The sequence below is a fragment of the Deltaproteobacteria bacterium genome, assembly GCA_016183175.1.
GTDB lineage: Bacteria > UBA10199 > UBA10199 > UBA10199 > SBBF01 > JACPFC01.
Window position 1 is genome coordinate 1 of the sequence record JACPFC010000063.1, and the last position, 41102, is coordinate 41102.

The window sequence follows — 41102 nt, forward strand, 5'->3', positions numbered from 1 at the left end:
CCCGCAAGGAGGGTTATTTATCTATGGCAAACAAGGAAGAGAAGGTCAAAGACAACGTGACCGGAAGCTGGTTTGTCGACAGCCAGTGTATCGACTGCGACCTCTGCCGGACCACCGCCCCCGCCAATTTCAAGCAAAATCCCGACGAGGGTTTTTCGTATGTCTATAAACAACCGGAAAATGAGGAAGAGAAAAAGCTCTGCCATCAAGCCTTGGAAGAATGCCCGGTGGAGGCCATCGGCGCCGATGCGGCCTGAATCCGCCGGAGGCGGACCAAATGGAGAGTTTGCATTTTAATCCGTTGAAATTACTCTATAATTTTTTTGACACTGTGCATCATGCCGATTTTATTACCCTTTTTTGAATTTTTTTTCTTTTACTTTTCAAGAAGTTAATCCACGACCGAAAAAATTCCTTGCTGACCCCAAAGGGTTGTGGTTCAATGCAACAAGATACACAATATATTGTGTTTTTTAGCTCAATCGGACTCCATTTTCCAGACATTTTAGCGGTTTTTGTCTCTTAAAAAAAGAGGGAGGGATAACCCCTCCCGGCCTCTCCTTAATCCTAAGGGGAGGAGAAAAAGGAAAAGGTCTGTTTATATGAAAATTCATCGTTTTTTCACAAAAAAGGAAGCTTCACCTTACGAGGGGATAAAGTTTGTCACCCGCCGGTCGGAGGTCAAAAACCCGGACGGGTCGGTGGTTTTTCACATGGACAATGTTGTCGTTCCCGAAAGCTGGTCACAGGTGGCCACCGATGTCCTCGCCCAAAAATATTTCCGCAAGACCGGTGTGCCGCAGGAATCAGGGGCAACCGGTGCTACCAGTGGCACCGGCCCTGCCGGTTCGGAAAATGACGCCCGGCAGGTATTTCACCGGATGAGCGGTTGCTGGCGCGACTGGGGGGAGAGGCACGGTTATTTCGATTCCAAAGAAGACGCCCGGGCCTTCTACGACGAAACCTGTTGCATGCTGGCCCGCCAGATGGCGGCCCCCAACTCGCCGCAGTGGTTTAACACCGGCCTCTATTTTGCTTACGGTTTAAAGGGCCCCAGTCAGGGGCACTATTACGTCGATCCCAAAACCGGAACGGTTGAAAAATCCAAAAGCGCCTATGAACGCCCACAGCCACACGCCTGTTTCATCCAGTCGGTCACGGACGATCTCGTCAACGAGGGGGGGATCATGGACCTCTGGACGAAGGAGGCGCGGCTCTTTAAATATGGCTCCGGCACCGGCTCCAACTTTTCGGCTCTCCGGGGCCGGGGAGAAAGGCTCTCCGGCGGCGGCCGCTCCTCGGGGCTCATGAGTTTCCTCCAAATAGGCGATCGCGCCGCGGGGGCCATCAAGTCGGGCGGCACCACCCGGCGCGCCGCCAAGATGGTGGTGGTTGACATCGACCATCCCGACATCGAGGAGTACATCAACTGGAAGATGGTTGAAGAGCAGAAGGTTGCCTCGCTGGTAGCCGGCTCGCGGCTTTTGCAGAAGGACCTGAATTGCATTATTCGGGCGTGTCATTCTGAACATATGGCCGGCGACCCTGTCGCCCGGTTTGATATCAGGAAAAATGCCGTTTTGAAAGAGGCGGTCCACCAGGCGCTTCTCCACGAGGTGCCGCGCAACTACATCGACCGGGTCATCCACTACGCCCGGCAGGGGTACACCGCCATCGACTTCCGCGAATACAACACCGACTGGGTCTCGGAGGCCTATCAGACCGTTTCGGGGCAAAATTCCAACAATTCGGTCCGCGTCGCCAACCAATTTATGGAAGCGGTGCAAAACGACCTCGACTGGAATCTTGTCAACCGGACCGACCGGAGTACCGCCAAAACGGTCAAGGCGCGCAAACTCTGGGAGGACATCGCGTATGCCGCCTGGACCTCGGCCGACCCCGGCATCCAGTACGACACGACGATCAACGAATGGCACACCTGCCCCAACGGGGGGCGGATCACCGCGAGTAATCCCTGTTCGGAATACATGTTCCTGGACGACACCGCCTGCAACCTCGCCTCGCTCAACCTGATGACCTTCTACAACAAGGAGAAGGAACAGTTCGACCTTTCAGCCTACCGGCATGCCATCCGTCTCTGGACAATCATTCTGGAAATTTCGGTTCTGATGGCGCAATTCCCCAGCCGGGAAATTGCCCGGATGACCGACGAATACCGAACCCTCGGCCTCGGTTATGCCAATCTCGGGGCGCTTCTCATGATTCAGGGAATTCCCTACGACAGCCCCAAGGGGCGGGCCATTTGCGGGGCCTTGACCGCCATCTTGAGCGGCGAGGCGTACGCGACCTCCTCCGAGATGGCGCGGGAGATGGGGCCCTTTCCCAAATTCAGGGAAAACCGCGAGGCGATGCTCAAGGTGATTTGCAACCATCGGCGCGCCGCCAATAATGCCCCCCCCGAAGAATATGAGGGGCTGACCATTATTCCGGTGGGAATCGATCCGCGGGAATGCCCGGCCGATTTTTTGTCTGCCGCGCGCGGGGCCTGGGATCGCGCGCTGACCGGCGGCGAAAAACACGGCTATCGCAACGCACAGGTCACCGTGATCGCCCCCACCGGCACCATCGGTCTGGTGATGGATTGCGACACCACCGGCATCGAGCCCGACTTCGCGCTGGTGAAATTCAAAAAACTGGCGGGAGGGGGTTATTTCAAGATTATCAACGAAAGTGTCCCTCCGGCGCTCAAGCGTCTCGGTTACACCGCCGCCCGGATCGAGGAAATCGTCCAATACTGCCGCGGCACCGGGACGCTTCGGGGCGCCCCTTTTGTCAATCACGAAACCCTGAAGGCCAAGGGATTCACCGACGAGATTCTCCTTGCGCTCGAGAACCAGCTCTTTTGCGCCTTTGATATCACCTTTGCCTTCAACCAGTGGACGCTCGGGGAGGAATTTTTGAAGGAGACGTTGAAAATTTCCGCGGAAGTCTACAATTCTCCCTCCTTCAATCTCTTGAAGGAAATCGGTTTTTCCGACGCGGAAATTGGAAAAGCGAACGATTATTGTTGCGGCACGATGACCATCGAGGGGGCGCGGCATTTAAGGCCCGAACATTATCCGGTCTTCGACTGCGCCAACAGGTGCGGCCGGTACGGCGCCCGCTTTATCAAAACCGGCGCCCATATCGAAATGATGGCGGCGGCCCAGCCGTTCATCTCCGGCGCCATCTCCAAGACCATCAACATGCCGCACGAGGCCACAATCGACGATGTGAAGGAGGCCTACCTGAAATCGTGGCGGATGTGCCTCAAGGCCAACGCCCTCTACCGCGACGGCTCCAAACTTTCGCAACCGTTGAACAGCGTGGCACAGGAGTTGTACAAAGACCTGGATCAGGCAACGAAGGAAAGGGATGGAGCGCCGGCGCCAATGGCGCCGACAGCGCCGGTGGCCGTCGTGGAAAAGATGGTCTATCGCTATCTTGCCAAACGGCGCACCCTTCCCAACCGCAGGGACGGCTACACGCAAAAGGCGGAAATCGGCGGACACAAAATATATCTTCGCACCGGCGAATTCGATGACGGATCGCTGGGGGAAATCTTCCTCGACATGCACAAGGAGGGGGCCGCCTTCCGGAGCCTGATGAACTGCTTTGCCATCGCCATTTCGGTGGGCCTGCAATACGGCGTTCCGCTCGAAGAATTCGTCGATGCCTTCACCTTTACCCGGTTCGAGCCCAACGGGATCGTGAAGGGGCATGACAATATCAAGATGGCCACGTCGGTGATCGACTACATCTTTCGCGAACTGGCGATGAACTATCTGGGGCGCTACGATCTGGTGCACATCCATCCGGAGGATCTGCGAAACACTTCCGTGCGAAAGCATGAGACCGAGGAGGAATACAAGGAAGAAGAGGTGGTTTCGGTGCGAAAGGTGTCAACTGCAGAGGCATCTGCCGATGGTCTGCAAACGATTTCGGCGGAGGTTTATGCCCCCGTCCCGGAGGTTGGGCCGGAGATTCACAAAGTCCCCGAGGAGGCTCCTAAATCCAATGGAAACGGCAACGGGAACGGCAACGGTCATTCGCATGCCGATGAAGCCTCTCCCATGACGGTCCCTTATCAAACGGCCATCAGGGCCTTCGATACGGCGGCCGATCGTCTTCGTGTCGCGCGCCTGAAAGGGTACGAGGGGGACCCTTGTCCCGAATGCGGGCAACTCACGCTTCTTCGGAACGGGAGCTGTCTCAAATGCGACAGTTGCGGGGCGACAACGGGGTGCTCGTGAAAAAACTTGAAAAAAATGTTTGTAATTCGATCGCGCCCCGCTTACAATTTGCCCCTATAGGGCATCCGCCGCGTTGTATTGGCGGACCCCTTCCCATTCCAACAAAAGGAGAAATCAATGGCTAAGAAAGCAAGCAAAAGGAAGGCCTTTGGGGGTTACACCATCACTTTCAGGGGTTGCAAGGATAGCGTCGAGAAAGTCTTCGGCTCATCCCCCCTGGCGCCCAGCGCAATGACCAAAAAAATCTGGGCCTATGTGAAGAAAAAACGGCTGTCGCGGAGATAAAAAGCAACAATTCGGTCTCGAGCGGCTGTCTTGAGGCTCCATCGGCTGTTTGAGCGCACCGAAATGAACATCGCCAATCGGAACATTATTAAACCCAATGGTCAAATAGAGTGGCGATTAGATAGACCGCGAGTTCCGATGGAACCGAAAGCAGACGCCGAGAGTGAATTGTTGCGACAAGGGATTTAAAGCGCGAACCGCCGATATTCATTGCGGCAGGGGTTCCCAACGCAAATTTCCATTTTCCTTTTTTCCGGATAAATCAGCGCCGAGGCCACGGTATCGGCTGTTTCCGGCTGATGCCTGCAGATCGTCAGGCGCCCCGGCCTGTTTTCCGCGCCGTGGTCGGAGAGGATTTTGATGATCCCGTCCCGGGACCATTTTTTCCCTTTTTTAACCAACGCCTCGTATCGCTCTTTTCTTGCCCGGTTGAATTGGTGAAATTTCTTTCCGCGAAGGAGAACGGGGTAAAACCACCAGGGAAAGACCGCGTTTTGTGGAATTTCCACCGACTGCATTTTGTGCATCTGATACTGGTTAAACGAAAAGAGCGGCTCATCCGTCATCTCGCGCAGGGCGCGGCGCGAAGGAGCCAGTTCCATCGCCGCGCAATCGCCAAAGGCATCGACAAAGGTCATGATCCCGCCGCAGGGGACCGGAATTTTTTTGATCAGCGCCACCGCCTCTGCCGTAGAGGCGCACCGGTCGAGACAGGTCTGGACCAGAAAGGCCAGCGGAACGCCGGGCCGGATTTCGTCGGTTGTGTAGCCGTGATTCAAACTGACCGCCAGCCCTTTTTCGTTCACGCCGGCAATCGCCCCGACGGCGGGCTGATAGGTGAGAGAGAGCGAGGCGTAAAGATTTTCCAGTGCCGGTGGCGCTGCCACCCGGTTTCGCCGGACGATCAAAAAAGGGGCAAAGATGGAGATGTAGTCGTGGTTGTAGGCGAGAATCGGCGTTTTCTCTTCGGTCATGCCTGCGGAAAAGGCCAGCGAAGTGCATCCCTCTTCCACGGGCGTTTTGGCTGTCAGAATCTCCACCGAATTGAAGCCGTAGGCCTCGTATAAGCTCATACCGAAGCCTTGCGCCATTCCCTCAAGCCGCGATTCCCAGTCTCCGGAAAAAGAGCGCGAAAGAACCGGAAGGATAAGATTTTTCACCCCCTTTCCCCGATGTCGAAGCCACAAGCGCACAAGGCCCGGCAACACCAGCGGCCGAATCCACGGCGGGAGATTCGGGTAGTTCTTCATGGCGGCGAAATATTTTTCTTTTTGTGAGGCAAAGGCCTCTCCTTGGGACAGACCTCGCTGGAGGGGAGAACCGATAACTTCAAGAATCGAGTTTGAGGGCATACGGCGGAATCTTACTCATGGCCCAGAGGAATGGGAAGCAGTTTGATCACCGTCGGTTACTAACAAAAATTTAATAATCACTCGAAAGGACGCAACTTTATTGTCAGAGTGACGATAAATGAACCAGGAGCAGGCAACGTAACCATCCGCAAAAGGGTGAGATAGGACCGGCCGTCAATTGAAGGGGAAGATTTGTATGGGAACCTCGGTTTCGACGGATAAAATCGATTTAGGCCGCCTCGAATACCTGGATCCGGCAAGCGATCTCATCCCTCAAAATATCTCCAGTGATGACATATTCATGTGCGGCCTCCGCGAATTAGCCTCCCATTCGGATGAACAGATCGTTGATTTGATGGCTTCGACTTTCAAAGAAATTGACAGCGCCGTCTCATCGGAAAAAGCCCGGTTGATGTGTCGCGAAGTCGCAAAAAATTTTCAGCCCATCCGAAGCCCGATGGCCGGTGATCTTGAAATGCTTTGTGGACAAATTGCTTCCGGTTCCACCGATAAGAGACCGGTTTTTCCACTTCAATCGTGGCTAGCGCTAGAAGAAAACTTCAAGAAACTGGTTGCCCTTGACAGCCAAAATAAATTTTTTGCGGGCAATTGGCGCGAATTTTATGACCCGCTGGCGGCGCTGTTGAAGGAAAATAATCTGAATCCGGAAGAGGCGAGCTCTTTTATTCGTGTTTATGTGGAAGGAAAGAAGGTCACGGATCCCTCGGTTATTTTCCAGTCTCTTTTGCTGGGCGTTTATCTCACGATTGCACATGGGGAATTGAGCAATCTCGCCAAACTCAATAAGCCCTTTCTTCAGGAACTTGACGAGTTTACCCGACTGACGCTCAATGACCTGAAAGAGGGGAAAGTCATCTTTGGCGCCGCAGACGGCTCTTTACTTAAGTCTGTTGAGAGAAGTAACGCGGAGGGGATTTATGATCCGAAGAGTGACCGTATCATGCTTTATAGTCAGCAAAATGCGGCGGGTTACTATTCCCCTTCCGCTGTGGACACTCTTTTACACGAAGCCTTCCATCGATGGCAGGATTTTAAAAAAACGCGAATGACCGAATTGGACGCGCAGTTTCAGGCATTTGCCGCCGGAGCGGTTTTAAGCAAACTGCTTTTCCCACAGGATGACCCGGAAATTTTTATGATGAATAAGGCGGATCCCCACGATCCATTCTACTCCCCAAATATTGACTGGCACCTCACCTTGGACAAACTGGCAAAGCTCCTTATTGGGATAAATAATGACAATGAAGAGACAGCTTCTCTATGGGAAAAATGCCGCGAAAAAACCCGGCAGGGCCTGATGAGGGCGGAATTTAATGAGGCCATTTCGTATGAATTGAAACTGCGCCCAAAAAGACAAAAGCGCCTGAAAAACAGACTCATCAAGGAGGAAACGGAATTGTTGGACCCGAACCGGTCTTCCACCGGTAAACGGAAAAAAGATTTGAGGCATAATTACCGCTCTCTGTATTATCTGGCCGCATTGAGCATCGATTACGGCCGCACTCATTCACGCACCGAATTCAATGAATTTGTGAAGACAACGGTTATACCAAAGCTGGACACCCTCAATCTTCCGGAGCTTGTAGACTTTAAAGCTAATGGGTTTAAGAAATAACCGTCCATAGCCACCTGCCCCCTTTACGCCGCGGAGGCCCTCCCCGAAATTTTTGCAAGAACGCAATAAAAAAGCTTGCGCGGCGATTGTCACACGTCGATATGCCGCCGTTCAAACCTTGCCAAAAGGCTGTAGGCGCAGGGGACGACAAACAGCGTCAGCAGAGTCGAGACAAAAATCCCGCCGATCACCACCACCGCCATTGGGACCCGCGTCTCCGAGCCGGGGCCCAAGGCCAGCGCGGGAGGGACGGAGGCGGCCAGCGTGGCGAGGCTTGTCATCAAAATAGGCCGCAGTCTCTGGGGCGAGGCGGTCAAGATCGCCTCTTTCAGCTTCATCCCCTCGGCCCGGCGCTTGTTGGTAAAATCGACCAGCATGATGGAATTTTTCTTTGCGATGCCCATCAGCAAAATCAACCCGATGAAGCTGAAGATGCTCAACGATTTTCCGGTGAAAAAGAGGGCGACCCACGCCCCGGAGATGGAAAAAGGGAGCGCGAGCAGGACGGTGATGGGGTGAAGAAAACTGTTGTACTGCGTCCCCAACACCATGTAGGCGACAATCACGCCGAGGTAAAGGGCAAAAAAGAGGCTGGAGAACGATTCCTTGAAGGTCTCGGCCGAACCGGAGAGGACGATCCGGTATCCTTCAGGGAGCGTCTCTTTGGCCAGCTTTTCCGCCTCGGCCAGCGCCCGGCTCTGCGATGAATCGGGCGCCACGTTGGCAAAGATGCCGATCGCCCGTTCGCGATCCTTCCGGGTGATGCTCTTCAACGTCTCATGCTCCTTGATCTGCACCACATCCGAAAGGCGGATCAGCTCGCCGTTTTCGTTTCGCACCATCAGACGCGAAATGTCTTCCGCGGTCTGCCGCGCGGACTCGTCAAGCCGGACGCGGATGTCGCTCCGGTGGCCGCCTTCGGTGAATTTCCCCAGGCGGACGCCGCCGACCAGGGCATTCACGGTTTGCCCGATCACCTCCATGCTCACCTTCCGGTCGGCCGCCAGCGAGCGGAGGGGCGTGATCTGAATCTCCGGCTGGCCGTAGAGGTAATCGGTGTCGGCGTCGACAAAAGCGGGGTTCTTTTCCATTTTGTGAAGGAGTTCCTGCGAGACCCCGGTTAGCTTTTCCCAGTCGGGGCCGCGAACGGTGAACTCGATGGGGAATCCCCGTTGAGCCGTAAAGCCGCGCGTCGAAAGGTCCTGGAGCACCGGCTTGAGATCCGGTATTTTTGAAATCTCCCCGCGAAGAATCCCCATCAGCTCGGACTGCGAGAGGCGATGGTGGAGTTTCGGATCGACCGGCCTCTCTTTTTTGGGGAGCATGCTGACAAAGGACATGGCGGTGTTCACCTCGCCGCCGCCGAATCCGCCGATGGCGACGTAATAGCGCCGGATCTCCGGGCGTTTGGCCAAAAGGACCTCGACCTGTTTTAATTTTTCGTCGGTAAAATTGATGGAGGAGCCGAGCGGCGTCTGCAGTCTGATTAAAAAGGCGCTCTGGTCCTGGGCCGGGACAAACTCCTTTTTCAAAAATGGGAGAAGGGCAAACGAAAGGGCAAAGAGGGCCGTGGCGCCAAGGATCACCTTCCAGCGGTGATCGAGGCATTTTTCAAGCCAACGTTTGTAGGCGACACTCATTTTTCCGAAGGCCCGGTTGACCCATTCGACTCGCTTCGCTCGCTCAGGGTGAACGGCCAGAAAAAGGGAGGCGCGCATCGGGGTGAGTGTCAGCGCCTCGATGAGCGAAAGCCCCACCGCCACCGACATGGTGATGCCGAACTGGAAAAAGAATTTTCCGATGATCCCTTTCATGAAAATCACCGGGATGAAAATGGCGATCACCGCCAGTGTGGTGGCCACGGCGGCCGAGGTGATCTCGCGGGCGCCGTCGATGGCCGCCTGACGGGGGCTTTTTCCCATCTCCTGATGCCGGACGATGTTTTCCAAAACCATGATGGCGTCATCCACCACAATGCCGATGGCGAGAATCAATCCGAGGAGGGTGAAAGTGTTCAGCGTAAATCCGAAAAAATAGAGGAAGAGAAACGAGCCGATGATCGATGTGGGAATGGCGAGCCAGACGTTGAAGGTGGCCCCCCACGAGGCGAGAAAGAGAAGGCAGACAACGCCGGTCAACAGCGCCGAGAGAACGAGGCTGAACTTCATCTCGTTGGTGGTGTCCCTGATAAACCGGGTGGTGTCGAAATTTACGGCGAGCGAATAACCGGGGGGGAGATTTTTTTTCAGCTCCTCCAGCCTTTCCTTTACCCCTTCGGCCACGCGGACGGCGTTGGCCCCGCGCTGTTTTTTGATGCCGAGCCCGATGGCCGGAATGCCGTTGGAACGGCTGATCCGGCGGATTTCGTCCAGCCCCAAAACCACGACAGCCACATCCTTGATATAAATGGGCCGGTAGATCGGGGTGCCCCCCCGTTTGTCGATCCGGATGTTACCGAACGCCTCCGGCGTCATCGTTTCTCCCATCGAGCGGACGTTGATTTCGCGGGTCGGCGTCTCGATCCGCCCGGCCGGAACCTCGATGTGCTCGGCTTCGATGGCGTCCAATACATCCTTCACCGTCAACTCGTGGGACGCAAGTTTATCGGGATCGATCCAGACCCTTAAGTTCGGCTCCACGTAGCCGCCGAACATCACTTCGCCGACGCCGCTGACGGTTTGAATCCGATCTTTCAAATGATCGCGGGCATATTCCATCAGTTCGCGAAGGCCCTTGTCCGAGGAGAGGGCAACCCACATGATCGGCTGGTCCTCCGGGTTGATCTTGACTACGGTTGGCGGGTCGATGTCTTGCGGGAGGCGCCTTTGAACCTGGGCGATTTTTGTCTGGACCTCCTGCAGAGCGGCGTCGATGTCGCGCCCCAGTTCAAACTCGATGCTGACGGTTGCGCTTTCCTGGCTGGAAGTGGATGAGACTGAACGGATCCCCTGAACGCTCATCACGGCGTCCTCGATGATGTCCACCACGTCGGTCTCCATGATCTCCGGGGCGGCCCCCTCGTAAGTGATGTGGACGGTCACCACCGGAAAATCGACGTCGGGCATTTCGCTGATCCCCATGCCGGCAAAGCCGATCCACCCGAAAAGAATCAGCCCCGCCATGAGCATCCAGGCGAAGACGGAGTTTTTTATCGAAATGTCGGAAAGTGTTGTCATTTCTTCTTGTAATGAGAAGGGAGTTCTTTTGGTTCCGCAATTTTTACAAGCCGTACTTGCCGGCTTGGACCATCTGCGGCCCGCGCGCGGCGGGGAGCAAAAATTGCTCCACTAAAAGAACTCCCTTCTCATTATGGCGCCACTCCTGCCGTAATTTGAAGGGTCGTCCAGTCGATCCGCGACTGGATTTCGGCGGAGTCGTGCTCTCTTAGGGCAGTCAGCCAGATCTTTTGCGACTGAATCACGTCCAGATTGTTCACCAGCCCAAGGCGGAAATCATCCAGTTGGGCCAGATAACTTTCCCTTGCCTTCTTTGCCGCCAGTGAAAATTGGACAAACCGGTTTTTGGACGATTGATAGGCGGCGTAGGCCTTTTTCACGTCGCTTACAGCCTGACGCCCGGCGCGCCCCGCCTCCAGTTCCGCCTCTTTGGCCTCTGCCTTCGCCTCGCGAAGTGCGCCATAGGTTTCCCAGTTGAAGATCGGGAGGTTTAAAGTGAAGAGGGCGTCCCATTTGATCTCTTTCTGAAAGCCGACGCGGTAGGGATAATAATTCGCTTCGGCGTCGATCTGCGGGTAGAGGTCGCTTTTTTTAAGCCCCACATTTCCGCGGGCGATATCCGCGTTTTTTTGGATAGCAAGGATGTCGTCCCGTTTGGAGACGGCAGACACATAGTCGTCCAGCGACTTCAGATTTCCGGTGGGATAATTTTTGATCTCTATGGGCGGCTGTGGATCGAGGCCGGTCAGAAAAGACATCATCTCATAGGCGATCCGTTTTTTCCCCTTTTTTATCTCCAGTTCCCCTTCCAGAAGGGAGAGGTCGGTTTCCTGCGCCAGAAGTTCGCTTGTCCGCGACTTGCCGAGATCGACCCGCTTGCGCACCTCGGAAAGGCGCGACCGTTCAGCCTGAAGAATCCGGTTCGTGGTTGCAATATCCCGCTCGATCTTTGCGAGGACGTAAAAGGCGGCTGAAACATCCTGAAAGAGGAGGCGTTCGGCGTCCTTTCGCAAAAAATTCTGCCGGGCCCGGTCGGCGCTTGCCATTTTCAGGGCGGAAACCGCGCGCACCCCCTGAAAGATCGGTTGATTGAGCGTAATCGCCACCTCCGGACGGCTAAAGCGGGTAAAGGTGGAGCCGATGGTGGAGTCGGCCGAAGAATTGCCGCTGGTGTCCTGCAAAAACTCGCTGGCGTTGATGGAGAGTTGCGGCAGGATACTCCCCAGCGCCTGCGCGTAGCGCCCGCGCGCGGCGGTGATTTCGGCATCGGAGATGGGAATCGTCTCGCTTTTTTTGAGCGCTGACTGAAAGCAGTCGAGAAGGGTCATTTTCGGTCCGGCCGCCGGGACTTTGGTGCCGATAAGGATCATGCCCATAGTGATGATGGAGAAAACTTTTTTCACTTTGAATGTTTCCTTGACTTCAAGCGTCAATTTTAATACCAGAAATCACTTTTTTAGTGGAGGAACTCATGAAAAACAACCGGTTTTTCTTTCTGTTGGGCGCTGTATGCGCATCTCTTGTTATTTTGTGTCTCCCCGCCTTTGCCGGCGAGGCGGACATTCATATACCCGAAGCCCTCGCCACCGTCAGTTTCAATCTGTTTGGAAGAGATATCCTGGGGGTTACCCTCATGCACTGGGGGCTGGTCATCTGCGTCATCGGTCTTCTGTTCGGCCTGTATCAATACAAGCAGACAAAAGCTCTGCCGGTTCACTCCTCCATGCGGGAGGTCTCGCAGACCATCTGGGAGACCTGCAAAACCTACCTGTTTCAGCAGGGAAAATTTCTGATGGTCCTCTGGATACTCATCGGCGCCTGCATCACCTACTATTTTGCCGGTCTTCAACATGTCCCTATTAAAAACGTCGCAATTATTCTGGCGGCCTCGGTCCTGGGCGTCCTCGGTTCTTATGGCGTGGCCTGGTTCGGCATCCGGATCAACACGCAGGCCAACTCCCGCACCGCCTTCGCCTCGCTCTACAAAAACCCGATGGCCACCTTCACCATTCCACTCCAGTCGGGGATGAGCGTCGGCCTTTTGCTTGTCAGTGTGGAGCTTTTCTTCATGATCTGCATCCTTGTTTTTCTCCCCAAGGAGCTGGCCGGCCCCTCGTTTATCGGTTTTGCCGTCGGAGAATCGCTGGGCGCCTCGGTGCTTCGCATCTGCGGGGGGATCTTCACCAAGATCGCCGACATCGGCTCCGATCTGATGAAGATTGTTTTTAATCTGCCCGAAGACGATCCGAAAAACCCCGGCGTGATCGCCGACTGCACCGGCGACAACGCGGGCGATTCTGTCGGCCCCACCGCCGACGGGTTTGAAACCTACGGCGTGACCGGTGTGGCGCTAATTGCCTTTCTGGCGGTGGCGCTGGTGGCAAGCCCCGAGATTTGCGCCCAGCTTATCATCTGGATTTTTGCGATGCGTATTCTCATGATTCTCACCTCGCTCGTCTCCTATCTTTTCAACAACGCCTTGAGCAGAGCGCTCTTCGGGAATAAAAAAGATTTCAACCTTGAACATCCGCTCACCAACCTGGTCTGGATCACCTCCATTATCTCGATTGGTGTCACCTTTGCCGCGAGCCATGCGCTTTTGAAAAACCACGGTCCGCTCTGGTGGGTCCTCTCCGTGATCATCAGTTGTGGCACGGCGGCGGGGGCGCTGATTCCCGAATTCACCAAAATCTTCACCAGCACCCATTCGAAGCATGTCAAAGAGGTGGTGACATCAAGTCGGCAGGGGGGCGCCTCGCTCAACATCCTCTCCGGGTTTGTGGCGGGAAATTTTTCGGCTTTTTGGGAGGGGCTTTTGATTTTGGGCCTGATGTTTGTCGCCTATCGGATGTCCCTGCATCCCGCCCTTTTGGGGGTTATGCCGGTCGAGTTTGCCTTTGCCGCGCCGATTTTCGCGTTCGGTCTGGTCGCCTTCGGATTTTTGGGAATGGGGCCGGTGACGATCGCGGTTGACAGCTTCGGCCCCGTCACCGACAACGCACAGTCGGTGTATGAGCTGTCGCTCATCGAAAAACGGAAGGGAATCAGGGAAGAGATCAAAAGAGACTTCGGCTTTGCGCCGAATTTTGAAAACGCAAAACATTCGCTCGAAAAAGGGGACGGCGCCGGAAACACATTCAAGGCGACCGCCAAGCCGATGCTGATCGGCACCGCCGTTGTCGGCGCGACGACGATGGTGTTCGGCATCATCCTCCTTCTGGAAAAACTCTATGGCAACGTCATTGCCAATTTAAGCCTCGTTCAGGCCCCTGTAATCCTGGGTCTTTTGATGGGGGGCGCCGTGATCTACTGGTTTACCGGCGCCGCGACGCAGGCGGTGGTGACCGGCGCTTATCGGGCCGTTGTGTTTATCAAAGAAAACATCAAACTCGAGGGGTCTCACAAGGCGTCCCTCGCGGACAGCAAAAAGGTGGTCGAGATTTGCACCGTCTATGCGCAAAAGGGGATGGTGAATATCTTTATCGTCATCTTCTGCATGGCGCTTTCTCTGGCCTTCTTCAATCCCTACTTTTTCATCGGCTATCTGGTTGCGATGGCCTTCTTCGGCCTCTATCAGGCGATTTTCATGGCGAACGCCGGCGGGGCGTGGGACAACGCCAAGAAAGTTGTCGAAGTGGATCTCAAACAAAAAGGGACGCCGCTCCATTCTGCCAGCGTTGTCGGCGACACCGTGGGCGATCCGTTCAAGGACACCTCGTCGGTGGCGCTCAATCCGGTGATCAAGTTCACCACGCTCTTTGGCCTTTTGGCCGTGGAAATCGCCGTGACAATGCAGTCGCCACAGACCAAAATGGCCATTGCCATCGCCTTTTTTTCGATCGGCCTCGGGTTCGTAATCCGTTCCTTCTACGGGATGCGGATTCCGGAGGATGCGAAGTAAAGGGGCCTTTGTATTAAAAAATCGACCTGAAGAAATTGGAGACCTTGCCGCGCCCCTTCTTTTTCTTTTCCTTCTCTTCACCCGTAGGCAGGCCGGGGGAAGAGGGGCGGGAGGAGGAGGCAACCATGGTTGGCGAAAGGACAATCTTCCACTCCGGACCTTCCTTGACCAGGTCGAGGGCGAGCGTGTCTTGTCCATAAAGAAGAAACGGGCTTGAGACCTCGGCAACCGCCTTGTTCGTGTCGAAGCCGTTGATCGTCACCTTGTCGATCCGATAATCCTGGACATTGATGCCGACCCGCCGGTGATCGGAGACAAACTTTGCCTCCGAATAGTTTTTTTTCGAGATGGCGGAAAGGAGGCCGTAGGCCGCCTTGTACTCATCGGGTTTCAGATGATCCAGATAGACGCCCACCTGCTTTACAATCACGGCGGAATCCCGGTTCGACCGGGTCAGAAGACTTAAGACGCCTGCCACCGCCAGAAAAAAAACGGCATAGCCGACAACCGCAAACGATACCTTTTTCCGAAAGATTTTTTCGAAGGCCCAGCGCCGTTCGATCCAGAGAATGGTGAGCAGGAAGATAAAGATCAAAACGCCGATCATCAGGTTCCCCTTCAAAAGCAGACTGACAAGAACCCCGATCAGCGCGTTGAAGAAAGAAACATAAAGAGTTTTCTTGTCCATCGTTACGCTGTGTATTGAAGCGAAGGGGGAAATGCAAGACCTTTGTTATCGTGTTCTATTGGGTGCGGAAACCGCTATTTCAAAGTGGAGAGGGACTTCTCTCCCCACTTATTAATTCAGACTGAAAAATTACTGTATTGAAATTCAACGGGCTGACATGCTTTGTTTTCTGGCACGCAATTTGCTTCCAATAAAAAGTGAAACAGAAAGGAGAAAAATCAATGACCCTAAACCTCCATTCCTTCCCATCTTTTGAAACCGACTTGGGCGGCAATTTCATTTTTGCCACCACGGCAAAAAATTCCGCGGGACAGGATGAAACAATCAGTTTCATCGACACGGACCACAACGGGCCCGATGCGGGCGACATTTATATTGGTGAAAACGGGGAGCGTTGTGAACTGATGAATGACGACGGATCGGTTGTCCTGCATACCTACCGGTATGGGGGAGAGGAAATAAATCATGTCATCGACGCGGATGACAAAGACTACGGCTCCTGCGAACTGGCCCCCGTTGCCGTCAAAGAGTACCGGGATTTTCTGGCGCCGGCCGATCCGGCTTCAATATGGGAAAGAGGGGGAGATATTTATTACGACGTAAACGGAGACGGGAAAGTGGATGGCGGCGATCAACTGCTGACCTCCGGCCTCTATTTCAACATCGAAGACACGGGCATCGACGGCGATATCGCCCTTGTCCTCGACCTTCAACGAACACCGGGTTATGATGAGCCGGTCAGATTGAATCACGTCCCGGCCCAAAATTTGTACCGGCATTTTCACTGACGCGCCGGACTGACATACGGAAAGACTCCCAAAAGAGGCGCTCCGTATCGTTTCAATACATCGGGATTTGTTTTATCCGCAATCGTCCTTCCCTTCGAGGTCTGATTCAAAATCGCTCCCAAAACCCGGACCCGGTTTCTTTTCAAATGCTCAAGCGTAAGAAGGGTGTGATTGATCGTTCCCAGCCCAAGCCGCGCCACGACCAGAACGGGGATTTTCAGATAACGGATCAGATCAAGGTTTGTCTTCTTCCCCGCCACCGGCACCAAAAGCCCACCGGCCCCCTCGATGAAAATCACATCGTATTTTTTCTGGAGGCCCCGAAGATTTTTCCTGATTCGGACAAATGAAACCCTGACTCCTTGACGGGCCGCCGCCACCCCCGGGGCCAGAGGTTCTTTGAAATAATAGGGATTGATGACATCCAGCGGCTCGGGCATACGGGCCGTTTTTTTGAGGAACTCCGAATCGGCCCGCCTGATGTGGCGGCCCCTTGCCGCACATCCTGACTCCAACGGCTTGAACGCCCCGGCGCGGATTCCCTTACTGTTCAGGAAAGCACACAGCGCCCCGGTGACATAAGTTTTGCCCACGCCGGTATCGGCGCCGCAAACAAAGATTGTTTTTTGAGCAAACAAAGAGAGTCTTTTGAGCAAACAAAGAGAGTCAAAAGTCCTTGCCCAACAATTTTTCAATTCCTGCCAGAGGATCGCGATCGGCGGCGGGCCGATAGACCGGGGTCTGTTGAGACTGAATCAGAGACTTTCCTGCATATTGAGCGAGAATCCGCTCAAGAAGACTTAAGATGAACCCCCCCTTTTTATAACCCCGCTTGCGACAAAATTCCGTGAACTGTTCGTCCAGATTGTCAGGAATCCGTACCGTGAGCGCCTTCATGGTGTCCTCCCTAAAAAGCGATTAAAATAAACAGGTTGGAGCAACCTATGTCATATGACGCCAAATTACGTCAAATGAATTATTTGGTTTTGTTCAGAATTTGCCGGCAGAGCCCCCGTAAAATGTTCACCTCGCGGGCATCCAATTCGGCGCGGGCAAAGATATTGCGGATTTCCTGCATGGCAATATGGGGACTGTTGGGATTTAAAAAACCGACGGACAGGAGCGCCTCCTGCAAATGGTCATAAAAGGCCTCCCGTTTTTCGGAGGGTGCCGGTTTTCGTTCAGGGATAAAATCGGCCTTTATCGACTTCCTCGCAAAAAACAGCTCATACAAAAGAACCGTAACAGCGTGGGACAAATTGAGCGATGGAAATTTGCAGGCCATGGGAATGGTCACGACCCCATCACAGAGGAGAAGATCGGCGTTGCTTAAGCCTCGTTCTTCGGGACCGAAAACAAGCGCCGTTTTTTGATTATTTTTTTGGGTCCCCCATTCCCTTGTCGTCAGCCAATTTAATCTCAACCTCCGCCGCCGCGCCGACGTTCCGATAACCTGGCGGCAATCGGCAACCGCCTCTTTTGTGGAATCGAATATTTCGGCCCGTTGAATAATCGGCGCCGCCGTCATCGCCCGTTCCAGACATTCGCGGCTTTCCGGATCGGCAAGCGGATTCACCAAACGGAGCTCCGAAAACCCGAAATTCATCATCGCCCGCGCGCAGGCCCCCACGTTTCCCGCCTGCTTGGGTTCCACGAGAACCACCGTTATTTGCTTGTCCGAAAAAGGTTTCCTCTTCGACATAATTTGCTTATGATGGGTTTCCTATGCTTTTCGAAAGAATTTTCAAAGCGCTGAATCAGCAACGGGTTAAATATGTCGTCATCGGCGGCGTGGCGGTGAACCTCCATGGTTTCTCGAGATTTACAGGCGATCTCGACATTGCGTTATCGTTAACGGATGTCGAAATAGCCAAGTTTGTCAAAGTCACGAAAAAGCTCGGCCTGGTTCCGAGGTTGCCTGTCAAAATTGAGGATTTTGCCGATCCCGCCAAGAGAACAGACTGGATCGAGCACAAAAACATGAAGGTTTTTAGCGTTTACAACCCCCGGAACCCGATGGAACATATCGATGTGATGATTCATCATGTGATTGATTTTGATAAAATGCACAAGAACCGTGTCACGATGAAAGAGGGGACGCTCCGAATACCGGTTGTGGGCATTCCCGATTTGATTCGACTCAAAGAAACGGCCGGCAGAGACAGGGATGCCATCGATATCAATGTGTTGAGAAAAATCCAGAGGGCTAAATTATGAAACACGGGAATCTAAAAATCAGGGTCAATGATGACATCGACATGGAACGCATCAAATATTTCAAGGGACTTTCGGTAAGGAAAAAACTCGATTACCTCGAACAACTCAATCTTTTTTTTAACCGTATCACGCCGGCCAAGAGCAAAAAAATCTGGGAAAAATTGAAACAGCAGGGGTTCTAAGAATCTTTCTTCTTCAAAATCGCAAACGTCCCCAGCGCCTTGCAGAGAATCTCCCCCTTGGGCGAAAGGATCTCCCCTTCGGAGACCGCCAGACGGCGCGTGCGGGAGACGAGGTTGGCGACACACTTGAGCTTCTTCATCTCCATCGTTGCCGCCTTGAGGTAGCTGATCTTCAAGTCGATGGCGAGGATGTTTTCCGACGCCTCAAGGTGGGGATAAACGCAAAAGCCCATCGCGGTGTCGAGCAGAAACGAAAGAATCCCGCCGTGACAGCAGTTTTCAAAATTCATGTGCCACGGTTTTAATTCCAGTTCGCAAATCCCCTTTTCCTTGCTGATGTGCGTCGCCTTCAGGCCAACGGTTTGATGGCAGAGGTCGTCGTTACAGATGGAGAGGTACTTTTTTGACTGGGCGCCCTGCATTTGACTTGGGGCCCTTTCGGCCCGGTTGTTGCTACTCGCGTTGATGTATTTCGCCCGCCAATACTTTGTGGCGGGCCAAACCCCGCGCTCACCACGGGTCAAGCCCGATGGTTCGCTTTTTTCAACCTTACCTCGACGGCATGGGCGTGAGCGGACAATCCCTCAAGCCGGGCGAGGCGGGCGGCGGGGGGCCCCAGTTTTCCCAGCGCCTTTCGGCCAAACGAGATGACGCTGGTCGCCTTGATAAAATCGCTTGCGGTCAGCACCGAATAATACCGCGCCGTCCCGATGGTCGGGAGAACATGGCTGGGTCCGGCAATATAGTCGCCGATCGTTTCCGGAGTATTTTCCCCCACAAAAATCGCCCCGGCATGGCGGATTTTCGGCACGTAAGATCTTGCCTCCTTGAGCGCCAGCTCCAGATGCTCGGGCGCCACCTCGTTGACCAGATCCACCCCCTCCTGCAGATTTCTCACAAGAACAATGAGCGCCCGCTTCTGGATCGACTCGGAGGCGATCGCCTTCCGTTCAATGCGGATCAGCTGGCGCCGCACCTCCCCTTCCACCCGGCTGGCATAGTTTGAATTGTCGGTGATGAGCAGGGGACAGGCCATTTCGTCATGCTCCGCCTGTGCCAGAAGATCGGCGGCCATGAACTCCGCCGGAACGCTTCCATCCGCTAAAATACAAATCTCGGTCGGCCCGGCGATCATGTCGATATCCACCTGGCCAAAGACCATCTTTTTGGCCCAGGTGACATAGATGTTTCCGGGCCCGACAATTTTATCCACCCTCGGAATCGTCTTGGTGCCGTAGGCCATGGCGCCGATCGCCTGCGCACCACCAACCTTGAAAATCCGGCCCACCCCCGCAATCTTGGCCGCCGCCAACACCGCATCGTTCACCTCGCCGCCAGGGCGCGGCGAGCACATGATGATCTCCTTCACCCCGGCCACCCGGGCCGGGATGGCGGTCATCAAAACGGTGGAAGGATACGCGGCCTTTCCGCCGGGGACATAGATGCCGATCCGTTCGAGCGGGGAAAAATGAAGCCCCAGCGAGACGTCATCCTTCGCATACTCCCACGATTTTTCCAGATGATGGCCGGCGAATTCCTCAATCCGTTTGGCGGCTGTTTTAAGCGCCTGCAAATCCTTTGCATCAAGTTTTCTGGCGGCCAAAGACATTTCTTTGGAAGGGACCTCGACGGTTTTAATGTTGACCGAATAGTGGTCGAATTTTTCGGTGTGTTTGAACAGGGCCTCGTCGCCGATCCGCTTTAAATCATCCAAAATCGCGGCGACACTCTTTTGCACCGATTCCGGAACCTCGACGTTTCGGTGATAAACCTTCCCAAAATCGTACCGAAAATTGCGGTCGGTGGTGCGGAGGATTTTCATATAAAATTAGACAATTTTAGGACTTTAATTCAAATACAGGTGGGATTCAATACTTAACTTTGCCCCTTTTGACCCGGGCGCCCAATTTACGGAACTTCCGTTCGATATGCTCGTAACCCCGGTCGAGGTGATAGACACGGTGGATTTCGGTGATCCCCCTGGCCATAAGGCCGGCCAGAATGAGGCAGGCGGAGGCCCGGAGGTCGGTGGCCATGACCGGGGCGCCGATCAACTGTTCGACGCCGGTCACCACCGCCGAATTGCCATCCAGTTTGATGTTGGCCCCCATCCGGTTGAGCTCCGCCACATGCATGAACCGGTTTTCGAAGATATTCTCCGAGACAAGGCTTGTGCCGCGGGCCAGACACATCATGGAAGTGAACTGCGCCTGAAAATCGGTGGCAAAGCCTGGGTAAGGCTGGGTGGAAACATCCACATTTTTGACCTCGCGGGGACCGATGACATGAATGGAATGATCCTCCTCCGTAATCACCCCCCCCGCCTCGCGAAGTTTGGCGATCAGGGAAGAGATATGCTCCGGCGCCACCCCTTGCACCAGCACATCCCCCCCTGTCATGGCGGAGGCAATGGCAAAGGTGCCCGCCTCAATCCGGTCGGGCATTATTTTGTAGTCTGCCCCGTTGAGTTCATCGACCCCCTCGATGGTAATCGTATCAGTCCCGGCGCCGGTAATCCGCGCCCCCATCCGGTTCAAGTAATTAGCCAGCTCCGGCACCTCCGGTTCGCGCGCAGAGTTTTCGATAACCGTGGCGCCTTTGGCTAAAACCGCCGCCATCATCACATTTTCGGTTCCGGTAACGGTGATGTCATCAAAGACAATCCGCGCCCCCGTCAGTTTGGGGCAGGCGGCCTCCACATAACCCCCTTCGAGGCGGATCTTCGCCCCCATTTCTTCGAAGGCCTTAAGGTGCCGGTTGATCGGCCGCGCCCCGATGGCGCACCCGCCGGGGAGCGAGACGCGCGCATGGCCAAGCCGGCCAAGAAGGGGGCCAAGAACGAGAACCGAGGCGCGCATGGTGCGCACCAGATCGTAAGGGGCTTCGGCTTTTTTGATTTTGTCGGCGCGGATTTTGAGCACGCCCCGTTTTTCCTTGACCTCCACGCCGAATCCGTGAAGGAGTCGGGCCATGGTGTGAATGTCCATCAGGTCGGGGACATTTTCGAAGACATTGAGGCCGCGCGAAAGGATGGAGGCGGCCATCAGCGGCAGGGCCGCGTTTTTGGAGCCGGAAATTTTTACCTTGCCGTGAAGGCGGCGTCCGCCGTCGATGATTATTTTGTCCATGCAATCACCACCCTTGGCAATCCCGCATAATCCTTAACCACTTCGATGTCCGACAACCCTGCCCTTTCAAAAATCTCTTTCACCGCCCGCGGTTGATCCTCGCCAATCTCCACCGCAAGCCAACCGCCCGGTTTTAGGAGACGCGGCGCAGTTTCCCCGATCTTTTGGTAAAAATCAAGGCCGTCGGCCCCGCCGTCCAGGGCGATTCGCGGTTCGTAATCGCGGACCCCGGCCGGCAGGGTCTCGATCGTCTTGGTGGGAATGTAGGGGGGGTTGGAGACAAGAAGATTGAAGATGGAAGGTCGAAGATCGTGGATCGTAAAAAAATCATTTTTGATAAATTCAATCCGGGACTGAACGCCGTTGGCGACAGCATTTTCTTTCGCGTACTTCAAGGCATCCTCCGACACATCAATAGCCGTAACTTTTGCATTGGGAAATACTTTGGCCAGGGTAATTGCAAGATTCCCGCTCCCGGTACCAACATCTAATATCTCGATCTTCGACCTTCCATCTTCGATCTTCGACCTTCGACCCTCAACCGTCTCAACCAGAATTTCCGTCTCCGGCCTCGGCACCATCACCCCGGGGCCAACCGCAAACGACAGCGACCAGAATTCCTTGAATCCGCGGATGTAGGAAACAGGCTCCCCCTTCACCCGTCGCTGGACCAGCGCCTTGAAGTCGGACAATTCTTTTTCGGACATCGGACGTTCGAACTGGAGATAGAGTTGGATCCTTTCAATATTGAGCAGATGGGCCAAAAGCACCTCGGCATCCAGCCGCGGCGTGGGGATTTGGCGCCGGGTGAAATAGTCGGTGGTCCAGTTTAGCAGAGAGATGAGGGTCCAAGATGACACAAGATCAACGTGGATCGTGGATTGTGAATCGTGGATCGAAAAAAACCATCCACCATCCACTATCCACTATCCACCGCTTTTAAGCGCCTCCGCCTGATAGTGCGCCTGAAGGGGCCCCAGAATCAGGTCGAGCCGGCCATCCAAAACCGTCTCGAGTTGATAAACGGTCAACCCGATCCGGTGATCGGTCACCCGGCTTTGCGGAAAATTGTAGGTCCGGATTTTTTCGCTCCGGTCGCCGCTCCCGACCTGTTCTTTTCTCTGCCTGGCTTCGGCATCCTGCTGAGTCGTCAGCATTTGATCGTACAACCGGGCCTTGAGGACTTTTAACGCCTTTGCCTTGTTTTTGTGCTGTGATTTTTCGTCCTGGCAAACCACCACCAGACCGGAGGGAATATGCGTGATGCGTACGGCGGAGTCGGTCGTATTGACACTCTGCCCGCCATGGCCCCCGGAGCGGAAGACATCGATCCGCAGATCCTTGTCCTCCACATTCACCTCCACATCCTCCACCTCGGGCATCACCGCCACCGTCACCGCCGAGGTGTGAATCCTTCCTTGAGCCTCGGTTTTGGGAACCCGTTGAACACGATGGGCACCGCTTTCATGCTTGAGATGCGAATAAACATGGTCTCCCGAAATGAGGACGATCATTTCCTTGAAGCCGCCGAGCCCTGTCGGGTTTGAGGAGACAATCTCCACTTTCCACCTCCTGCGTTCCGCGTACCGGCTGTACATGCGGAACAGATCGGAGACAAAAAGACCCGCCTCTTCCCCTCCCGTACCGGCGCGAATTTCCAAAAAGATGTTTTTTTCGTCGTTGGGGTCCTTCGGAAGAAGCTGAATTTTAAGCGCGGTAGCCATTTGGGCCAGTTCCGGTTCCAACCTTTCAATTTCTTCCCGGGCCATCTCTTTTAATCCCGCATCTTTTTCTTCGGCCAGCATTTTTTTGTTGTCCTCGAGATCCCGCTTTTTCCTTTTATAGACGCGGTAGGTTTCAACCACCGGGCGCAAGGCGGCCTCTTCCCGCGCCAGTTTTTGAAGCTCCGCCGGGTTGGCGTGGAGGGACGGGTCGGCCATCCGCTCGTGCAACGCCTTGTATTTTTTTTCGACTTGGTCGAGTCGTGTGAACATAGTAAAAAAAATCCCGTCCATCCGCCTTGAAGAGCGGACGAGACGGGATTATTGTTGACAATAAAACAGCTAATTAATCGTGATCGTGCGCGGCCCCTTTTGTTTGGCCTTCTTCAAAATTTCCTCGCGTTGCGCATACTTTTTCTGGAAACGCTCAACCCGGCCGGCGGTGTCCATCAATTTCTGCTTGCCGGTGAAAAAGGGGTGGCAGGCGGAGCAGATTTCCACATGGATCTGTTTGGAAGTCGAGGCGGTTTCGATGACGTTGCCGCAGGAACAGACAATTTTAATGTCGTGATATTCGGGATGAATTTTTTCTCTCATAAAATCCCTCTCTCAAATTGAACGGCGTTACTACCACACCCTTCCTTTAGGCCTCAAGAAAAAAACCTGTCAGAGACTAAAACAACGCCTCCAGCGCCTGTTCCGGGGATTGTACGTAGATCATTTCCATGTGGGAAGGGACACCTGAAATCTTCTTTGTTTTCGGAAGGATACACCTTTTGAACCCCATTTTTTCAGCCTCTTTCAGGCGGATTTCCGTGCCATGCACCCCCCGCACCTCGCCGCAGAGCCCCACCTCGCCGATAACTAAGGTCTCTTTGGGAAAGGGGCGGTTTTTAAAGCTCGATACCAGCGCCGCCAAGATGGCCAGGTCGGCCGCCGGTTCCACCACCTTAAAACCGCCGGCCGCGCTCACATAGATATCCTGTCCGTAGAGGTTCAAGCCGACCACTTTTTCGAGAACAGCAACAAGAATCGCCACCCGTCCCGGGTCGACCCCCAAAGTGGTCCGGCGCGGATTGGGGAGAACCGATCCGGAAACGAGCGCCTGAATTTCGACCAACAGCGGGCGTAGACCTTCGAGCGATGCGGTAACGGCGGAACCGGCAACTTTTTCCGCCGTATTGGAGAGAAAAAGACTGGAGGGATTTTCCACCTCTTGAAGTCCCGCTTGCGTCATCTCAAAAACACCGATCTCGTTGGTGGAACCATACCGATTTTTAATGGTGCGCAGAACCCGGTAGTGCTGATTGGCATCCCCTTCAAAATAGAGGACGCAGTCGACCATATGCTCCAGAATCCGCGGCCCCGCCAGCGCTCCTTCCTTGGTCACGTGACCGACAAGTATCGTTGAAAGACCGGTTGATTTGGACAAAAAAAGGAGTTTCCCGGCCGACTCGCGCACCTGCGAGACCGAACCGGGGGCCGATTCGAGATCGGAAAGATAGACGGTTTGGATGGAATCGACGACCAGCATCTGGGGTTTCAGCGTCTTGACCTGCTCGATAATCCGGTCCAGTGAGTTTTCGGCAATGACCATGACGCGCGAAGAAATACCGAGCCTGTCGGCGCGGATTTTGATCTGCTCTTTTGACTCTTCGCCGGTGGCGTAGAGGACACTGACGCCGTTTTGCACCAGACGATCAAGCGCCTGGAGAACCAGCGTCGATTTGCCGATACCAGGATCGCCGCCGATCAGGACAAGCGAACCGGGAACAACGCCGCCCCCCAGAACCCGGTCGAGTTCACCGATGGTTGAGAGAAGCCTCTTCTTGTTTTCGAAGGAAATCTCGGACAGTGCCACCGGTGTTTCGGTCGTGAGGGTGAAAAAATCGCCCCGTTCCGTGCCGGCCGGTTTGCTGAAGATCTCCTCGACAAAAGAATTCCACTGGTTGCAGTCGGGGCATTTACCCAGCCACTTGGGGGATTGGTGACCGCAGGACTGGCAGGCATAGACGGTTTTGGCCTTAAGCTTGGACATGAGGCCGAGGTAGCACGAATACCAAAAAAATGTCACCCATTTTGTAAATCATTTTCGTTCCCCGGCCTTCAACTCCTAATCTTCACATCCCCCCGGACAACCAATTGGCATCCGAGGCGCTCGGCGGCGCCGACGGAGGTCAATGTCTCGAACAATTCTTCTTCCTCCTCCGTCCTTGGATTCAAGTTCTCCATCCCTTCGACAATAATGCACCGGCAGGTCCCGCAACTCCCCATCCGGCACCCGAAGGGGAGACTCGCCCCAGAGGCATCCACCACATCGGGAATTTTGGCCCCCTTGGGGACTTCGACCACCAGATTATCGGTCACGAAATGGACTTTGGGCATAGAGAAATTTTTGTTCACTCCAAAATAATCGTCCCTGTCATATTTTCTCTGATCACCTTTGCCACTGCTTCCCCTTTTAAGTTCCGGTTTTTGGTGTGCCTCTGTGGAACCAGCCAGATGTGGGCATGAGGCACCTCGTCGCCGATGATATGGCTGACAATCATCTCCGTGCCGAAGGCTTTTCTCTGCGCATGGGCCACCTTTTGCGCCGCCTCCATGTAGGCGCCGATGTTGGGGGACACCTGCCTGCCGGCAGGCAGGTCCCAGACCCAGACATGGTGTTCCTTCGGAATAAGCTGACAGTGGCCGGTTGCCTGCGGGCGGATGTCCAGAAAGGCGACAAAGCGGTCATCTTCAAAAACTTTCTGCGCGGGAATTTCTCCCCTGGCGATCTTGCAAAAAATACAGTTCGGGTCGGTTTTCATGGTGATTTCTCCTTGTTTTTGGGGGATGAATTATACTTGCACTCAACCCGCAGGTGAAGGATATTCTACGCGGCCTTATGCGGCGTATCCGGCATGTCACTTTTTTATTTTACTTTTTCGCATCCTGTCCGCTCTGGGCGGCCCAGTTTGATCCCCCTTCCAACATCCAGCGGCTGAATAAAGCCGTTCAAGTATACGAGGGACTGTCCAAAAAAGGCCCCTGGCCGGAAATCCCCAAGGGCGAAAAAATTGAACCCTTGGCGGAGGATGAACGGATTCCTCTCATCCGCAAGCGCCTCGAGGCGGAAGGATACATCAAAAAAAGCTCCGACGAAAAAATCTACGACGATAAACTGCTGGAAGTCGTCAAGCTTTATCAAATTCGCAACGGGATGGAACCCGACGGGGTGATCGGCAAGGGGACGGTGGCCACCATGAATGTGCCGGTTGAAAAAAGGGTCTGCCAGCTCAAGATCAACCGGTTGCGCTTTACGTCCCTTGCCGCCACGACCCAGGCAGGTGCGGAAGGAACGGCATCTTCCGCAGTTCCCACCCGGTATATCCGGGTCAATGTTCCCGACTTTCATCTGCATGTCGTGAAGGATGATGAACCGGTCCTTGCCTCCAGGGTCATTGCGGGGCGGCGCGACCGCAAGACCCCCATCTTTAACGATGAGATCACCCATCTGGTGGTCAATCCCGCCTGGTATGTCCCCCGGAGCATCGCGGTGAAAGACAAACTCCCCACCCTTCAGAAAGACCCCGATTATCTTGAAAGAATGGGGATGAGGCTTTATGGAAAATCGCCCGAAGGGGAAACCATCGAGGTCGATCCGGGAACGGTCGACTGGACCACCGTGACGCCAAACGATTTTGACTACCGGATCGTCCAAAAACCGGGCGCAGGAAACGCCCTGGGGACCGTCAAGTTTCTTTTTCCCAACAAGTACGATGTCTATCTGCACGACACCTCCGACCGCCATTTGTTCCGGAGGGACAGCCGCTCTTTCAGCTCCGGATGCGTCCGGGTGGAAAATTATATGGAACTCGCCGAATATGTCTTAAAGGACACGCCCGACTGGGACCGCGAAAAAATCGAGTCTGCGATCGACAGCGGCATCCAGCGAAGGATCGATCTCACGGTACCCTTTCCCATTCACATTGTTTACGTGACCGCATGGGTGGATGAAGACGGGACGGTGCAGTTTCGGAATGATGTCTATGGGTATGATTCCCCACTGGCTAAAACGGCCTGTTCCGAATTGCCGTAATGGTTGATTTTTTTGGGCCAATCTGTGACATTGGATGAAATGACTCTTCAAGAAAAAATCGAGGCAAAGATAATCGAGCGGCTTAAGCCCCACCACCTCGAGGTTATCAACGAAAGCCCCATGCACTCCGTTCCGTTTGGCGCGGAGTTGCATTTTAAGGTGGTGGCGGTATCAACGGCCTTCGAGGGCAAAACGCCCGTCCAGAGGCACCGGATGATCAACGATCTGCTGGCTGACGAACTCAAAGAACAAATTCACGCCCTGACCATGCGGACATTCACCCCCGACGAATGGGCGAAAAAAGAAGGGAACAGGGAATCCCCTCCCTGTCTTGGAGGCTCAAAGGCGGATTAAAAATGGACATTCAACTTCTGCGGCAGGAATTGAACAAACTGCTCCGCGAAAAGCTGGAGCCGGTGGTGGAATTGTCCGATCTGAATTCGGAATTTCCGCTGGAGGTCTACAAAGAAGTCGCGCGCGCCGGATTTGGCGGGGTCTACCTGCCGGAAGAATACGGCGGCGGGGGGAGCCTTGAGGGTCTGATGGCCGTGATGGAAGAGATGAGCAAATTCTCCCCCGGCTTTGCCCTCTCCGCCATGGCCAGCTTTCAGCTCTTCGGCTACAACATCGCCCGGCTGGGGACAAAGGACCAGAAGGAAAAGTATCTGCGGGGGCTGATGAATGAGGCCAAAGTCGGCTGTTGGGCGCTCACCGAGCCGGATGTGGGAAGCGACGCCATTCACATCAAAACAACGGCCAAAAAAGAGGGGAATAATTACGTCTTGAACGGCTCCAAAACCTTCATCACCAACGCCCCGATCGCCGACTACTTCATCATCATTGCCAACTCCGGTGGCGGCGCCACTGGCGGCGGCACGGGGTTCAATTCCGGCTCCGCCTTCGTTCTGGAAAAAGGGATGAAGGGGCTCTCGGTCGGCAAACCGTTTCTCAAACATGGCCACCGGTGCTCGCCGACCGGACAGATATTTCTCGACCAGGTAAAAGTCTCCAAAGATTGTTTCCTCGGCAGTGAGGGATCGGCCTTTGCCGACATGAAGCACTCGCTGGAACTGGAGCGGTTTCTGGTCGGTCCCATGGTCTGCGGGATGCTGGAGACGCTCATCGAAAAAAGCGTCGCCTATGCCTACGGCCGACAGCAGTTCGGCCAGCCGATCCTTTCGTTTCAGCTGATTCAGGAAAAAATCGCCCGGATGCGAATGCACCTGGAAATGATCCGCTCTGCCGTCGAGCGCGGTGTGGCGCTGATGGAGGCGGGCAAATCCGCAACCAACCTGGCCACGGCGCTCAAGCTCTACGCCGGCCGGGCGGCGGTGGAGATGGCCAGCGAATCGATGCAGATCCATGGCGGGAACGGCTATATGCACGAATACCGGGTGGAGATGTTCATGCGTGACGCCAAACTTCTGGAGATCGGCGGCGGGACCAACGAGATGATGATCCAGATTCTGGCAAAAAACACGGCAAAGGAAATAGGCAAAAAATCCGGACTGGGAACTCTGTGACAACCGGCAGTCAGCGGTAACGAAGGTGAAATGACCAGGCAGTCTGTCGTTGTCCACAAAACAATCCAAGCCGAACTTGCAAAAGGTTGTCGGTCGGAGTAGCTGACGCCGGTGGAACAGAGTTCCCAGTCCGGCAACTGTCATGAAGCGTTATTTGACTTTCTGGAAGGCCGCGCTCACAAAACCGCTCATCACCGGCGCGGTGGTCCCCAGCTCAAAAAAACTCTGCATCAAAATGCTGGAGCATGCCCATTTGGGCGAGGCCGATTGCGTGGTGGAGTTGGGGCCGGGGACAGGGGCCTTGACCCGCCGGATCGTTCCGCAACTCAAGCAAAACGCCGTTTTTCTCTGCATCGACAGCAATCCGGTGATGGTGAAGTTCTTGAAAAAAGAGATCGACCGTGGAAAAATCATCCACGACGGGGCGGAGCAGTTAAAAAAATATATTGACGAGGCGGGGATCCCCGCCGACGTGATTTTTTCCAGCCTTCCTTTTTCCACTCTTCCCAGGGCAAAATCCGAAAAAATCCTGGAGGCGATCCAGCGCTCACTCGGACCAAAAGGGAAGCTGATCCTCTACCAGTACATGCACGCCGCCTGGCACACCAAAGCCCGTCTCCTGGTGGCGGCGCTTAAGGCGCATTTTCGGGAGGTAAAAATGAAAAAGGTCTTCGGCAACATCCCGCCGGCGTTTGTGTTCACCTGTTTGAAGTCAACGTAATTTCTCATATGCCTCCAGGATCACTTTTTCGGTGGTTGCCCAGGAAAGGCATTGATCCGTAACGGATACACCGTATTTCAACTGCTTCAAGTCGTTGGGAATCGGCTGATTCCCCTCGAAGAGGTTGGACTCCATCATGAAGCCGCAGATCGATTTGTTCCCCTCGCGGATCTGATCCACGCAATCGGCGAGCACTTTGGGCTGAAGGCGGTGGTCTTTGTTGGAGTTGTCGTGCGAGTAATCGACGACTATTTTTTTGCGCAAGCCGTTTTTATCCAGCGCCGCCTCGCAAGCCGAAATACTGGGCCTGTCGTAATTGGGTCTTCCGCCGCCGCCGCGAAGAACGATGTGGCAGTATTTGTTGCCGCGGGTGGAAAACTTGCAGATTTTTCCCTCCGCGTCGATTCCCAAAAAATGGTGTGAGGTGGTCGCCGCCTTAAGGGCATTGACGGCGGTCTGAATGCTCCCGTCGGTCCCGTTTTTGAAACCGACCGGCATCGAGAGACCGCTGGCCAATTCGCGGTGGGTCTGTGATTCCGCGGTGCGCGCCCCAATGGCCGCCCAGGTGATGAATTCCGCCAGATACTGCGGGGTGATGGGATCGAGCGCCTCGGTGCCGGCGGCCAGCCCCAGTTCGGTAAATTGCAAAAGGAGCCTCCGCGCCAGTTTTAACCCCTCCTCGATGTGGAACGAATCGTCGAGGTTGGGATCGTTGATCAGGCCCTTCCATCCGGTGGTGGTGCGCGGTTTTTCAAAATAGACCCGCATGATCATGAAAAACCGGTCGGCCACGCGGTCGGAGAGTTTTTTCAACTTTTCGGCATATTCCAGCGCCGCCTTCGGGTCGTGGATGGAGCAGGGGCCGATGACGAAAAAGAGGCGGGGGTCTTTTTCGTCGAGGATATTTTCAATGACCTGCCGGCTCTTGAGCACGTTGGCAAGCGCCGTCTTCGATGCAGGCACGAGTTCCGTGATCGCCTTGGGGGTAATGAGCCGCCGGCTACCGGTGATGTTGACGTTAATGAGTTTTTTCAGTTCGATCATAAAACTATCGCGGGTCCTGCCGCCTGTGGGTCCCCCCTCTCTCGTCCTCGTCGTGAAGGAGCACGACTGCGGCTCGTTCGGGGGCCTCCCACAGGCGTCACCCGCTACTTCATTACCGCCTCCGCCGCGGCCTAAAACCGGGACGAGAGACAAACGCGGACTTCGGGGCCGCCTCCATGAATGGAGGGACGCCGACCGCCACGCACCGCGGAATCGCCTGCCCCAGTTCAGCTTCAATATCCCTCACCATCGGCAAATCCTGCCATGTCGCGATGGTGGAGACAAGGCCAAGCGCCTCCATGCGGGCCGTCCTCCCCGCGCGGTGGATATAATCCTCCACCGTTTCCGGAATGTCAAAATTGATGATGTGCTGAATGCCGGGGACATCGATCCCCCGCGAGGCGATATCGGTGGCAACGAGGATCCGGTGTTCCCCCTCCCGAAACCCTTTAAGCGCCGCCGTCCGCTCGCTCTGCGAGAGGTCCGAATGGATCCGTTCCACCGGATGCCCCTCCGCCTCAAGCAGATGGGAGAGCCATTCGGCATCCACCTTTCGCCGCGCGAAAACGAGGGTGCTTCCCAGCTCCTGATGCAAAAGGGCGATCAGGCACTTTCTCTTGTTTTCGCCCTCCACCAGATAAAGACGATGCGTGATCCCTTCCGCCGCCTTTCCCTCCGGCAGGATATCGATCCGGACAGGGTTGGTCAGAAAACGTTGGGTCAGCCGTTCGATCGGCGCCGGCATGGTGGCCGAAAACATCATCGTGTGGCGTTGCCGGGGAACCGACCGGAGAATCTCCTCCACCTGCGGCAGAAATCCGAGATCGAGCATGTGATCGGCCTCGTCCAAAACCAGCTCCTGAATCTGACCCAAGCCGATGATTCTTCGTTCCAGATGATCGATGAGCCGCCCCGGTGTTGCGACAACGATATCCGGTTTTCTTCTCAAGTCGGAAATTTGCGGCCCCATTCTGACACCACCGATCAGGCAGGCCGTTTTCAAATGATGATTTTTGCCGAAGAGATCGAGAAAGGCCTTTGTCTGAAGGGCGATTTCACGCGTGGGGCAGACGATCAACCCGCGCAGGCCGTGGCCGTGGGTGAGGCGTTCGGCAATCGGGAGGACAAACGCCGCCGTCTTTCCCGAACCGGTCTGGGCGAGACCGATGATATCTTTGCCTGTCAGCGCCACCGGGATGACCTCGCACTGGATGGGGGTCGGGTGTTCAAAGCCGATGGCGCGCACCGACTTTAAAACCGCCTCCGACAATCCCAGCGATTCGAAAGTCACAGCAGTCGTGGCGACAGGGTGCTGGCCGACAAACGGGGCCTTTCTTTCAGTTGACTTGTGCATGGCGGGGTCTTTTAGAGGATTTTGGGAGAGAACACAACCAAAAGACGAGGTTATGACAGGGACTTGGCGCGGGATGATCGGATCAGGGGAGGATATCGCGCATGACAATCAGGCCCGAATCTCTCATTGACAAGAACGGTCCTTTTCCTGTTTAATTCACTTTACTTAAAAATCGGCGTACAATTTTTAGCTGTCATGAAAAGAATAATTAACCTGCCGAAATCACACTCTTTTTTTCTTTTTGGAGCCCGGGCAACAGGAAAAACATGGCTGATGCGGGAGCACTTTGCAAAGGGGACAACCATGTTCCTGGATTTGCTTACACCAAAAGATTATGACCGGTTCTCTCAAAATCCTTCCTCATTATCCGAAATTGTCGCGGCCCTCCCGAGTCAGGGCGATTGTTGGGTCATTATTGATGAAGTACAAAAAGTTCCCCAACTTTTGGATATGGTCCATCTTGAAATTGAAGCCCACAGTCGGTCCCAGATGGGAGTCACGACAGAGCGTCCCTCCAGGCGGCGGCTCTTTTTTGCCTTGACCGGCTCAAGCGCCCGCAAATTAAAACGGGGGAGGGCGAATATGTTGGCCGGTCGCGCCTTTCTTCGGCACCTTTATCCGCTTGTATCATCCGAATTTGGCGATGCATTTAATCTTGGTTTTGTTCTTCAGTGGGGAAGTCTGCCGGGGATTGTTACCGCTTCTTCCGATGAAGAACGGAATGAATTGCTCATGGCTTATATTCATACCTACCTCAAAGAAGAAATCCTTGCCGAGCAATTGGCGCGGGAAGCTCCCCCTTTTCGTCGTTTTTTGGAATGCGCGGCCCAGACCAATGGGGAAATTGTGAATTTTTCCTCTATTGCACGGGATGTCGGCTTGAGTTCCAACACGGTCTTGAGCTATTTCCAGATACTCGAAGACACCCTCCTTGCTTATCGGTTGCAACCTTACCATCAATCCATCCGAAAAAGAGAACGAAGGGGGCCAAAATTTTATTTGTTTGATTGTGGCGTTGCCCGGGCTTTACTGGGGCTTCAAAATCAGCCCCTTCTATCCAATAACTACGGATATGGCCGCACCTTTGAACATTTTATTTTTCTTGAGATATACCGTTTGGCATCTTACGCAGGTTCCGATTTTCAGTTGAGTTATCTTCAAACCAAGGATGGCCTCGAAATTGACTTGCTCATTGAACGTCCCGGAATGCCGCTGGCATTAATCGAGATTAAATCAACCGGCACCGTTCAAGATGTTCATTTGCGAGGGCTTCGATCGGTCAAAAAAGATTTTCCCGATGCCCAACAAATGATTCTTTCCCAAGAGCCCAGACCCCGCCTTGTTGATGGCATTCACATTATGCCTTGGCAGATGGGGATTCGTGAACTCGGTTTCGATAAAAAGACGAGGTGATGAAAGAGGCTTTGGCGCGAGATGGTCATGCCAAAACCGGCAAAGGCACCGCTATAACGCATAAATTAACAGGTGCTGTCGTTGCGCCGAAATAGGCCGACATGCCGGCCAGCGCTAACGGATTGAGGTTATAGACAGGTGACGGCGCTATGGTTTGAATGCCGCCAACCGTCATTTCGGCCCCCCATGCGTTCGTATTCCAGAACCCCAATCCCGCATTTTCCGCTTTCGTTACCGTCACAGGACCCAGCCGGGCCGAGGCGATGCCGGTTTCGGATTGAGGAATAAAATATTGATTGGCCTCTATCCGATTATCATCGTGAAACGCGACGGGCTGATGGTTCTCAACCGGCCCGGATAATCCGGCCATGAGAGGAAGAAACGCTTTCAGACCCCCCTTCCCGCCTGCACGACCAGTTTTCTTTTCCTTCCTGAATTTTTCCATCTCCTGGTTTATGGACCATATGCTGTCTACAAGATCGTCGTAGCCGTCCGGCGTGGTTGACAATTTTTTTAGTAAATAATTTCCAACAGATACCTTTCTATCCCAAACCGATGCCCCAAATCGAATTTCGGCAAGGTGAAAAAGTGTCCACCCCGAATTCCAATATGCGCTATGTCTTAAGATTCGTTCCCACACTTGTTGCAGTTCGAATAAAAGGATGTCGTATTTGCCCGAAGTGTCCCGTGCCAGACGCTCCATCATGATCATCGGAAGATCCGGCCGGGTGACAGGGTCGGCCAGGTCAAGCGATGCCAAAAACTGGTAAAATGCCATTTCACCGTCGGCCCTCTTTTTAAAAGTTTTTGCCGATTTTGGATCGACTTTCTCAACTTGTCGGGCCGCTTCATTAAAAATGGATTGCCTTGCCAGATAGTCATTATATTCAACGTCTGCTTCTTCAAGACGGGATGCGAGTTCCTTGCCGGATAAGCTCTGGATTAATGTTTCGACAATCAAACGGGCGCCCTCTTCACGGTTTTTGGGGCCGATCCTGATAAGCGCCTCTCCCTGACTTATCTTGAGATAAGCATTGATGTCGGCCGTATCCGCTGTTTCCGAGCCCAAGAGATATTGCCAGTACTTGAGGTCATAACGGCCCTGGCGCCCGAGTTCCAGCAAAGTTGTATATATCTCATATTCTAATTGATGTTGCTTGAGCTCCCTTGCCAACTGTACAAGGTATATTGCCGCTTTTTGCGCTCGGCCATAATCTCCCATTGTTACATAATGTGCGAACGCTCTTTGAAGACAAGAAATCGGTTGCGGTGGTGCATCTCCCTTGCTGTCCTCCATGATAGCGGCATATACCTTCTCTCTATCCTGGGCAGGCATAAGGATGTCCAGAAAGAATGGCAGATGACGTTCCCTCGTGGAAAAAGGCCTGCTGTAATAATCTGCCAATCTTTTTCTATCTCCGGCATTTTTCATTGCCTCTGGGAGTTCGTCTGGACGAAGAAGGCGTAGGGGACCATGCGTTTGTAGCCATCCTCGTACTTGGGCCAGATGTCTTTTAGATAATTTACCGGCCTCAATTCCGGCAACCAACTGGGCGGCTTCGCGAAGTTTTTCTGCGGGAATTTCTTGCGGCTCCATGATGATGAAGGTTTCCATGAGGGTTTCCCGGTCGGGGCCCCATTGAGGTCGGAGGGCCTCCAGATCGAGCACAACATAGTCACGCATCAATCTCAGTTGGATATCACTAAACGGCACAAATATTGTCCTCTCGCTTCTAAAGATTTGACTGGCACGTTTTTATCGGAAGATAAATATAAAAGTTGCTAAAATTTTCACCAAGAATTAAAAATAATATTTTACGGATTATCAACTTACTGGGTGGAAACTCGTCAAAATGGCAGGTTCAAACAAGCGATTTTAAAGAAAACAACTCTTCTATCGGGTCTGGGGACGCTTTCTGGAAATTTGGGTTTCTGCATCCCCTTCAGGCGGCATATAAGGTTCTCCCCTCTTGAAGGGCCGGCTTTATGACCAAACCGGAGTTGTTTTTGTAACGCTCAATATCGCTTTCGGTGACAACAACTATATCGGCTCCCATGCCGACACCAATCAGATTGCGGTAAATTTTTTGTGCCGTCATCCGACGGTGAACCGTGGGAGGCACAACAATAAGGAGATCGAAATCACTGTGACGCCCCATTTCACCGCGAGCGGCCGATCCAAACAGGATGATTCGGCTGGGATGCGCCGTATTGACAATCCTTTTGACAATTTCGCCGAGTGCCTTCTCGATTTCGGATTTATTCATAAAAAACCCCGAACAGCCTCGCCTGCCTTATTTCAGGATGCCAGAATATTATACTTGGTGACCGATTGGAAATAAAGAATTTTAGCTGATTGACTGTCTACCGAGCCACCACCCGGGCCAAAGGACTTCTCGCAAAGCCGGTTGCGGGAAAGACGGGAGGCCCGATGCCCCATACTTCACAACAACCGTTCGTAGTCATTGTGGTTGCCTATCCAAAACCAGACAACGGTATCATCTTGCATGAGTCCAAGGGCCCGGTAATGCAAAGTAATGCGGATAGACCACATTCCTTTCTCTTGATCGACACACTTGAAATGAAGCGATGGATGAAAAGGACGATCCCGCCAGAGTTGGTAGGCTTTTCGTGCCGATTTTTTGACCGAATCTGGAAGCGGCCGGTAACATTCCCAAAAGCTGGGAAGGGTTTTGGACTTCATAACTTCTCATAATCCATATCAACCGCCTTCCCCTCACGAATTTCCTTTTGAGCCTTGTTGATTAGACCGGCAAATTTGCCCTTGCGTTTAAAAGCCCTGTCCCATTTAACCTCATCACGCTCTTCTTCGACGTATTCGCGTAATCTGTCCGCCACCCGTTCTTGAATCATCTCCGGCAGGGATTCCAACATTTTTATGGCTGTCACAGCTGTTTTTGTCATATAAATTCCCAAGGTTTCACAACCAGTTACCTTACTATTGTACCCCATCCTCAGAAAACTTGGCAACTAATTTTTGTTCTTGGAAATACAATAATCCCGTAGAAACGGCTGATTTCAGGCATGGCTGTGATGGAGGATATTCACATTGGAAAAAATTTCTTCCACACTTTTTCCAGTATGGACCGATTTTACGAGAACTGAAAACCGGACGTTTGGCTTCACTTAAGGGTGTGGAACAATGGCCGTAATGGAAATCCGATTCTTTTCCGGACCATAATACCAGAAAATACGATAAGCGCCGGGGGTTTGATTTTGGGCATAAGTCTCAAATACCTCTTCGCCCCGGGGACCTTTGATCGACTGATACTTGTGAGTGCAAAGACCAGGATGTTTGAGATTGGTTTCCATCAAGCCGAGTGTTTTTCTCACCGCCTTAAGAACCGCTTTTTTCGAAGAATCATCTTCCAGCTTTTTCAAGTTGGCCCGGGCCTCATCGGTAAAAACGAGCTCAAAAGTCACTTCTCCTCCGCATACCTGGCGAACGAACCCAACTTATGCCTGGGCGTTTGCGAAAGGCCTCGTGCCAGGCTCTTTTTAACGACAGGATTCTGGAAAATCCAGACCTCATCCGCCGGTATCGAAACCTTGGGTTTCAGAAAGTAACCCCCTTCCGTTTCATAAACCTCAAAAGAAGAAACCTGTTTGCCCTTGATCACTTTTCCCAGGGCCAACCGGCGCTTTTTATCGAGTGTAATTTCGCCGACAAGTTGTTCCATTCTTTCTTCCTCCCGGGTTACAGACTAACAAAAAGTGGAAAAGGTGACAAGGGGTAAAATAGAAGAATGGCCATATGACAGCAACAATGAATGAATGGTCATTCATTTTTTTCTTGCGGTTTCCCCCAAAAAATAGATAAGCTTGTCATGTAATCACCAACCCCTTTTGAGGAGGTTCGCATGGAACTTTTCAACACCCTAAACGGTTTTTTCTTAAACGCCCATTTCCCCTGGTATCTGGGAGGTTCTATCGTTGTTGTTTTAGCTCTCGGCTATCTCGGCGCCCCGCTCATCCTCTGGACTCTCGCGTTGGCAGTGGCGCTGGTCGGCTTTAAGGCCCCCATACCGGTTTTGTGCGCCTTTATCGCCTTTGCCCTTGTCTTTAATATTCCCCTTATCCGGCGGACCCTCCTCACCTCCTTTGTCATGAAGGTGATGAAAAACTTTCTCCCAAAAGTTTCGGAAACCGAAAGGGTGGCCTTGGAGGCGGGCGTCGTGTGGGTCGAAAAGGATTTGTTCTCCGGAAAACCCGATCTTAAAAAGCTGCTGAAAGAGACTTATCCGAAATTGACAAGGGAAGAGCAGGCCTTTCTCGACGGCCCGGTGGAGCGCCTCTGCGCCGTCCTGGACGACTGGAAGATCTGGCAGGACAAAGAAATCCCGAAGGAGGCCTGGGATATCATGAAGAGGGAAAAATTTTTCGGAATGATCATCCCGAAGGAATATGGCGGCCTCGGTTTTTCGGCCATGGTCAACAGCGCGGTCGTGATGAAGGTGGCCACCCGCTCATGCGCCGGCTGTGTGACGGTGATGGTGCCCAACTCGCTGGGCCCCGCGGAACTTCTCACCCACTACGGCACTCCGGAGCAGAAAAAAAATCTCCTCCCCAAGCTCGCCTCGGGCGAGCATATCCCCTGCTTCGGCCTCACCGAACCGACGGCGGGGAGCGACGCCGGCGGCATGAAGGCCACGGGCGTTCTGTTTAAAGGGAGCGACGGCAAACTTTATGTCCGGCTGAACTGGGAAAAGCGGTGGATCACGCTGGCCTCCATCGCCACCCTGTTGGGCATCGCCTTCAAATTGACCGACCCCGACAATCTTTTGGGGAAGGGGCCCAACGTGGGAATCACCTGCGCCCTGGTTCCTTCAACAACAAAAGGGGTCACGCTGGGGCGAAGGCACGATCCGCTTGGTGTCCCCTTTCACAACTGTCCCCTCTGGGGAAAGGATGTGGTGATCTCCGCCGAAGAGTGCATTGTCGGCGGAATCAAGGGGGCCGGCCTTGGATGGAAGATGCTGATGGAAAGTCTGGGGGCCGGGCGCGGCATCTCGCTCCCCGCCCAGAGCGTCGGCGGCGCCAAGTTTGTGACGCGGGTGTGCAGTAATCATGCCACAATCCGAAAACAGTTCGGCATGTCCATCGGGAGGTTTGAAGGAGTTGAAGAGCCTCTCGCCCGGATTGCCGGCTGGAACTACCTGATGGAGGCGAACCGCCTGTTTACCCTCGGCGCCCTGGACAAGGGGATCAAGCCTCCCGTAATCACGGCGATGGCGAAATACTACCAGACGGAGCTGGCGCGAAAGATCGTCAATGACGGGATGGATATTATGGGGGGTTCCGGCATCTCGCGCGGGCCGCGCAATCTTTTGGCGCACATGTATATCGGCACTCCCATCGGCATCACGGTGGAAGGGGCGAATATCCTTACCCGCACCCTGATGATCTTCGGGCAGGGAGCGCTTCGGGCGCATCCCTATGCCTATCAGGAGGTCAAAACGGCGGGGGAAAACAACCTGAAGGGCTTTGATTCTGCCTTCTGGGGGCATGTAGGGCATGTTGTCAGAAATCTCACTCGTTCCTGTCTGTTGAGTCTCACCCGCGGCAGACTCGCTATCTCTCCCGTCGGCGGACCGGTCGCCAAATATTACCGGAGGCTCGCCTGGGCCTCGGCCTCCTTTGCCATCATGGCCGATCTCGCCATGGCGACTCTCGGCGGTTCCCTGAAGGTCAAGCAAAAAATCACCGGACGGTTCGCGGACATCCTGGCCTGGATGTATTTCGGCTTTGCCACATTAAGGCGTTTTGAGGCGGAGGGGCGTCGAAGGGAAGACCTGCCGTTTGTCCACTTTGGAATGGCCTATGCCTTTTCCGAAATCCAAAAGGCCTTCGACGGCATTTTTGCCAACATGGGAGGGATTTTTAAGGGGCCGATCCGTTTGTGGTCCCGTTTGAATAGCATCGGCGAACCCCCTTCGGACAAAATCACGCATCAGATTGCCCAACTGATTCAGGTGGACGGCGAACAGCGCGACCGGTTGACGAAGGGGATCTACATCCCCACCCGCGAAGGGGAGGCGCTGGCCCGGCAGGAAGCCGCCTTCAAGACCATCAAAAAGGCGGAAGGTGTAGAAAAGAAAATCATGAAAGCGGTCAAGGAAAAGAAGATTGCCAAGCAGAAAAAAGTTTCCGCCATGGTCGAAGAGGCGGCGAAGATCGGCGTCATCAGCGAGGCCGAGACGGCCCTTTTAAAGAAGGCCGAGGAGCGAAGACTGGACGCCGTCACCGTGGACGATTTTTCCGAGGAGGAATATCTGGGCCGGGCGGCCGTAGCCGCCCGGGCCCGGATGACGGCTTAACGCGTCTCGCTCACAATCTTCACCGATTCAATCGCCTTCATGCAATGCCACTCATACTTGCCGAAATTATCGGTTGAGGCGCTACATTCGAGGTTAAACCCTTTGGCCTGATTGCGCCAGACCCCCACCATGTATTTGAGGTTGGTGTCGGATTTCACGCCGGTGATGATCGACACGTTTCTGCCGTTCAACACCTTGTTTTTAACCGACTGAATCACAACCCCGCGCGATTCGAGGTCTTGCCTCACGAATTTGGCGTAGTCGTGGGCGGTCTTTCCGGCGGCGTCATCGTACCGAAGCCAGATAATCGGGTTGGCCCCCACCTCGTGATAGACCCACTTGATGGGACGGTTTTCCTGCTTGGTCTTTTGGGTATCCCACTTGTGGTCGGGCTTGCAGACATGGAAGGTCGAATCGATGGTGAGGCAGTCGCTCCCCTGCCAGTCGATTTGGACGGCATGTGCGGCGGAAACGGCCGTAAAAAGCACGGCCCCAACCGCCAAGATGAAACGAATGGTCTTCATAGTTCTTCTTTCTCCTTATTGTTAAAGACAGTTGATCAACTACTTTATTCCCCTTAATCGGCTCCGCTCCCGCCTCGCTTCATCCTCCCTATTCGGTCGGCGCTCGGCGGGAACCCTCCTTTTTTGGGGTTAATTAATTAATGACAAACAGGCGTCCATTTACCCAAACGGGGCCAAAAAGACAAGCGGGGAATTGGGCAAAAATTACTTTGTCAAAAGGTTCCCTTTGCCGGCAGTGTCACATGATTGAGATAGGTTTTTAGCTCGGCAATCGCCTCGCGCACATCCTCCAGCGCGCGGTGGTTTTCGCTTTTTTTGACCTCGATGCCGTATTTTTCACGAAAGACCTCCTTGTAGGAGCTGACGTCGATCATCCGGTAATGGAGGCGTTTGGCGATTTTGGGGAGGTATTTTTCGATAAACCGCCGGTCGTTATAAATGGAATTGCCCGAAAGGACCACCTCTTCATCCTTGCGAAAGTGGCGGTTGATTATTTGAAGAACATCCTCTTCCACCTGCGAGAGCGGCAGGCCGGTTGCGACCGCCTTTGTCAGCCCGCTGGCGCCGTGCGTTTTTTTGCACCATTTGTTCATCCGTTCAAGCGCCTCGGGAGGCTGGAAAACCACCTTGTTGTACTCTTCAAGAATATTGAGGTCGAGGTCGGTCACCGCTACGGCCACCTCGAGGATGGAGTCGGTCTTTTCATCCAGGCCGGTCATCTCCATGTCGTGCCAGAAGAATTTCTTTGTTCGCGGTTTTTCTTCCTTTTTTTCAGCC

At 53.9% G+C, this 41102-nt stretch carries 40 protein-coding genes; 14 read left to right on the plus strand and 26 right to left on the minus strand.

Going from position 1 to position 41102, the window contains the following annotated elements; all coding sequences use genetic code 11:
* Positions 1-23 precede the first annotated feature (23 nt).
* From HYU99_07030 to HYU99_07040, 3 genes are all read left to right on the plus strand, one after another.
* Positions 24-257 carry a ferredoxin gene (locus HYU99_07030; GenBank protein ID MBI2340097.1) on the plus strand — a complete coding sequence of 78 codons (234 nt, stop codon included), beginning with the start codon at positions 24-26 and terminating at the stop codon, positions 255-257.
* Positions 258-602: 345 nt separating this feature from the next.
* The gene (locus tag HYU99_07035) at positions 603-4253 is read left to right on the plus strand and encodes a vitamin B12-dependent ribonucleotide reductase (protein MBI2340098.1); all 3651 of its coding nucleotides are present in this window, start codon (positions 603-605) and stop codon (positions 4251-4253) included.
* A 117-nt stretch (positions 4254-4370) separates the two neighbouring features.
* The gene (locus tag HYU99_07040) at positions 4371-4538 is read left to right on the plus strand and encodes a hypothetical protein (protein ID MBI2340099.1); all 168 of its coding nucleotides are present in this window, start codon (positions 4371-4373) and stop codon (positions 4536-4538) included.
* 185 nt (positions 4539-4723) lie between these two features.
* Here the strand turns inward: HYU99_07040 and HYU99_07045 are convergent, their stop codons facing one another.
* Positions 4724-5890, minus strand: a complete 1167-nt coding sequence (locus HYU99_07045) for a hypothetical protein (protein MBI2340100.1) — start codon at positions 5888-5890, stop codon at positions 4724-4726.
* A 457-nt stretch (positions 5891-6347) separates the two neighbouring features.
* Between HYU99_07045 and HYU99_07050 the strand changes: the two genes are divergently transcribed.
* Positions 6348-7526 carry a hypothetical protein gene (locus HYU99_07050; GenBank protein ID MBI2340101.1) on the plus strand — a complete coding sequence of 393 codons (1179 nt, stop codon included), beginning with the start codon at positions 6348-6350 and terminating at the stop codon, positions 7524-7526.
* Positions 7527-7615: 89 nt separating this feature from the next.
* Here the strand turns inward: HYU99_07050 and HYU99_07055 are convergent, their stop codons facing one another.
* Positions 7616-10702 (minus strand): efflux RND transporter permease subunit, encoded by a 3087-nt coding sequence (locus tag HYU99_07055; protein MBI2340102.1) that lies wholly within the window; start codon positions 10700-10702, stop codon positions 7616-7618.
* Between the two features lie 131 nt (positions 10703-10833).
* On the minus strand, positions 10834-12105 hold the full coding sequence (locus tag HYU99_07060) for a TolC family protein (protein ID MBI2340103.1): 1272 nt from the start codon (positions 12103-12105) through the stop codon (positions 10834-10836).
* A gap of 68 nt (positions 12106-12173) precedes the next feature.
* Between HYU99_07060 and HYU99_07065 the strand changes: the two genes are divergently transcribed.
* Positions 12174-14603: a sodium-translocating pyrophosphatase gene (locus HYU99_07065; GenBank protein ID MBI2340104.1), complete on the plus strand. Its 2430-nt coding sequence runs from the start codon at positions 12174-12176 to the stop codon at positions 14601-14603.
* Positions 14604-14616: 13 nt separating this feature from the next.
* On the opposite strand, the gene HYU99_07070 is transcribed toward HYU99_07065, so the two are convergent.
* Positions 14617-15291 (minus strand): hypothetical protein, encoded by a 675-nt coding sequence (locus tag HYU99_07070; protein ID MBI2340105.1) that lies wholly within the window; start codon positions 15289-15291, stop codon positions 14617-14619.
* A 221-nt stretch (positions 15292-15512) separates the two neighbouring features.
* Here HYU99_07070 and HYU99_07075 point away from each other — a divergent pair, with 221 nt between their 5' ends.
* A complete protein-coding gene (locus HYU99_07075) occupies positions 15513-16079 on the plus strand; it encodes a hypothetical protein (GenBank protein ID MBI2340106.1) in 567 nt (188 codons plus the stop codon).
* Here the strand turns inward: HYU99_07075 and bioD are convergent.
* The 3 genes from bioD to HYU99_07090 form a co-directional block, all read right to left on the minus strand.
* Positions 16073-16735, minus strand: coding sequence for a dethiobiotin synthase (gene bioD / locus HYU99_07080; protein MBI2340107.1), 663 nt, complete (start codon positions 16733-16735; stop codon positions 16073-16075). The two genes, HYU99_07075 and bioD, sit on opposite strands and share 7 nt — an antisense overlap.
* Positions 16736-16745: 10 nt before the next feature.
* On the minus strand, positions 16746-16976 hold the full coding sequence (locus tag HYU99_07085) for a hypothetical protein (protein ID MBI2340108.1): 231 nt from the start codon (positions 16974-16976) through the stop codon (positions 16746-16748).
* 79 nt (positions 16977-17055) lie between these two features.
* On the minus strand, positions 17056-17781 hold the full coding sequence (locus HYU99_07090; GenBank protein MBI2340109.1) for an RNA methyltransferase: 726 nt from the start codon (positions 17779-17781) through the stop codon (positions 17056-17058).
* Between the two features lie 23 nt (positions 17782-17804).
* Here HYU99_07090 and HYU99_07095 point away from each other — a divergent pair, with 23 nt between their 5' ends.
* Together HYU99_07095 and HYU99_07100 are read left to right on the plus strand one after the other, a co-directional pair.
* Positions 17805-18296 carry a hypothetical protein gene (locus HYU99_07095; protein MBI2340110.1) on the plus strand — a complete coding sequence of 164 codons (492 nt, stop codon included), beginning with the start codon at positions 17805-17807 and terminating at the stop codon, positions 18294-18296.
* Complete coding sequence (locus HYU99_07100; protein ID MBI2340111.1) at positions 18293-18478, plus strand: hypothetical protein; 186 nt, start codon at positions 18293-18295, stop codon at positions 18476-18478. Before HYU99_07095 ends, HYU99_07100 begins: the two co-directional genes overlap by 4 nt.
* Here the strand turns inward: HYU99_07100 and HYU99_07105 are convergent.
* The 9 genes from HYU99_07105 to HYU99_07145 all read right to left on the minus strand — a co-directional run bounded on the left by HYU99_07105 (position 18475) and on the right by HYU99_07145 (position 26137).
* Positions 18475-18900, minus strand: coding sequence for a PaaI family thioesterase (locus HYU99_07105; protein MBI2340112.1), 426 nt, complete (start codon positions 18898-18900; stop codon positions 18475-18477). The genes HYU99_07100 and HYU99_07105 overlap by 4 nt on opposite strands.
* 98 nt (positions 18901-18998) lie before the next feature.
* Positions 18999-20300, minus strand: coding sequence for a histidinol dehydrogenase (gene hisD, locus HYU99_07110; GenBank protein ID MBI2340113.1), 1302 nt, complete (start codon positions 20298-20300; stop codon positions 18999-19001).
* Positions 20301-20346: 46 nt separating this feature from the next.
* The gene (murA, locus tag HYU99_07115; protein MBI2340114.1) at positions 20347-21606 is read right to left on the minus strand and encodes a UDP-N-acetylglucosamine 1-carboxyvinyltransferase; all 1260 of its coding nucleotides are present in this window, start codon (positions 21604-21606) and stop codon (positions 20347-20349) included.
* The gene (gene prmC, locus HYU99_07120) at positions 21594-22466 is read right to left on the minus strand and encodes a peptide chain release factor N(5)-glutamine methyltransferase (GenBank protein ID MBI2340115.1); all 873 of its coding nucleotides are present in this window, start codon (positions 22464-22466) and stop codon (positions 21594-21596) included. The genes murA and prmC overlap by 13 nt, the downstream gene beginning before the upstream one ends.
* 66 nt (positions 22467-22532) lie before the next feature.
* Positions 22533-23600, minus strand: coding sequence for a peptide chain release factor 1 (gene prfA / locus HYU99_07125; GenBank protein MBI2340116.1), 1068 nt, complete (start codon positions 23598-23600; stop codon positions 22533-22535).
* Between the two features lie 69 nt (positions 23601-23669).
* Entirely contained in the window at positions 23670-23924 is a 255-nt protein-coding gene (gene rpmE, locus HYU99_07130) for a 50S ribosomal protein L31 (protein ID MBI2340117.1), read from the minus strand.
* 76 nt (positions 23925-24000) lie between these two features.
* Positions 24001-25365, minus strand: a complete 1365-nt coding sequence (radA, locus tag HYU99_07135; protein ID MBI2340118.1) for a DNA repair protein RadA — start codon at positions 25363-25365, stop codon at positions 24001-24003.
* A 68-nt stretch (positions 25366-25433) separates the two neighbouring features.
* Positions 25434-25712 (minus strand): (2Fe-2S)-binding protein, encoded by a 279-nt coding sequence (locus tag HYU99_07140; GenBank protein MBI2340119.1) that lies wholly within the window; start codon positions 25710-25712, stop codon positions 25434-25436.
* 14 nt (positions 25713-25726) lie between these two features.
* Positions 25727-26137, minus strand: coding sequence for an HIT domain-containing protein (locus HYU99_07145; GenBank protein ID MBI2340120.1), 411 nt, complete (start codon positions 26135-26137; stop codon positions 25727-25729).
* 77 nt (positions 26138-26214) lie between these two features.
* On the opposite strand from HYU99_07145, the gene HYU99_07150 reads away from it, so the two are divergent.
* The 4 genes from HYU99_07150 (at position 26215) to HYU99_07165 (ending at position 29652) form a co-directional block, all read left to right on the plus strand.
* A complete protein-coding gene (locus tag HYU99_07150) occupies positions 26215-27408 on the plus strand; it encodes a L,D-transpeptidase family protein (protein ID MBI2340121.1) in 1194 nt (397 codons plus the stop codon).
* Positions 27409-27447: 39 nt separating this feature from the next.
* Positions 27448-27762, plus strand: a complete 315-nt coding sequence (locus tag HYU99_07155; protein MBI2340122.1) for a BolA family transcriptional regulator — start codon at positions 27448-27450, stop codon at positions 27760-27762.
* Positions 27763-27764: 2 nt separating this feature from the next.
* Positions 27765-28931, plus strand: coding sequence for an acyl-CoA/acyl-ACP dehydrogenase (locus HYU99_07160; protein MBI2340123.1), 1167 nt, complete (start codon positions 27765-27767; stop codon positions 28929-28931).
* 142 nt (positions 28932-29073) lie between these two features.
* Complete coding sequence (locus tag HYU99_07165; GenBank protein ID MBI2340124.1) at positions 29074-29652, plus strand: methyltransferase domain-containing protein; 579 nt, start codon at positions 29074-29076, stop codon at positions 29650-29652.
* On the opposite strand, the gene HYU99_07170 is transcribed toward HYU99_07165, so the two are convergent.
* Positions 29644-30696 (minus strand): 3-deoxy-7-phosphoheptulonate synthase, encoded by a 1053-nt coding sequence (locus HYU99_07170; GenBank protein MBI2340125.1) that lies wholly within the window; start codon positions 30694-30696, stop codon positions 29644-29646. The genes HYU99_07165 and HYU99_07170 overlap by 9 nt on opposite strands.
* 112 nt (positions 30697-30808) lie before the next feature.
* Entirely contained in the window at positions 30809-32050 is a 1242-nt protein-coding gene (locus tag HYU99_07175; protein ID MBI2340126.1) for a DEAD/DEAH box helicase, read from the minus strand.
* Positions 32051-32245: 195 nt separating this feature from the next.
* Here HYU99_07175 and HYU99_07180 point away from each other — a divergent pair, with 195 nt between their 5' ends.
* Positions 32246-33463, plus strand: a complete 1218-nt coding sequence (locus HYU99_07180; GenBank protein ID MBI2340127.1) for an ATP-binding protein — start codon at positions 32246-32248, stop codon at positions 33461-33463.
* A gap of 25 nt (positions 33464-33488) precedes the next feature.
* On the opposite strand, the gene HYU99_07185 is transcribed toward HYU99_07180, so the two are convergent.
* From HYU99_07185 to HYU99_07210, 6 genes are all read right to left on the minus strand, one after another.
* A complete protein-coding gene (locus HYU99_07185; protein MBI2340128.1) occupies positions 33489-35078 on the minus strand; it encodes a hypothetical protein in 1590 nt (529 codons plus the stop codon).
* A 328-nt stretch (positions 35079-35406) separates the two neighbouring features.
* Positions 35407-35730, minus strand: coding sequence for a nucleotidyltransferase domain-containing protein (locus HYU99_07190; GenBank protein MBI2340129.1), 324 nt, complete (start codon positions 35728-35730; stop codon positions 35407-35409).
* 176 nt (positions 35731-35906) lie between these two features.
* Positions 35907-36167, minus strand: a complete 261-nt coding sequence (locus HYU99_07195) for a hypothetical protein (GenBank protein MBI2340130.1) — start codon at positions 36165-36167, stop codon at positions 35907-35909.
* Positions 36164-36388, minus strand: coding sequence for a hypothetical protein (locus HYU99_07200; GenBank protein MBI2340131.1), 225 nt, complete (start codon positions 36386-36388; stop codon positions 36164-36166). The genes HYU99_07195 and HYU99_07200 overlap by 4 nt, the downstream gene beginning before the upstream one ends.
* Before the next feature lie 222 nt (positions 36389-36610).
* A complete protein-coding gene (locus HYU99_07205; protein ID MBI2340132.1) occupies positions 36611-36907 on the minus strand; it encodes a hypothetical protein in 297 nt (98 codons plus the stop codon).
* The gene (locus HYU99_07210) at positions 36904-37164 is read right to left on the minus strand and encodes a hypothetical protein (protein MBI2340133.1); all 261 of its coding nucleotides are present in this window, start codon (positions 37162-37164) and stop codon (positions 36904-36906) included. The genes HYU99_07205 and HYU99_07210 overlap by 4 nt, the downstream gene beginning before the upstream one ends.
* A gap of 180 nt (positions 37165-37344) precedes the next feature.
* Here HYU99_07210 and HYU99_07215 point away from each other — a divergent pair, with 180 nt between their 5' ends.
* Positions 37345-39801: an acyl-CoA dehydrogenase gene (locus tag HYU99_07215; GenBank protein MBI2340134.1), complete on the plus strand. Its 2457-nt coding sequence runs from the start codon at positions 37345-37347 to the stop codon at positions 39799-39801.
* Here HYU99_07215 and HYU99_07220 read toward each other — a convergent pair.
* Positions 39798-40325, minus strand: coding sequence for a hypothetical protein (locus HYU99_07220; protein ID MBI2340135.1), 528 nt, complete (start codon positions 40323-40325; stop codon positions 39798-39800). The genes HYU99_07215 and HYU99_07220 overlap by 4 nt on opposite strands.
* Positions 40326-40537: 212 nt before the next feature.
* The coding region (gene orn / locus HYU99_07225) for an oligoribonuclease (GenBank protein MBI2340136.1) at positions 40538-41102 on the minus strand (565 nt) is incomplete at its 5' end.

Coding starts and splice junctions, on each gene's coding strand:
- HYU99_07195 (MBI2340130.1), bottom strand. CDS start 36,167: ATGAAGTCCAAAACCCTTCCCAGCTTTTGGGAATGTTACCGGCCGCTT.
- HYU99_07085 (MBI2340108.1), bottom strand. CDS start 16,976: ATGAAGGCGCTCACGGTACGGATTCCTGACAATCTGGACGAACAGTTC.
- HYU99_07185 (MBI2340128.1), bottom strand. CDS start 35,078: ATGGAAACCTTCATCATCATGGAGCCGCAAGAAATTCCCGCAGAAAAA.
- HYU99_07090 (MBI2340109.1), bottom strand. CDS start 17,781: ATGTCGAAGAGGAAACCTTTTTCGGACAAGCAAATAACGGTGGTTCTC.
- prfA (MBI2340116.1), bottom strand. CDS start 23,600: ATGTTCACACGACTCGACCAAGTCGAAAAAAAATACAAGGCGTTGCAC.
- HYU99_07170 (MBI2340125.1), bottom strand. CDS start 30,696: ATGATCGAACTGAAAAAACTCATTAACGTCAACATCACCGGTAGCCGG.
- HYU99_07200 (MBI2340131.1), bottom strand. CDS start 36,388: ATGACAAAAACAGCTGTGACAGCCATAAAAATGTTGGAATCCCTGCCG.
- HYU99_07095 (MBI2340110.1), top strand. CDS start 17,805: ATGCTTTTCGAAAGAATTTTCAAAGCGCTGAATCAGCAACGGGTTAAA.
- HYU99_07160 (MBI2340123.1), top strand. CDS start 27,765: ATGGACATTCAACTTCTGCGGCAGGAATTGAACAAACTGCTCCGCGAA.
- HYU99_07215 (MBI2340134.1), top strand. CDS start 37,345: ATGGAACTTTTCAACACCCTAAACGGTTTTTTCTTAAACGCCCATTTC.
- HYU99_07190 (MBI2340129.1), bottom strand. CDS start 35,730: ATGAATAAATCCGAAATCGAGAAGGCACTCGGCGAAATTGTCAAAAGG.
- HYU99_07050 (MBI2340101.1), top strand. CDS start 6,348: ATGGCCGGTGATCTTGAAATGCTTTGTGGACAAATTGCTTCCGGTTCC.
- HYU99_07220 (MBI2340135.1), bottom strand. CDS start 40,325: ATGAAGACCATTCGTTTCATCTTGGCGGTTGGGGCCGTGCTTTTTACG.
- HYU99_07150 (MBI2340121.1), top strand. CDS start 26,215: ATGCGGCGTATCCGGCATGTCACTTTTTTATTTTACTTTTTCGCATCC.
- HYU99_07040 (MBI2340099.1), top strand. CDS start 4,371: ATGGCTAAGAAAGCAAGCAAAAGGAAGGCCTTTGGGGGTTACACCATC.
- HYU99_07075 (MBI2340106.1), top strand. CDS start 15,513: ATGACCCTAAACCTCCATTCCTTCCCATCTTTTGAAACCGACTTGGGC.
- HYU99_07210 (MBI2340133.1), bottom strand. CDS start 37,164: ATGGAACAACTTGTCGGCGAAATTACACTCGATAAAAAGCGCCGGTTG.
- HYU99_07035 (MBI2340098.1), top strand. CDS start 603: ATGAAAATTCATCGTTTTTTCACAAAAAAGGAAGCTTCACCTTACGAG.
- HYU99_07140 (MBI2340119.1), bottom strand. CDS start 25,712: ATGCCCAAAGTCCATTTCGTGACCGATAATCTGGTGGTCGAAGTCCCC.
- radA (MBI2340118.1), bottom strand. CDS start 25,365: ATGTCCAAGCTTAAGGCCAAAACCGTCTATGCCTGCCAGTCCTGCGGT.
- HYU99_07155 (MBI2340122.1), top strand. CDS start 27,448: ATGACTCTTCAAGAAAAAATCGAGGCAAAGATAATCGAGCGGCTTAAG.
- HYU99_07030 (MBI2340097.1), top strand. CDS start 24: ATGGCAAACAAGGAAGAGAAGGTCAAAGACAACGTGACCGGAAGCTGG.
- HYU99_07180 (MBI2340127.1), top strand. CDS start 32,246: ATGAAAAGAATAATTAACCTGCCGAAATCACACTCTTTTTTTCTTTTT.
- HYU99_07165 (MBI2340124.1), top strand. CDS start 29,074: ATGAAGCGTTATTTGACTTTCTGGAAGGCCGCGCTCACAAAACCGCTC.
- HYU99_07145 (MBI2340120.1), bottom strand. CDS start 26,137: ATGAAAACCGACCCGAACTGTATTTTTTGCAAGATCGCCAGGGGAGAA.
- HYU99_07065 (MBI2340104.1), top strand. CDS start 12,174: ATGAAAAACAACCGGTTTTTCTTTCTGTTGGGCGCTGTATGCGCATCT.
- murA (MBI2340114.1), bottom strand. CDS start 21,606: ATGGACAAAATAATCATCGACGGCGGACGCCGCCTTCACGGCAAGGTA.
- HYU99_07175 (MBI2340126.1), bottom strand. CDS start 32,050: ATGCACAAGTCAACTGAAAGAAAGGCCCCGTTTGTCGGCCAGCACCCT.
- rpmE (MBI2340117.1), bottom strand. CDS start 23,924: ATGAGAGAAAAAATTCATCCCGAATATCACGACATTAAAATTGTCTGT.
- hisD (MBI2340113.1), bottom strand. CDS start 20,300: ATGAAAATCCTCCGCACCACCGACCGCAATTTTCGGTACGATTTTGGG.
- HYU99_07105 (MBI2340112.1), bottom strand. CDS start 18,900: ATGCAGGGCGCCCAGTCAAAAAAGTACCTCTCCATCTGTAACGACGAC.
- HYU99_07055 (MBI2340102.1), bottom strand. CDS start 10,702: ATGACAACACTTTCCGACATTTCGATAAAAAACTCCGTCTTCGCCTGG.
- HYU99_07100 (MBI2340111.1), top strand. CDS start 18,293: ATGAAACACGGGAATCTAAAAATCAGGGTCAATGATGACATCGACATG.
- HYU99_07045 (MBI2340100.1), bottom strand. CDS start 5,890: ATGCCCTCAAACTCGATTCTTGAAGTTATCGGTTCTCCCCTCCAGCGA.
- HYU99_07070 (MBI2340105.1), bottom strand. CDS start 15,291: ATGGACAAGAAAACTCTTTATGTTTCTTTCTTCAACGCGCTGATCGGG.